Annotated in this window: 56 protein-coding genes and 1 riboswitch (2 of these 57 only partly in view); of the genes, 47 read left to right on the top strand and 9 right to left on the bottom strand. The window is 72.3% G+C overall.

The features are described from left to right. The 4 genes from aroB to nusB all read left to right on the top strand — a co-directional run. Nucleotides 1–416: the 3' portion of a 3-dehydroquinate synthase gene (gene aroB, locus ACLJOK_RS27585; protein ID WP_410821449.1), read on the top strand. It extends 664 nt beyond the left edge of the window; 416 of the gene's 1,080 nt are visible here — the last part of the coding sequence; its start codon lies beyond the left edge, outside the window; the stop codon is at nt 414–416. Beyond that, entirely contained in the window at nt 413–838 is a 426-nt protein-coding gene (aroQ, locus tag ACLJOK_RS27590; RefSeq protein ID WP_410821450.1) for a type II 3-dehydroquinate dehydratase, read from the top strand. The genes aroB and aroQ overlap by 4 nt, the downstream gene beginning before the upstream one ends. A gap of 98 nt (nt 839–936) precedes the next feature. Next, a complete protein-coding gene (gene efp / locus ACLJOK_RS27595) occupies nt 937–1,494 on the top strand; it encodes an elongation factor P (RefSeq protein WP_410821451.1) in 558 nt (185 codons plus the stop codon). Nucleotides 1,495–1,517: 23 nt separating this feature from the next. After that, entirely contained in the window at nt 1,518–1,928 is a 411-nt protein-coding gene (nusB, locus tag ACLJOK_RS27600) for a transcription antitermination factor NusB (RefSeq protein ID WP_184188983.1), read from the top strand. 90 nt (nt 1,929–2,018) lie between these two features. Here nusB and ACLJOK_RS27605 read toward each other — a convergent pair whose 3' ends face one another. After that, on the bottom strand, nt 2,019–2,507 hold the full coding sequence (locus ACLJOK_RS27605; protein WP_007458348.1) for a transcriptional regulator: 489 nt from the start codon (nt 2,505–2,507) through the stop codon (nt 2,019–2,021). A 288-nt stretch (nt 2,508–2,795) separates the two neighbouring features. Between ACLJOK_RS27605 and pyrR the strand changes: the two genes are divergently transcribed. From pyrR to ACLJOK_RS27680, 15 genes are all read left to right on the top strand, one after another. Next, a complete protein-coding gene (pyrR, locus tag ACLJOK_RS27610) occupies nt 2,796–3,380 on the top strand; it encodes a bifunctional pyr operon transcriptional regulator/uracil phosphoribosyltransferase PyrR (RefSeq protein WP_410821452.1) in 585 nt (194 codons plus the stop codon). Then, a complete protein-coding gene (locus tag ACLJOK_RS27615; protein ID WP_410821453.1) occupies nt 3,377–4,303 on the top strand; it encodes an aspartate carbamoyltransferase catalytic subunit in 927 nt (308 codons plus the stop codon). The genes pyrR and ACLJOK_RS27615 overlap by 4 nt, the downstream gene beginning before the upstream one ends. Next, nucleotides 4,300–5,577 (top strand): dihydroorotase, encoded by a 1,278-nt coding sequence (locus ACLJOK_RS27620; RefSeq protein WP_410821454.1) that lies wholly within the window; start codon nt 4,300–4,302, stop codon nt 5,575–5,577. The genes ACLJOK_RS27615 and ACLJOK_RS27620 overlap by 4 nt, the downstream gene beginning before the upstream one ends. Continuing rightward, nucleotides 5,577–6,770, top strand: a complete 1,194-nt coding sequence (gene carA, locus ACLJOK_RS27625; protein WP_410821455.1) for a glutamine-hydrolyzing carbamoyl-phosphate synthase small subunit — start codon at nt 5,577–5,579, stop codon at nt 6,768–6,770. The genes ACLJOK_RS27620 and carA overlap by 1 nt, the downstream gene beginning before the upstream one ends. Beyond that, nucleotides 6,763–10,110 carry a carbamoyl-phosphate synthase large subunit gene (carB, locus tag ACLJOK_RS27630; protein WP_410821456.1) on the top strand — a complete coding sequence of 1,116 codons (3,348 nt, stop codon included), beginning with the start codon at nt 6,763–6,765 and terminating at the stop codon, nt 10,108–10,110. The genes carA and carB overlap by 8 nt, the downstream gene beginning before the upstream one ends. Further along, entirely contained in the window at nt 10,107–11,153 is a 1,047-nt protein-coding gene (locus tag ACLJOK_RS27635; protein WP_410821457.1) for a quinone-dependent dihydroorotate dehydrogenase, read from the top strand. The genes carB and ACLJOK_RS27635 overlap by 4 nt, the downstream gene beginning before the upstream one ends. 265 nt (nt 11,154–11,418) lie before the next feature. After that, nucleotides 11,419–12,693, top strand: a complete 1,275-nt coding sequence (locus ACLJOK_RS27640) for an adenosylmethionine--8-amino-7-oxononanoate transaminase (RefSeq protein WP_410821458.1) — start codon at nt 11,419–11,421, stop codon at nt 12,691–12,693. A 72-nt stretch (nt 12,694–12,765) separates the two neighbouring features. Then, nucleotides 12,766–13,602, top strand: a complete 837-nt coding sequence (gene pyrF, locus ACLJOK_RS27645) for an orotidine-5'-phosphate decarboxylase (protein WP_410821459.1) — start codon at nt 12,766–12,768, stop codon at nt 13,600–13,602. Nucleotides 13,603–13,780: 178 nt separating this feature from the next. Continuing rightward, the gene (mihF, locus tag ACLJOK_RS27650; protein ID WP_030335662.1) at nt 13,781–14,098 is read left to right on the top strand and encodes an integration host factor, actinobacterial type; all 318 of its coding nucleotides are present in this window, start codon (nt 13,781–13,783) and stop codon (nt 14,096–14,098) included. A 25-nt stretch (nt 14,099–14,123) separates the two neighbouring features. Then, entirely contained in the window at nt 14,124–14,657 is a 534-nt protein-coding gene (locus ACLJOK_RS27655; protein ID WP_124853871.1) for a guanylate kinase, read from the top strand. A 64-nt stretch (nt 14,658–14,721) separates the two neighbouring features. After that, entirely contained in the window at nt 14,722–14,985 is a 264-nt protein-coding gene (rpoZ, locus tag ACLJOK_RS27660; protein WP_030335666.1) for a DNA-directed RNA polymerase subunit omega, read from the top strand. Nucleotides 14,986–14,999: 14 nt separating this feature from the next. After that, on the top strand, nt 15,000–16,208 hold the full coding sequence (gene coaBC, locus ACLJOK_RS27665) for a bifunctional phosphopantothenoylcysteine decarboxylase/phosphopantothenate--cysteine ligase CoaBC (protein WP_410821460.1): 1,209 nt from the start codon (nt 15,000–15,002) through the stop codon (nt 16,206–16,208). A gap of 87 nt (nt 16,209–16,295) precedes the next feature. Beyond that, the gene (gene metK / locus ACLJOK_RS27670; protein WP_355030078.1) at nt 16,296–17,489 is read left to right on the top strand and encodes a methionine adenosyltransferase; all 1,194 of its coding nucleotides are present in this window, start codon (nt 16,296–16,298) and stop codon (nt 17,487–17,489) included. Nucleotides 17,490–17,548: 59 nt separating this feature from the next. Beyond that, a complete protein-coding gene (locus ACLJOK_RS27675) occupies nt 17,549–19,459 on the top strand; it encodes a primosomal protein N' (protein WP_410821461.1) in 1,911 nt (636 codons plus the stop codon). Nucleotides 19,460–19,716: 257 nt separating this feature from the next. Beyond that, on the top strand, nt 19,717–20,700 hold the full coding sequence (locus ACLJOK_RS27680) for an AAA family ATPase (protein WP_410821462.1): 984 nt from the start codon (nt 19,717–19,719) through the stop codon (nt 20,698–20,700). Nucleotides 20,701–20,761: 61 nt separating this feature from the next. Here ACLJOK_RS27680 and ACLJOK_RS27685 read toward each other — a convergent pair whose 3' ends face one another. Continuing rightward, nucleotides 20,762–22,042 (bottom strand): hypothetical protein, encoded by a 1,281-nt coding sequence (locus ACLJOK_RS27685; RefSeq protein WP_410821463.1) that lies wholly within the window; start codon nt 22,040–22,042, stop codon nt 20,762–20,764. A gap of 240 nt (nt 22,043–22,282) precedes the next feature. On the opposite strand from ACLJOK_RS27685, the gene ACLJOK_RS27690 reads away from it, so the two are divergent. The 4 genes from ACLJOK_RS27690 to ACLJOK_RS27705 all read left to right on the top strand — a co-directional run bounded on the left by ACLJOK_RS27690 (nt 22,283) and on the right by ACLJOK_RS27705 (nt 27,774). After that, nucleotides 22,283–24,766 (top strand): ATP-binding protein, encoded by a 2,484-nt coding sequence (locus tag ACLJOK_RS27690; protein WP_410821464.1) that lies wholly within the window; start codon nt 22,283–22,285, stop codon nt 24,764–24,766. Between the two features lie 85 nt (nt 24,767–24,851). Beyond that, the gene (def, locus tag ACLJOK_RS27695) at nt 24,852–25,409 is read left to right on the top strand and encodes a peptide deformylase (RefSeq protein ID WP_410821465.1); all 558 of its coding nucleotides are present in this window, start codon (nt 24,852–24,854) and stop codon (nt 25,407–25,409) included. A gap of 5 nt (nt 25,410–25,414) precedes the next feature. Beyond that, nucleotides 25,415–26,341, top strand: coding sequence for a methionyl-tRNA formyltransferase (gene fmt, locus ACLJOK_RS27700; protein WP_410821466.1), 927 nt, complete (start codon nt 25,415–25,417; stop codon nt 26,339–26,341). Continuing rightward, nucleotides 26,296–27,774, top strand: a complete 1,479-nt coding sequence (locus ACLJOK_RS27705; RefSeq protein ID WP_410821610.1) for an RsmB/NOP family class I SAM-dependent RNA methyltransferase — start codon at nt 26,296–26,298, stop codon at nt 27,772–27,774. Before fmt ends, ACLJOK_RS27705 begins: the two co-directional genes overlap by 46 nt. 55 nt (nt 27,775–27,829) lie before the next feature. On the opposite strand, the gene ACLJOK_RS27710 is transcribed toward ACLJOK_RS27705, so the two are convergent. After that, on the bottom strand, nt 27,830–28,720 hold the full coding sequence (locus ACLJOK_RS27710) for a septum formation family protein (protein ID WP_410821611.1): 891 nt from the start codon (nt 28,718–28,720) through the stop codon (nt 27,830–27,832). 82 nt (nt 28,721–28,802) lie between these two features. After that, nucleotides 28,803–29,693: a septum formation family protein gene (locus ACLJOK_RS27715; RefSeq protein WP_410821467.1), complete on the bottom strand. Its 891-nt coding sequence runs from the start codon at nt 29,691–29,693 to the stop codon at nt 28,803–28,805. A gap of 254 nt (nt 29,694–29,947) precedes the next feature. Here ACLJOK_RS27715 and rpe point away from each other — a divergent pair, with 254 nt between their 5' ends. From rpe to ribH, 7 genes are all read left to right on the top strand, one after another. Further along, on the top strand, nt 29,948–30,628 hold the full coding sequence (gene rpe, locus ACLJOK_RS27720; protein ID WP_238679548.1) for a ribulose-phosphate 3-epimerase: 681 nt from the start codon (nt 29,948–29,950) through the stop codon (nt 30,626–30,628). Then, nucleotides 30,522–31,586, top strand: coding sequence for a response regulator (locus ACLJOK_RS27725; protein ID WP_410821468.1), 1,065 nt, complete (start codon nt 30,522–30,524; stop codon nt 31,584–31,586). Before rpe ends, ACLJOK_RS27725 begins: the two co-directional genes overlap by 107 nt. 78 nt (nt 31,587–31,664) lie before the next feature. Continuing rightward, nucleotides 31,665–31,835, top strand: a riboswitch (FMN riboswitch). Nucleotides 31,836–32,002: 167 nt separating this feature from the next. Next, complete coding sequence (gene ribD / locus ACLJOK_RS27730) at nt 32,003–33,064, top strand: bifunctional diaminohydroxyphosphoribosylaminopyrimidine deaminase/5-amino-6-(5-phosphoribosylamino)uracil reductase RibD (RefSeq protein WP_410821469.1); 1,062 nt, start codon at nt 32,003–32,005, stop codon at nt 33,062–33,064. A gap of 1 nt (nt 33,065) precedes the next feature. Continuing rightward, nucleotides 33,066–33,710, top strand: a complete 645-nt coding sequence (locus tag ACLJOK_RS27735; protein WP_410821470.1) for a riboflavin synthase — start codon at nt 33,066–33,068, stop codon at nt 33,708–33,710. Beyond that, nucleotides 33,710–34,399 (top strand): nicotinamide riboside transporter PnuC, encoded by a 690-nt coding sequence (gene pnuC / locus ACLJOK_RS27740; RefSeq protein ID WP_410821471.1) that lies wholly within the window; start codon nt 33,710–33,712, stop codon nt 34,397–34,399. Before ACLJOK_RS27735 ends, pnuC begins: the two co-directional genes overlap by 1 nt. A 76-nt stretch (nt 34,400–34,475) precedes the next feature. Beyond that, on the top strand, nt 34,476–35,741 hold the full coding sequence (locus tag ACLJOK_RS27745) for a bifunctional 3,4-dihydroxy-2-butanone-4-phosphate synthase/GTP cyclohydrolase II (protein WP_410821472.1): 1,266 nt from the start codon (nt 34,476–34,478) through the stop codon (nt 35,739–35,741). 2 nt (nt 35,742–35,743) lie between these two features. After that, nucleotides 35,744–36,244 (top strand): 6,7-dimethyl-8-ribityllumazine synthase, encoded by a 501-nt coding sequence (gene ribH, locus ACLJOK_RS27750; protein ID WP_410821612.1) that lies wholly within the window; start codon nt 35,744–35,746, stop codon nt 36,242–36,244. Nucleotides 36,245–36,282: 38 nt separating this feature from the next. On the opposite strand, the gene ACLJOK_RS27755 is transcribed toward ribH, so the two are convergent. The 3 genes from ACLJOK_RS27755 to ACLJOK_RS27765 are packed head-to-tail and all read right to left on the bottom strand — an operon-like array spanning nt 36,283 to nt 38,735. Continuing rightward, on the bottom strand, nt 36,283–37,026 hold the full coding sequence (locus ACLJOK_RS27755) for an amino acid ABC transporter ATP-binding protein (protein WP_410821473.1): 744 nt from the start codon (nt 37,024–37,026) through the stop codon (nt 36,283–36,285). Between the two features lie 3 nt (nt 37,027–37,029). Further along, the gene (locus tag ACLJOK_RS27760) at nt 37,030–37,866 is read right to left on the bottom strand and encodes an amino acid ABC transporter permease (RefSeq protein WP_410821613.1); all 837 of its coding nucleotides are present in this window, start codon (nt 37,864–37,866) and stop codon (nt 37,030–37,032) included. Between the two features lie 5 nt (nt 37,867–37,871). Further along, complete coding sequence (locus ACLJOK_RS27765) at nt 37,872–38,735, bottom strand: ABC transporter substrate-binding protein (RefSeq protein WP_410821474.1); 864 nt, start codon at nt 38,733–38,735, stop codon at nt 37,872–37,874. A gap of 133 nt (nt 38,736–38,868) precedes the next feature. On the opposite strand from ACLJOK_RS27765, the gene ACLJOK_RS27770 reads away from it, so the two are divergent. The 10 genes from ACLJOK_RS27770 to ACLJOK_RS27815 all read left to right on the top strand — a co-directional run bounded on the left by ACLJOK_RS27770 (nt 38,869) and on the right by ACLJOK_RS27815 (nt 47,599). Further along, nucleotides 38,869–39,132: a phosphoribosyl-ATP diphosphatase gene (locus ACLJOK_RS27770; RefSeq protein WP_030335709.1), complete on the top strand. Its 264-nt coding sequence runs from the start codon at nt 38,869–38,871 to the stop codon at nt 39,130–39,132. Between the two features lie 49 nt (nt 39,133–39,181). Beyond that, nucleotides 39,182–40,027 carry an ATP phosphoribosyltransferase gene (gene hisG / locus ACLJOK_RS27775; RefSeq protein WP_355500062.1) on the top strand — a complete coding sequence of 282 codons (846 nt, stop codon included), beginning with the start codon at nt 39,182–39,184 and terminating at the stop codon, nt 40,025–40,027. 220 nt (nt 40,028–40,247) lie between these two features. After that, nucleotides 40,248–40,721, top strand: a complete 474-nt coding sequence (locus tag ACLJOK_RS27780; RefSeq protein ID WP_410821475.1) for a PH domain-containing protein — start codon at nt 40,248–40,250, stop codon at nt 40,719–40,721. Between the two features lie 362 nt (nt 40,722–41,083). Next, nucleotides 41,084–41,728: a translation initiation factor IF-3 gene (gene infC, locus ACLJOK_RS27785; RefSeq protein WP_354945706.1), complete on the top strand. Its 645-nt coding sequence runs from the start codon at nt 41,084–41,086 to the stop codon at nt 41,726–41,728. Nucleotides 41,729–41,748: 20 nt separating this feature from the next. Next, a complete protein-coding gene (gene rpmI / locus ACLJOK_RS27790; RefSeq protein WP_007458415.1) occupies nt 41,749–41,943 on the top strand; it encodes a 50S ribosomal protein L35 in 195 nt (64 codons plus the stop codon). A 31-nt stretch (nt 41,944–41,974) separates the two neighbouring features. After that, the gene (gene rplT / locus ACLJOK_RS27795; protein ID WP_357765790.1) at nt 41,975–42,367 is read left to right on the top strand and encodes a 50S ribosomal protein L20; all 393 of its coding nucleotides are present in this window, start codon (nt 41,975–41,977) and stop codon (nt 42,365–42,367) included. 83 nt (nt 42,368–42,450) lie between these two features. Then, nucleotides 42,451–43,248, top strand: a complete 798-nt coding sequence (locus ACLJOK_RS27800; protein WP_410821476.1) for a TrmH family RNA methyltransferase — start codon at nt 42,451–42,453, stop codon at nt 43,246–43,248. Between the two features lie 219 nt (nt 43,249–43,467). Further along, the gene (gene pheS, locus ACLJOK_RS27805; RefSeq protein WP_030335722.1) at nt 43,468–44,535 is read left to right on the top strand and encodes a phenylalanine--tRNA ligase subunit alpha; all 1,068 of its coding nucleotides are present in this window, start codon (nt 43,468–43,470) and stop codon (nt 44,533–44,535) included. 40 nt (nt 44,536–44,575) lie between these two features. Next, entirely contained in the window at nt 44,576–47,122 is a 2,547-nt protein-coding gene (gene pheT, locus ACLJOK_RS27810) for a phenylalanine--tRNA ligase subunit beta (RefSeq protein ID WP_410821477.1), read from the top strand. 27 nt (nt 47,123–47,149) lie between these two features. Then, the gene (locus ACLJOK_RS27815) at nt 47,150–47,599 is read left to right on the top strand and encodes a S26 family signal peptidase (protein WP_410821478.1); all 450 of its coding nucleotides are present in this window, start codon (nt 47,150–47,152) and stop codon (nt 47,597–47,599) included. Between the two features lie 69 nt (nt 47,600–47,668). Here ACLJOK_RS27815 and ACLJOK_RS27820 read toward each other — a convergent pair whose 3' ends face one another. Beyond that, nucleotides 47,669–47,884, bottom strand: a complete 216-nt coding sequence (locus ACLJOK_RS27820) for a hypothetical protein (protein WP_238679562.1) — start codon at nt 47,882–47,884, stop codon at nt 47,669–47,671. A gap of 155 nt (nt 47,885–48,039) precedes the next feature. On the opposite strand from ACLJOK_RS27820, the gene ACLJOK_RS27825 reads away from it, so the two are divergent. Genes ACLJOK_RS27825 through ACLJOK_RS27835 form a run of 3 tightly spaced genes read left to right on the top strand, consistent with a single transcriptional unit; the run spans nt 48,040 to nt 51,011 of the window. Further along, nucleotides 48,040–48,594, top strand: coding sequence for a MauE/DoxX family redox-associated membrane protein (locus ACLJOK_RS27825; RefSeq protein WP_410821479.1), 555 nt, complete (start codon nt 48,040–48,042; stop codon nt 48,592–48,594). 36 nt (nt 48,595–48,630) lie between these two features. Then, nucleotides 48,631–49,170: a TlpA family protein disulfide reductase gene (locus ACLJOK_RS27830; protein ID WP_410821480.1), complete on the top strand. Its 540-nt coding sequence runs from the start codon at nt 48,631–48,633 to the stop codon at nt 49,168–49,170. Beyond that, nucleotides 49,167–51,011 carry an ABC transporter ATP-binding protein gene (locus ACLJOK_RS27835; protein ID WP_410821481.1) on the top strand — a complete coding sequence of 615 codons (1,845 nt, stop codon included), beginning with the start codon at nt 49,167–49,169 and terminating at the stop codon, nt 51,009–51,011. The genes ACLJOK_RS27830 and ACLJOK_RS27835 overlap by 4 nt, the downstream gene beginning before the upstream one ends. Here the strand turns inward: ACLJOK_RS27835 and ACLJOK_RS27840 are convergent. After that, the gene (locus ACLJOK_RS27840) at nt 50,981–52,813 is read right to left on the bottom strand and encodes a BTAD domain-containing putative transcriptional regulator (RefSeq protein ID WP_410821482.1); all 1,833 of its coding nucleotides are present in this window, start codon (nt 52,811–52,813) and stop codon (nt 50,981–50,983) included. The two genes, ACLJOK_RS27835 and ACLJOK_RS27840, sit on opposite strands and share 31 nt — an antisense overlap. A 201-nt stretch (nt 52,814–53,014) precedes the next feature. Between ACLJOK_RS27840 and argC the strand changes: the two genes are divergently transcribed. The 4 genes in view from argC to ACLJOK_RS27860 are tightly spaced (each overlapping or abutting the next) and all read left to right on the top strand, a layout consistent with a single transcriptional unit that may run on beyond the window. After that, a complete protein-coding gene (gene argC / locus ACLJOK_RS27845; RefSeq protein ID WP_410821483.1) occupies nt 53,015–54,016 on the top strand; it encodes an N-acetyl-gamma-glutamyl-phosphate reductase in 1,002 nt (333 codons plus the stop codon). Next, nucleotides 54,013–55,185, top strand: coding sequence for a bifunctional glutamate N-acetyltransferase/amino-acid acetyltransferase ArgJ (gene argJ / locus ACLJOK_RS27850; RefSeq protein WP_410821484.1), 1,173 nt, complete (start codon nt 54,013–54,015; stop codon nt 55,183–55,185). The genes argC and argJ overlap by 4 nt, the downstream gene beginning before the upstream one ends. Further along, nucleotides 55,182–56,087 carry an acetylglutamate kinase gene (gene argB, locus ACLJOK_RS27855; protein ID WP_410821485.1) on the top strand — a complete coding sequence of 302 codons (906 nt, stop codon included), beginning with the start codon at nt 55,182–55,184 and terminating at the stop codon, nt 56,085–56,087. Before argJ ends, argB begins: the two co-directional genes overlap by 4 nt. Further along, a protein-coding gene (locus tag ACLJOK_RS27860) for an acetylornithine transaminase (protein WP_410821486.1) crosses the window boundary here: on the top strand, nt 56,084–56,088 show its 5' end (the start). Its footprint extends 1,225 nt past the window's final position; 5 of the gene's 1,230 nt are visible here — the first part of the coding sequence; its start codon is at nt 56,084–56,086; the stop codon falls past the right edge of the window. The genes argB and ACLJOK_RS27860 overlap by 4 nt, the downstream gene beginning before the upstream one ends.

The raw sequence follows: 56,088 nt of genomic DNA on the forward strand, positions 1-56,088 counted from the left end.
TCCGGGTGAAGGCCGACGTGGTGGCCGGCGACCTGCGCGAGTCGGGCGTGCGGGAGGTGCTCAACTACGGTCACACGCTGGCCCACGCCATCGAGCAGAACGAGGGTTACCGCTGGCGGCACGGCCACGCCGTCGCCGTCGGTCTGGTGTACGCGGCCACGCTGGCCCGCCTCGCCGGGCGGCTGGACGCGCCGACCGCCGACCGGCACCGGGTCACGTTGAGCGCGCTGGGCCTGCCGGTGAGCTACCCGGCGGACGCCTGGCCGCAGCTGCTGGCCGCGATGCGGGTGGACAAGAAGACCCGGGGCAGTCGGTTGCGCTTCGTGGTGCTCGACGGGCTGGCCCGTCCGGCGATGTTGGAGGGCCCGGACGACGGGTTGCTGGAGGCCGCCTACCGGGAGGTGGCGAGCCCGTGAAGGTCTACGTGTTGAACGGGCCGAACCTGGGCCGGCTGGGCACCCGCGAGCCCGACGTGTACGGAAAGACCACGTACGCCGACCTGGTGGGTCTCTGCGAATCAGTGGGCGAGCAGCTGGGGCTGGACGTGACGGTCCGGCAGACCGACGCCGAGCACGAACTGCTCGGCTGGCTGCACACCGCCGCCGACGAGGGCGCCGCGGTGGTGCTCAATCCGGCCGCCTGGTCGCACTACTCGTATGCGGTGCGCGATGCCTGCGCCATGCTGCGGGGGCCGTTGGTGGAGGTGCACCTGTCCAACATCCACGCCCGTGAGGAGTTCCGGCACCGCTCTGTGGTCTCGGCGGTGGCGACCGGGGTAATCTGCGGTCTCGGCATCGACGGCTATCGTCTCGCTCTGCAGCATCTGGCCACCCGCTGAGTGCCCGTCGACTGGGCGCTCCGAACGGGGGGCCGTCCGATTCGACGCAGCTTGTAGACTTGCCAGGTCTGTCCGCCAATTGATGATCAAGGCAGGAAATGGCCTCCACCAACGACCTCAAAAACGGCCTGGTACTCAACCTGGACGGCGAGCTCTGGGCCGTCGTCGAGTTCCAGCACGTCAAGCCCGGTAAGGGTGGTGCCTTCGTGCGCACCACGCTGAAGAACGTGCTGTCCGGGAAGGTGGTCGACAAGACCTTCAACGCGGGCACCAAGGTCGAAACCGCGACCGTTGACAAGCGCACGATGCAGTACCTGTACGCCGACGGCGAGGACTTCGTCTTCATGGATCTGGAGACCTTCGACCAGATCACCGTGCCCGGTGGCACCGTCGGTGAGGCAGCCAACTACCTGTTGCCCGAGGCGGAGGCGACCGTCGCCCAGCACGAGGGTGTGCCGCTCTACATCGAGCTGTCCACCAGCGTCGTGCTGGAGGTCACCTACACCGAGCCGGGCCTGCAGGGCGACCGCTCGACCGGCGGCACCAAGCCGGCGACCGTGGAGACCGGCGCCACAGTGCCGGTTCCGCTGTTCATCACCACCGGCGAGAAGATCAAGGTCGACACCCGCGACGGCCGTTACCTCGGCCGCGCCTGATGGCTGAGGGTTCCAAGCAGCAGATGCCGGCGCGCCGTAAGGCACGCAAGCGGGCGCTGGATGTCCTCTACGAGGCCGACCTGCGGGACAAGCCTCCGGTGGAGGTGCTCGCCGGCTACGTGCAGCGGATCGAGCAGCCCCGACCGGAGCATCTGGGCTACGCGGTGGGCCTGGTCGAGGGGGTTGCCGAGCACCTCAACCGGATCGACGAGCTGATCGCCAGCTACGCCGAGGGTTGGACGCTGGAGCGGATGCCGGTCGTCGACCGTAATCTGGCCCGGATCGCCGTCTACGAGTTGCTCTACGTCGATGAGATCGACGACGCGGTGGCGATCAGCGAGGCGGTGGAATTGGCCCGGCAGATGTCGACAGACGATTCGCCGCGCTTCCTCAACGGGGTGCTCGGCCGGATCGCCGAGTACGCCACCCGCTGAGCGTCCGCACCGAACACCGCAATCCGAAAGGGCCCGTGCCGACTGGCACGGGCCCTTTCGGTGAAGCGGCAGATCAGGTGGAGCGGCAGATCAGGAGGCGAAGAACGCCCGGGGGTCGGCCACCAGCACGCCGTGCTCGGTGAGCCGCTCGATCAGACCCGACGGTGAGGCGTCGTAGACGATCGCGAGCGCCCGCAGGTCGTCGGCGCGGATGGAGAGCACCCGGCCGTTGTAGTCGCCGCGCTGCTGCTGGATGGCGCGGGCGTAGCGGGCGACGTAGGCCAGGTCCTCGGAGGCCTCGTCGTAGAGCCGCTCCAGGTCCAGGACAATCTTGCTGGTGGGCTCGTGACGGACGCCACTGCCGTCAGGCAGCAACTCCGAGACGGGTACGCGGTAGAACTCGGCCAACTCGGCCAGACGGGACACCGTCACGGCCCGGTCGCCACGCTCGTACGAGCCGACCACCACGGCCTTCCACCGCCCGTTCGACTTCTCCTCCACACCCTGCAGGGAGAGACCCTGCTGCTGGCGGATGGAGCGCAGGCGGGCGCCCAGAGACTTGGCGTATTCAGAGGGCATTCGGACACTCCCAGTGCTGCTCGGGGTTCTCCCGTCGATCGCTACGGAGCGTGACGGTACGGGGAATGCGACACGTGGTCAAGTGGTCGTGCCCCTACCGTTGCGGAGCGTCCGGGGAGTTTTCCCCTTTTCCGGCGCCTGACCCGGTGGTCAGCGGCCGCCGTCCATCACCCCGGTGACCACTGGTAACGTGGCGGAAGCCCCGGCCCAGGTCTGCTGAGCGGTCCGGCCGGAGGTGCCCGACATCCTTTAACGACCCGTCCAGTGAGGCGGGGAAGGAGGTCCGCCGTGGCATACCCACCGGCTGCCCATTCGTCACCACCGCGACAACCCTCGGTGAAGGTGATCCTCGCCAGCGCCGACGTGCAACGCGTGGTCGACCGCATCGCCCACCAGATCCTGGAGAAGACCCAGGGCGCCGCCAACACGGTGCTGCTCGGGATTCCCACCCGGGGCACCCCCCTCGCCCGGCGGCTCGCCGACCGGATCAGCACCTTCGAGGACGTCGCTGTTCCGGTCGGTGTGCTCGACATCACCCTGTACCGCGACGACCTCCGACGGCACGCCACCCGCGCGGTGGGTCCGACCGAGCTGCCGTCCGGCGGGATCGACGGCAAACGGGTCATCCTGGTCGACGACGTGCTCTTCTCCGGCCGCACCGTCCGGGCCGCGCTCGACGCGCTCAACGACGTGGGCCGCCCGGCCTCGGTGCAGCTCGCCGTCCTGGTCGACCGGGGTCACCGGGAGTTGCCGATCCGCGCCGACTACGTCGGCAAGAACATCCCGACCTCGCTCGCCGAGAGCGTCAAGGTGACGCTCGCCGAGATCGACGGGGCGGACGAGGTCAAGCTCTACGGGGGAACCGCCTCATGATCAAACACTTGCTCTCCGGCGGGGACCTGGACGCCGACACCGCCACCGAGATCCTGGACACCGCCGCCGAGATGGCCACCGTCGCCGGCCGGGAGATCAAGAAGCTTCCCGCGCTGCGCGGACGGACCGTGGTGAACCTCTTCTACGAGGACTCCACGCGTACCCGGATCTCCTTCGAGGCGGCGGCGAAGCGGCTCAGCGCCGACGTGATCAACTTTTCCGCGAAGGGGTCCAGCGTCACCAAGGGTGAGAGCCTGAAGGACACCGCGTTGACCCTGCAGGCCATGGGCGCGGACGCCGTGGTCATCCGACACCCCGCCTCCGGAGCGCCGCACCGCCTGGCCAACTGGGTGGACGGGTCGGTGGTCAACGCCGGCGACGGCACCCACGAGCACCCCACCCAGGCGCTGCTGGACGCGTACACCATGCGGTCCCGGCTGGGCCGGCTCGCCGGCCTGTCGGTAGCGGTGGTCGGGGACGTGCTGCACTCCCGGGTGGCCCGGTCCAACGTGCTGCTGCTCTCCACCCTCGGCGCCAAGGTCACCCTGGTCGGCCCGCCGACCCTCATCCCGGTCGACATCGCGGGCGCCCTCGCGCCCGGCACCGACGTCTCCTACGACCTCGACTCCGTCCTGCCGAACGTCGACGTGGTGATGATGCTGCGCGTGCAGCGGGAGCGGATGAACGACTCCTACTTCCCCTCCGCGCGCGAGTACGCCCGCCGCTACGGGCTGGACGGCCCGCGGATGCGCCGGCTGCCCGAGCACGCGATCGTCATGCATCCCGGCCCGATGAACCGGGGGATGGAGATCACCCCTGAGGTCGCCGACTCACCCCGCTCCACCATCGTCGAACAGGTCACCAACGGGGTCTCCGTGCGGATGGCTGTCCTTTACCTGCTGCTCGGAGGGAACAACCGGTGACCGCTTACCTGATCACCAGCGTGAGTGTCGTCGGCGCCGCGCCGACCGACCTGCTGATCCGCGACGGCGTGATCGCCGAGGTCGGTCCCGACCTGACCGCGCCGGACGCCACAGTCGTCGACGGCACCGGCCTGGTCGCCCTGCCCGGTCTTGTCGACCTGCACACCCACCTGCGCGAACCCGGTCGGGAGGACGCCGAGACCGTCGAGTCCGGTTCCCGGGCGGCCGCGCTGGGCGGCTACACGGCGGTCTGCGCGATGGCCAACACCTCCCCGGTGGCGGACACCGCCGGCGTGGTCGAGCAGGTCTGGCGGCTCGGCCGGGAGGCCGGCCTGGTCGACGTGCAGCCGATCGGCGCTGTCACCGTCGGGCTGGCCGGCGAGCGGCTGGCCGAGCTGGGCGCGATGGCCGATTCGGCGGCGCGGGTGCGGATCTTCTCCGACGACGGGCACTGCGTCGCCGACCCGAAGCTGATGCGCCGAGCCCTGGAGTACGTCAAGGCATTCGACGGGATCATCGCCCAGCACGCCGAGGAGCCCCGGCTCACCGAGGGCGCCCAGATGCACGAGGGCGAGGTCTCCACCCGGCTCGGCCTGATCGGCTGGCCGGCGGTCGCCGAGGAGGCGATCATCGCCCGGGACGTGCTGCTCGCCGAGCACGTGGGCAGCCGACTGCACGTCTGCCACGTCTCCACCGCCGGCAGCGTCGAGGTGCTGCGCCAGGCAAAGGCACGCGGGGTACGCGTGAGCGCCGAGGTGACCCCGCACCACCTGCTGCTCACCGACGAACGGGCGGAAACCTACGACCCGGTCTTCAAGGTGAACCCGCCGCTGCGCACCGCGGCGGACATCGCCGCGCTGCGCGCCGCCCTCGCCGACGGGGTGATCGACGTGATCGCCACCGACCACGCCCCGCACGCGGTGGAGGACAAGGAGTGCGAGTGGGCGTACGCCCGGCCGGGGATGCTCGGTCTGGAGACGGCCCTCTCCATCGCGCTGGACGTGCTCGGCCCCGAGTGGGACCTGATCGCCGAGCGGATGTCGCGTACCCCCGCACGGATCGCCGGCCTCACCGGGCACGGCGTCGACCCCGCGCCGGGTGTGCCGGCCAACCTGACCCTGATCGACCCGGCCGCCCGCCGCACCATCGAACCGGCGGAGCTGGCCAGTCGCAGTCGCAACACCCCGTACGCCCGCATGACGCTGCCAGGTCGCATCGTGGCGACCTTCCTGCGTGGCGAGCCGACGGTCCTGGACGGAAAGGCAGTCAAGTAATGGTCAAGCGCAGACCCGCAATCCTGGTCCTCGAGGACGGGCGCACGTTCCCTGGCGAGGCGTACGGCAGCGTCGGAGAGACCTTCGGCGAGGCGGTCTTCAACACCGGCATGACCGGGTACCAGGAGACCCTGACCGACCCGTCCTACCACCGTCAGGTGGTGGTGCAGACCGCGCCGCACATCGGCAACACCGGCGTCAACGGCGAGGACGACGAGTCCGGTCGGATCTGGGTGGCCGGCTACGTGGTGCGCGACCCGGCCCGGATCGGCTCGAACTGGCGGGCCACCGGCGGCCTTGAGGACCGCCTCGCCACCGAGGGCGTGGTGGGCATCAGCGGTGTGGACACCCGGGCGCTGACCCGGCACCTGCGCGAGCGGGGCGCCATGCGGGTGGGCATCTCCAGCATCGACAACGACCCGCAGAGCCTGCTGACCCGGGTCCGCCAGGCGCCGCAGATGGTGGGCGCCGACCTGTCCGCCGAGGTGAGCACCGCCGAGCCGTACGTCGTCGAGGCCCTGGGCGAGCACCGGTTCACAGTGGCCGCCCTGGACCTGGGCATCAAGCGCAACGTGCCGCGTCGGCTGGCCACCCGAGGGGTGACCACCCACGTGCTGCCGGCGTCGTCGAGCATCGACCAGATGCTCGCCACCGGCGCCGACGCGATCTTCCTGTCGCCCGGTCCGGGCGACCCGGCCACCGCCGACGCCCCGGTGGCGCTGGCCCGCGAGGCGCTGCGGCGGGAGGTGCCGCTGTTCGGCATCTGCTTCGGCAGCCAGATCCTCGGTCGGGCGCTCGGCTTCGGCACCTACAAGCTGGGCTACGGCCACCGGGGGATCAACCAGCCGGTGCTCGACCGGGTCACCGGCAAGGTCGAGGTGACCAGCCACAACCACGGCTTCGCCGTGCAGGTCCCCGGCTCGGGCGACGGCGCGGTCGTCCCCGACCAGGTGATCGACACCGACTTCGGTGGCGTACGGGTGTCGCACGTCTGCCTCAATGACAACGTGGTCGAGGGGCTGCGGGCCGTGGACCTGCCCGCGTTCACCGTCCAGTACCACCCGGAGGCGGCGGCCGGCCCGCACGACGCGGACTACCTCTTCGACCGATTCGCCGATCTGATCGAGGGCCGTGCCCTCGACCGGCGGCCCAGTGAGGGCCGGACCCACAGCAAGGGGCGCAGCAATGCCTAAGCGGACCGATCTCAAGCACATCCTCGTGATCGGCTCCGGGCCGATCGTCATCGGGCAGGCCTGCGAGTTCGACTACTCCGGCACCCAGGCGTGCCGGGTGCTGCGCAGCGAGGGGATCCGGGTCAGCCTGGTCAACTCCAACCCGGCGACGATCATGACGGACCCGGAGTTCGCCGACGCGACCTACGTCGAGCCGATCACCCCGGAGTTCGTGGAGCTGGTCATCGCCAAGGAGCGCCCGGACGCGATCCTCGCGACCCTCGGCGGGCAGACGGCGCTGAACACGGCCGTCGCCCTGCACGAGGCCGGCGTCCTGGAGAAGTACGGCGTGGAGCTGATCGGCGCGAACATCGACGCCATCAACCGCGGCGAGGACCGGCAGCTGTTCAAGGAGATCGTGGCGAAGGCCGGCGTACGGCTGGGTGTCGACGACCCGACCGGGCTGGTGCCCCGCTCGCGGGTCTGCCACTCGATGGACGAGGTCGAGGCGACCGTCGCCGAACTGGGCCTGCCGGTGGTGATCCGGCCGTCGTTCACCATGGGTGGCCTGGGCTCCGGCATGGCGCACACCCCGGAGGACCTGGCCCGCATCGCCGGTGACGGCCTGTCCGCCAGCCCCGTGCACGAGGTGCTCATCGAGGAGAGCGTGCTCGGCTGGAAGGAGTACGAGCTCGAGCTGATGCGCGACCGGCACGACAACGTGGTGGTGGTCTGCTCGATCGAGAACATCGACCCGATGGGTGTGCACACCGGCGACAGCGTCACAGTGGCCCCGGCCATGACGCTCACCGACCGGGAGTACCAGCGCCTGCGTGACCTGGGCATCGCCGTGCTGCGCGAGGTCGGGGTGGACACCGGCGGCTGCAACATCCAGTTCGCGGTCAATCCGGTCGACGGCCGGATCGTCGTGATTGAGATGAACCCCCGGGTGTCGCGGTCCTCGGCGCTGGCCTCCAAGGCGACCGGCTTCCCGATCGCGAAGATCGCGGCGAAGCTGGCCATCGGCTACACCCTCGACGAGATCCCCAACGACATCACGTTGAAGACCCCGGCGGCGTTCGAGCCGACCCTCGACTACGTGGTGGTGAAGATTCCCCGGTTCGCGTTCGAGAAGTTCCCCGGCGCCGACCCGGAGCTGACCACCACCATGAAGTCGGTGGGCGAGGCGATGAGCCTCGGGCGCAACTTCACCGAGGCGCTGAACAAGGCGATGCGCTCGATGGAAACCAAGTCGGCCGGTTTCTGGAGTGTGCCGGACCCGGAGGGCGTCACCCTGGCGGACACCCTCGCCGCGCTGCGGATCCCGCACGACGGCCGGTTGTACACGGTGGAGCGGGCGCTGCGCCTCGGGGCGTCGATCGCGGAGGTGGCCGAGGCGTCCGGCGGGATCGACCCGTGGTTCCTGGACCAGATCGCCGCGCTGATCGAGCTGCGCGGCGAGATCGTCGACGCGCCGGTGCTCGACGCCGATCTGCTGCGCCGCGCCAAGCGGGCCGGTTTGTCCGACCGGCAGCTCGCCGCGCTGCGCCCGGAGCTGGCCGCCGAGGACGGCGTACGGACCTTGCGGCACCGTCTCGACGTGCGCCCGGTCTACAAGACAGTGGACACCTGCGCGGCCGAGTTCGAGGCGACCACGCCGTACCACTACTCGACGTACGACCTGGAGACCGAGGTCGTGCCGTCGGATCGGCCGAAGGTGCTGATCCTGGGCTCCGGCCCGAACCGGATCGGGCAGGGCATCGAGTTCGACTACTCCTGCGTGCACGCCGTCCAGGCGTTGCGGTCGGCCGGTTACGAGACCGTCATGGTCAACTGCAACCCGGAGACGGTCTCCACCGACTACGACACCGCGGACCGGCTCTACTTCGAGCCGTTGACCTTTGAGGACGTCCTGGAGGTCTGGCACGCCGAGGACTCGTCCGGCCGGGCGGCCGGCGGGCCGGGCGTGGTCGGTGTGGTCGTTCAGCTCGGCGGGCAGACCCCGCTGGGGCTGGCGCAGCGGCTCAAGAACGCCGGTGTGCCGATCGTCGGCACCTCCCCGGAGTCGATCCACCTGGCCGAGGAGCGCGGCGCGTTCGGCGCGGTGCTGGCCCGCGCCGGCTTGCGCGCGCCGGCGCACGGCATGGCCACCTCGTACGACGAGGCCAAGACGATCGCCGACGAGATCGGCTACCCGGTGCTGGTACGGCCGTCGTACGTGCTGGGCGGGCGGGGCATGGAGATCGTCTACGACGACCCGACGCTGCGCGACTACATCGGCCGGGCCACCGACATCTCCCCGGACCACCCGGTGCTGGTGGACCGGTTCCTCGACGACGCCATCGAGATCGACGTGGACGCGCTGTGCGACGCCGACGGCGAGGTCTACATCGGTGGCGTGATGGAGCACATCGAGGAGGCGGGCATCCACTCCGGCGACTCGTCCTGCGCGCTCCCTCCGATCACCCTCGCGGGCTCGCACCTGGTCGAGGTCCGCCGCTACACCGAGGCCATCGCGCGTGGCGTCGGGGTCCGTGGCCTGCTCAACGTGCAGTACGCCCTCAAGGACGACGTGCTCTACGTGCTGGAGGCCAACCCCCGCGCGTCGCGGACCGTCCCGTTCGTCTCCAAGGCCACGGCGGTGCCGCTGGCCAAGGCGGCGGCCCGGATCGCGCTCGGAGCGAGCATCGCCGAGCTGCGCGCCGAGGGTCTGCTGCCGGCGACGGGAGACGGGGGCACGATGCCCGCCGACGCGCCGGTCGCGGTCAAGGAGGCGGTGCTGCCGTTCAAGCGTTTCCGGACCCGTGCGGGCAAGGGGATCGACTCGCTGCTCGGGCCGGAGATGAAGTCGACCGGCGAGGTGATGGGCATCGACACCAACTTCGGGCACGCCTTCGCCAAGAGCCAGTCGGCCGCGTACGGTTCGCTGCCGACCGCCGGGAAGATCTTCGTCTCGGTGGCCAACCGGGACAAGCGTGGCATGATCTTCCCGATCAAGCGGCTGGCCGATCTAGGCTTCGAGATCGTCGCCACCGCCGGCACTGCCGAGGTGCTGCGCCGGCACGGCATCGCCTGTGAGCAGATCCGTAAGCACTACCAGGCCGGTGCGGGCGACGACGCGGTGTCGCTGATCGGCGGCGGCCACGTGGCGCTGGTGATCAACACGCCGCAGGGCTCGGGTGCCAGCGCCCGCTCCGACGGCTACGAGATCCGCAGCGCGGCCGTCACCGCGGACATCCCCTGCATCACCACGGTCCCCGGCGCCGCCGCGGCGGTGATGGGCATCGAGGCGCGGATCCGCGGCGACATGCAGGTCCGCCCCCTGCAGGACCTGCACGCCATCCTGCGGGCGGCCCGGTGACCCTGTTCGAGCAGGCGGTACGCCCGTGGTTGTTCCGACTCGGGGGCGGGGACGCCGAGGCGGCGCACGAGTGGACGCTGCGGCGGTTGGCGTCGCTGTCGCGGCGGCCGGCCGCGCTCGCCGCGCTGCGGGCCCGCTACGCGGTCGACGCGCCGCGCACCGTGTTCGGGGTGCGGTTCCCCAACCCGGTCGGGTTGGCCGCGGGTATGGACAAGGACGGCGCGGCGCTGCCGGCCTGGCCGGCGCTCGGCTTCGGTTTCGTGGAGGTCGGCACTGTCACCGCGCACGCCCAGCCGGGCAACCCCCGGCCGCGGCTGTTCCGGTTGCCGGCCAGCGAGGCGGTGGTCAACCGGATGGGCTTCAACAACGCCGGGGCCGCCGCGCTGGCCGCCCGGCTGGCGGCGGCGCCGCGCCCGCTCGGGGTGCCGCTGGGCATCTCGCTGGGCAAGTCCAAGGTGACCCCGCTGGACGAGGCGGTCGAGGACTACCTCGCCTCGTACCGGGCGTTGCGCGGGCACGGCGACTACTTCGCGGTGAACGTCTCCTCGCCGAACACCCCGGGTCTGCGGTCGTTGCAGGACCGTGCCCATCTGGACGCGCTGCTCGGCGCGCTGGTGGGGGAGAAGCCGGTGTTGGTCAAGATCGCACCAGACCTGACCGAGGCGGCGATCGCCGAGCTGCTGGAGGTCTGCCTGGCCCGGGGCGCCGCCGGGGTGATCGCCACCAACACCACGCTGTCCCGGGACGGGCTGGCCGGCGTCGACGTCGAGCGTGGCGGGCAGGCCGGTGGCCTCTCCGGTCGGCCGCTCACCGGGCGGGCCCGCGACGTGGTCGCCTTCGTCCACTCCGAGACCGGCGGCCGGCTGCCGATCATTGGCGTCGGCGGGGTGCTGGACCCGGACGACGCGGCGCGAATGTTCGACGCCGGCGCCGCCCTGGTGCAGCTCTACACCGGCTTCATCTACCGAGGACCGGCCCTGGTCCGCGCCGCCGCCCGCGCGGCGGCCGCAACGGCGGCACCGGATCCGGTCGCCGGCCGGTGATCGGCCCCGGCCCGGTGCCGGCCCGGTCCTCAGTGCCGAGCCGGACCGCGCCGGGCCGGCTCTGGGCCGAGCCGGATCCAGGCCGGGGTGCCCACCCCCTTCGCGTCACCTTTGCTCTGCTTCAACCCACGCACCGGCCGGCGTCCGATATCCGGACACTGGGCGTTGCGTCCGGTGAAGCAGAGCAAAGGCGGGAAGGGGACCGCCCGACCCGGCCGCCTGACCACCACGGCCCGGCACGTCCGTGCCGGACAGAGGAGTACGCGTGACACCCGAGGAGATCCTGGCCGCTGACCGGGCGCATGTCTGGCACCCGTACGCCGCGCTGCCGCCGGCCAACCCGCCGTACGTGGTGCGCGGCGCCGAGGGGGTACGCCTCACCCTGGCCGACGGGCGGGAGTTGGTGGACGGGATGTCGTCCTGGTGGGCGGCGATCCACGGGTACCGGCACCCGGTGCTGGACGCGGCGGTGACCGACCAGCTCGGCCGGATGAGCCACGTGATGTTCGGCGGGCTCACCCACGAGCCGGCGGTGCAACTGGCCCGGACCCTGGTCGAGCTGACCCCGGATGGTCTGGAGCACGTGTTCCTGGCCGACTCGGGCTCGGTCAGCGTCGAGGTGGCGGTGAAGATGTGCCTGCAGTACCAGCGGGCCGTCGGGCGGCCGCAGCGGCGCCGGCTGGCGACCTGGCGGGGTGGCTACCACGGCGACACGTTCCACCCGATGAGCGTCTGCGACCCGGAGGGCGGGATGCACCACCTGTGGGGTGACGTGCTGGCCCGGCAGGTGTTCGCCCCGGTGCCGCCGGGCGGCTTCACCGACCCGCCCGACGACGCGTACGTGGCGGCGCTGGTGGAGACGGTCGAGCGGCACGCCGACGAACTGGCCGCCGTGATCGTCGAGCCGGTCGTGCAGGGCGCCGGTGGGATGCGCTTTCACCACCCGGGTTACCTGCGGGTGCTGCGCGAGGTGACCCGCGCGCACGGCATCCTGCTGATCTTCGACGAGATCGCCACCGGTTTCGGCCGTACCGGCGAGATGTTCGCCGCGGAGCACGCCGGGGTGACGCCGGACGTGCTCTGCGTGGGCAAGGCGCTGACCGGCGGGTACCTGACCCTCGCGGCGACAGTGTGCACCGCGGAGGTCGCCCGGGGCATCTCGGCGACCGGCGTGCTGGCGCACGGGCCCACCTTCATGGGCAACCCGTTGGCCTGCGCGGTGGCGAACGCCTCGATCGGGCTGCTGCGGGCCGGGGACTGGGCCGGGCAGGTCGCCAGGGTCGGCGCCGGCCTGCGCGCCGGTCTGGAGCCCCTGCGCGGCACGCCGGGCGTGGCCGACGTACGGGTCCTCGGCGCGATCGGCGTGGTCCAGCTCGATCACGAGGTCGACCTCGGCGCGGCGACCGCGGCCGCTGTCGCCCAGGGGGTGTGGCTGCGTCCGTTCCGCGACCTGATCTACACGATGCCGCCGTACGTCACCGACGACGTCGACCTGGCCCGGATCGCGACCGGGGTGGCGGCGGCGGTGGCGGCTGGCTGAGTCGGCCCGCCACCGGGTCGACGGGTTACCCGGGCGGGTCAGCCGCCCGGACGAGAAGAGGGGAACACTCCGATGGAGAGCTTCGGTACCCGGCTGCACCGGGCGATCACCGAGCGGGGCCCACTCTGTGTGGGCATCGACCCGCATCCCGGTCTGCTGGCCCAGTGGGGCCTCCCGGACGACGTTCAGGGGCTCGACCGGTTCAGCCGCGCAGTGGTCGAGGCACTCGGTGACCGGGTTGCGGTAGTCAAGCCTCAGTCGGCCTTTTTCGAGCGGTTCGGGTCCCGAGGTGTGGCGATTCTTGAGTCAACTATCCGACAGTTACGAGAGGCCGGTTCGCTCGTTCTGCTCGACGTCAAGCGCGGCGACATCGGCTCGACGGTGAGCGCGTACGCCTCCGCGTACCTTGATCCATCCAGCCCTGTGTATGTCGACGCGGTCACCGCGAGCCCCTACCTCGGGGTCGGTTCGCTGGCGCCGATGTTCGAACTGGCCGCCGAGCACGGCGGCGGGGTGTTCGTGCTGGCCCTCACCTCCAACCCCGAGGGCGCCGCCGTGCAGCGGGCCGTCACGGCCGACGGCCGCACCGTGGCGCAAACGGTGATCGACGAGATTTCCCAGCTCAACAGGGGTGCGTCCCCGCTCGGGAGCTTCGGTCTGGTGGTCGGCGCGACCATCGGTGACACCGGTCACGACCTCTCCGGTGTGGGCGGCCCACTGCTCGCTCCGGGGCTCGGCGCGCAGGGTGCCGGCGCAGCCGATCTGCGTACCGTCTTCGGTTCGAGTCTCGCCTCGGTGCTCCCGTCGTACTCCCGGGAAGTGCTCTCGGCAGGCCCTGATGTGGCCGCGCTGCGGGCCGCCGCGGACCGCGTGTTGGTCGACTGCCGGGCCGTCCTGCCTGCCCGGTGACTGACTGACGGGTCGGTCACTCTACGGTGATCATGCGGCCCCCACGTTGCCGAAAGCTCCGTTGGCCGCTAGTTTTCCCCGCGCTGGGAACCATGGACCCCTTGGTTCACAGCGACACCACGTTTCACAGATGCGGCGGTGCGCCCCGCCCGCCGCGATAGGGACCTGAGGAGAACTGGTGCCGCTCCCGTCACTGACCCCCGAACAACGCGCTGCCGCGCTCGAGAAGGCCGCGGAGATCCGCAAGGCCCGTGCTCAGCTGAAGGAGCAGCTCAAGCAGGGCAAGACCACCCTCGGTGCCGTCCTCGAGCGCGCCGAGAGCGACGACGTCGTTGGCAAGCTCAAGGTGTCGGCCGTCCTGCAGGCCATGCCGGGCATCGGCAAGATCCGGGCTACCCAGATCATGGAGAAGCTCAAGATCGCCGACAGCCGTCGCCTGCGTGGCCTCGGCGAGCAGCAGCGCAAGGCACTGCTTGGAGAGTTCGCCGCCAACTGAACCTGGCAGCGTGTAGAAACAAGCAGTGAGCACGGATGACGAGGCGCGCCCGGCGGCTCGGCTCACTGTCCTGGCTGGACCTTCGGGTTCCGGCAGGGAGAGTGTCGTCGAGCTCGTCCGGGCGCGTTCTCCGTCCGTGTGGATCCCGGTCGCGGCAACCACCAGGCCGCGCCGGGAGTCGGAGATCGACGGGGTGGACCGCGTCTTCCTCGCCCCCGCCGAGTTCGATCGGCGGATCGTCGACGGCGAGCTGCTGGAGTGGTCCCGGATCGGTTCGCACCGCCGGGGCACCCCGTACCCGCCGCTACGCGCCCGGCTCGACGCCGGGCAGCCGGTGCTGCTCCCGCTCGACCTGCGCGGCGTCCCACTGGTCCGGGCGCGACTGCCCGACGCCCGGCTGGTGTTGCTGAGCCCACCCGGGTACGCGCCCGACGCCACGGTGGCCGCCACCGTCGAGCACGCGCTGACCCACGACCACACCGAACGGGTGGTTGAGGAGCTGGTAGGCTTACTCGGTTCTTCTTATCCGGATCCGGCCTGGTCACGCGTGCGTGGCTGACGGTCGGCCGCCGTTGAGACTCAGCACCGCGTCCGCGCGGCTCGAAAGACGCAGAGGTTAATTCGTGGGATCCATCGCCAACCCCGAAGGCATCACCAACCCGCCGATCGACGAGCTCCTCGAGAAGACGACGTCGAAGTACGCGCTGGTCATCTTCGCCGCCAAGCGCGCGCGCCAGGTCAACGCCTACTACAGCCAGCTCGGTGAGGGTCTGCTGGAGTACGTCGGCCCGCTCGTCGAGACCACCCCGCAGGAGAAGCCCCTCTCGATCGCCATGCGCGAGATCAACTCGGGCCTGCTCACCGCCGAGCCGACCGACCAGCCGTAAGCCCCCGCTGGCCGATGTCCGCCTCGATCGTCCTCGGGGTCGGTGGCGGCATCGCCGCCTACAAGGCGTGCGAGCTGCTGCGACTCTTCACCGAATCGGGTCACCGGGTTCGGGTCGTGCCAACCGCGTCGGCGCTCCGCTTCGTTGGAGCGCCGACCTGGGCCGCGCTCTCCGGTCAACCGGTCGCCGACGACGTCTGGACCGACGTCCACGAGGTGCCGCACGTCCGGCTCGGTAAGCAGGCCGACCTGGTGGTGGTCGCGCCGACCACCACCGACCTGCTCGCCAAGGCCGCCCACGGCCTCGCCGACGACCTGCTGACCAACACCCTGCTGACCGCCCGCTGCCCGGTCCTGCTGGCCCCGGCCATGCACACCGAGATGTGGGAGCACCCCGCCACAGTGGCCAACGTCGCCACGTTGCGCTCCCGGGGGGTCCGGGTCATCGAGCCCGCCGTCGGCCGGCTCACCGGCGCCGACACCGGCAAGGGTCGGCTGCCCGACCCGGCGGAGATCTTCGCCGTCGCCGGTCGGCTCCTGGCCCGCGGCGACTCCGCCCCCGCCGACCTGGCCGGTCGCCGGGTGGTCGTCACCGCCGGTGGCACCCGCGAGCCCCTCGACCCGGTGCGTTTCCTGGGCAACCGCTCGTCGGGCAAGCAGGGGTACGCGTTCGCCCGCGCGGCGGTCGCCCGGGGTGCCCGGGTCACACTGATCGCGGCCAACGTCGGCCTCGCCGACCCGGCCGGCGTGGACCTGGTCCGGGTGGGCACCACCGCCGAGCTGCGGGAGGCGACCGTCAAGGCCGCCGTCGAGGCCGACGCGGTGGTGATGGCGGCGGCTCCGGCCGATTTCCGGCCCGCGACGTACGCGACTGGCAAAATCAAGAAGTCGGACGACGGTGTCGCACCCACCATCGAGCTCGTCACGAACCCGGACATCGCGGCGGAGCTCGGTCAGCGCAAACGACCAGGACAGGTGCTGGTGGTGTTCGCCGCCGAGACCGGCGATGCCGAGGCCAACGGCCGGGCGAAACTCGCCCGGAAGCGGGCCGACCTGATCGTGATCAACGAGGTCGGTCCGGATCTGGTCTTCGGCGCCGACACCAACACGGTGACGGTCATCGGCGCGGACGGCTCGGTCAGCCGGCTGCCCGAGCAGGCCAAGGAAGCTGTGGCCGACGCCGTCTGGGATCTCGTCGTGGCGCGGCTACCCGGCCGCTCCTGACGGGTGGAACAGGGCGCGACCGATCCCGACACCGGCCGCAGTGGTGATTAGACTGCCGCGGAACGACCTCACACGCTTAGGAGTGCCGTGACACGCCGTCTCTTCACGTCCGAATCGGTCACGGAAGGCCACCCGGACAAGATCGCTGACCAGATCAGCGATGGCATCCTCGACGCGCTGCTGACCGAGGACCCCCACAGCCGCGTGGCGGTGGAGACCATGATCACCACTGGTCAGGTGCACATCGCCGGTGAGGTGACCACCAAGGCGTACGCCGACATCCCGACGATCGTCCGCCGGACCATCCTCGACATCGGCTACGACTCGTCGAAGAAGGGCTTCGACGGCGCCTCCTGCGGGGTCAGCGTCTCCATCGGTGCGCAGTCCGAGGACATCGCGCAGGGTGTCGACAACGCCTTCGAGCTGCGTACCGGGGCGTCGGAGAGCGCGCTGGACGCGCAGGGCGCCGGCGACCAGGGCATGATGTTCGGCTTCGCCTGCTCGGAGACGCCCGAGCTGATGCCGCTGCCGATCGCGCTCGCCCACCGGCTGGCCCGCCGCCTCGCGGCGGTGCGCAAGGACGGCACGATCCCGTACCTGCGGCCGGACGGCAAGACCCAGGTCACCATCGAGTACGAGGGGCTGCGCCCGGTCCGGCTGAACACCGTTGTGGTGTCCAGCCAGCACGCCGCCGACATCTCGCTGGACTCGCTGCTCACCCCGGACGTGCGCGACCACGTGATCGCCCCGGAGCTGGAGAGCCTCGGCCTGGACACCGACGGCTACCGGCTGCTGGTCAACCCGACCGGCCGGTTCGAGATCGGCGGCCCGATGGGCGACGCCGGGCTGACCGGCCGCAAGATCATCGTTGACACCTACGGCGGGTACGCCCGCCACGGTGGCGGCGCGTTCTCCGGCAAGGACCCGTCCAAGGTGGACCGCTCGGCGGCGTACGCGATGCGCTGGGTCGCCAAGAACGTGGTCGCCGCCGGCCTGGCCGAGCGGTGCGAGGCGCAGGTCGCCTACGCCATCGGCAAGGCGCACCCGGTGAGCCTGTTCATCGAGACGTTCGGCACCGAGACCGTGCCCGTCTCCTCGATCGAGAAGGCCGTCACCGAGGTGTTCGACCTTCGTCCGGCCGCGATCATCCGGGACCTCAACCTGCTCCGCCCGATCTACCAGCAGACGGCCGCGTACGGCCACTTCGGCCGGGAGCTGCCGGACCTGACCTGGGAGAGCACCGACCGGGCCGCCGACCTCAAGTCGGCCGCGGGAGCCTGACCGCCACCAAGCGCAGCGACCGGCGACCCGCGGACGGGTCGCCGGTCGCGCGCGTCTGCGTGGATGTCGGACTGGCGCACCTGGACCGGCCGTTCGACTACCTGGTGCCGGCGGAGCTGGACGAGGTGGCGGTGCCCGGTATTCGGGTGAAGGTGCGCTTCGCCGGGCAACTCGTCGACGGGTGGTTGCTGTCGCGCGCCGACGACTCCGGGCACACCGGCCGCCTCGCGTACCTGGAGAAGGTGGTCTCGCCGGAGCCGGTGCTGGCCCCCGAGGTCGCGCGGCTGGCCCGGGCGGTCGCCGACCGGTACGCGGGCAGCCTCGCCGACGTGCTCCGGCTCGCCGTGCCACCCCGGCACGCCCGGGTGGAGAAGGAGCCCCGCGACGACCAGCCCGCCCCGGCGGCCCCCACCGGGGCTGTCGACCCGCGCGGGTGGCGCGACTACCCGACCGGCCCGGCCCTGCTGCGGGCGCTCACCGACGGCCGGGCGCCCCGCGCGGTCTGGTCGGCGCTGCCCGGTGAGGACTGGGCGGCCCGCTACGCGGACGCGGTGGCGGCCACCGTCGCCGGTGGGCGCGGCGCGGTGGTCGTGGTGCCCGACGCGCGTGACCTCGACCGCCTCGACGCGGCGCTCACCGGCGTGCTCGGCCCGGGGCGACACGTCAGCCTCTCCGCCGCGCTCGGCCCCGCCCGGCGGTACCGGGCCTTCCTCGCCGCCTGCCGTGGCCAGGTGCCGGTGGTGATCGGCACCCGGGCGGCGATGTTCGCCCCGGTGGCCCGGCTCGGCCTCGTCGCCGTCTGGGACGACGGTGACGACCTGCACTCCGAGCCCCGGGCGCCCTACCCGCACGCCCGCGACGTGCTGCTCACCCGCGCCCACCTCGCCGAGGCCGGCGCGCTGATCGGCGGTTTCGCCCGGACGGCCGAGGCGCAGCTGCTGGTGGAGACCGGCTGGGCCCCGGAGGTGGTCGCCGACCGGGCCACCGTGCGCGCGCGGATCCCGGCCATCGCGCCGACCGGGGACGACCCGCAACTGGCCCGCGACCCCGGGGCCGCCACCGCCCGGCTGCCCAGCCTGGCCTGGACGGCTGCCCGCGACGCGCTCCGGCAGGACCTGCCGGTGCTGGTGCAGGTACCCCGACGTGGCTACCTGCCGTCGATCTCCTGCGCCGAGTGCCGCACCCCGGCCCGCTGCGCGCACTGCGCCGGCCCGCTCGCGCTGCCCTCTGCCGGCGGCACCCCGGCCTGCCGGTGGTGCGCCCGGGTGGCGGCCGCGTACGCCTGCCCGGAGTGCGGTGGGCGGCGGCTGCGGGCCGCGGTGACCGGCGCCCGGCGGACCGCCGAGGAGCTGGGCCGGGCGTTCCCCGGTGTGTCGGTGCGCACCTCGGGGCGCGAGGAGGTGCTGACCGACGTACCCGGCGGCGCGGCCCTCGTGGTGGCCACCCCGGGCGCCGAGCCGGTCGCCGAGGGCGGCTACGGCGCGGTGCTGCTGCTCGACTCGTGGGCCCTGCTGACCCGGGCCGACCTGCGCGCCGGCGAGGAGGCGCTGCGCCGGTGGCTGGCGGCGGCGGCGCTGGCCCGCCCGGCACCGGCCGGTCGGGTGGTGGTGGTCGCCGACGGCGCGCTCGCCCCCGTGCAGGCGCTGCTGCGCTGGGACGCCGGCTGGTTCGCCGGCCGGGAGCTGGCCGAGCGCCGCGAGTTGGGCTTCCCGCCGGCCGTGCGGATGGCGAGCGTCACCGGAGCGGCCGAGGCGGTGGCGGACTTGCTGGCCGCGGCCCGGCTGCCGGACGACGCCGAGGTGCTCGGGCCGGTGCCGGCCGAGGAGGGCCGGGAGCGGATGTTGGTCCGCGTGCCCCGGGCCCGGGCTGCCGCGCTCGCCGAGGCGTTGCACTCGGCCGCCGGCGTTCGGGCCGCTCGCAAGGCCGCCGATCCGGTTCGTCTCCAGGTCGATCCGCTGAGCCTGTTCTGAGGCGTTTCGGCCGGTGCCGACGGTCGCGGACCTCGCCCACCGCCGGGGGCCCTCGCACACCGCGTCCGGCAAAGCGGTGGCGCCCGAGTGGTAGCATCGCCCGTCATGCCAAGGCGTACGACGAGCTCCAGGTCGCGAGGGGGCGTCAGCCGCGCCGAGCTGGAGCCGTCGCGGGATGACGCGACGATGGCGGGAACGCGTCGGTCGGGCGCGAGATCGATGATGTCAATGAGCCGGTGATCAGGGGTGGACCAGTCGTGACCGTTGGACAATCGATCGTCTTCAACGGCGACCTCGGCAGCGGCAAGAGCACCGTGTCGGTCGAGATCGCCAAGCGGCTCGGCATGCGCCGGGTCAGCGTGGGGGACCTCTACCGGGAGATGGCGCAGCAGCGGCAGATGACCGCGCTGCAGCTCAACCTGCACGCCGAGCTGGACCAGGCCGTCGACGGCTACGTCGACCAGCTCCAGCGGGACATCGCCGCCTCCGGTGAGCGCCTCATCATGGACTCCCGGCTGGCCTGGCACTTCTTCACCGACGCGCTCAAGGTGCACATGATCACCGAGCCGGGCGAGGCGGCCCGGCGGGTGCTCGCCCGCCCCTCCGGGCCCGCGGAGAGCTACGCCTCCCTGGAGGAGGCCAAGGCCAAGCTCCGGGAGCGCAGCTCGAGCGAGCGCAGCCGGTTCATCATCCGTTACGGGGTGGACAAGGCCCGGCTGCGCAACTATGACCTGATCTGCGACACCACCCGGGCGTCCGCCACCGAGGTGATCGAGCACATCGTGGCCGCGTACGAGGGCACGCTCGGCGCTGAGGTGCTGCGGGACGCCCCGCCGCTGCTGCTGCTGGACCCGGCCCGGGTCTACCCGACCGAGGACATCGCCACCCTGCGCGGTCTGTGGGACACCGACTTCGTCGGTGGGGTGGCCGAGGCCGGCGACGAGGCCCTCGAACCACTGAAGATCGGGTTCACCGGTGAGTACTTCTTCGTCGTCGACGGTCACCGCCGCCTCAGCGCCGCTCTGCAGAACGGGTTCTCGATGGTCCCCGCCCAGCTGGTCGCCGAGGTCGACGAGCCGGTAGTGGGTGGGATGACAGCGATCGACTACTTCGCGGCCCAGGTGCGCCCCGGCCTGGTCTACGACTGGGAGGCGGCTCACAAGATCCAACTGCCGCTGCCCGAGCCCGCACTGCTCCGTGGCGACGCGGTGCTCGCGGGGGATCCGGGCGCCAGCGTCTGAACCCGGCGCGAGGCCGGGCCGACGCGCGGGGTACGCGCGCCAGCCCGGCCACCGAGACGGCTCAGCCGAGGACGACGCCCGAGGCACCGACGCCGGCCATGCCGGAGAAGATGTCCTCGTAGTAGAACCGCCAGGCGCAGACCCGGCCGGTGGGGCGGTAGCCGGTACAGGCCGTCGACGTGTTGGTGTCGTCGATGGCGGTGTTGGTGCCGGTCGCCCAGACCTGGAGCGTGTTCGCCGCGTTCACGATCTCCACCGGCCCGCCGCTGTCACCCTGGCCGACGGCGTTGGTGCGGGTGGTGTTCTCCGCCTGGACCTGCCCGCAGACCTGGCCGAAGTCGCGCACGTTGATGCAGAGGTTGCGGGCCTTCACCTGGATCGAGCAGCGGGTGCCGGAGTACGCGCCGGAGGTGCACACCCAGTTGCCGACCTGGCTGGCCGACGCGCCGATCACCTGGTTGCTGAACTCACTGACCACGTTGCCGTTCGCGTCGGTGCTGTTGTTGAAGACCCGGCCGCCCGAGGCGCCGGAGAGCAGCAGGGTGTCCGTGCCGGCGTTGCGGGTGCCGACGATGCCCATCGCCTGCCCGGTCGGGTCGGTCGCGACGTTGTTGATGTTGCCGCAGTGCGCGGCGGAGAGGATCCGCGCGGCCCCGCCCTGGAAGACCCCGAAGCCGGTCGAGCAGCCGCCGCCGGTGGTGGCGTTGCGCCAGGCGGCACCGCCCCACCACGGCGCCGTGTCGTCCCATCGGGTGGCGGGCGCGGCGGCGACCCCGGTCTGCACTGTCACCGGTACGCCGGCGAGAGCCGTCGCGCCGAGCAACCCGTCCTGGGTGCCGACGAGCAGGCCGGCGCCGTCGGCCCGCGGCCCGACCGTGGTGATCTCACTGCCGACCTTGGCCCGCAGCCGGTCGGCCGCGACGATGAGTTCGCGCTGTGAGTACGCGGCGGGCAGCACCTGGGTGGCGACGGTGGCCCGGGCGTTGGCCACCAGGTTGGCCGGCGGCTCGCCCTTCCAGTAGACCTGGAGATGGCGGGTGGTGGGGTCGGCGACGATGCCGGCGAAGCCAGAGTTCGCGCTGCGCTGCGCCGCGTTCGTGATGTGGGCGGCGGCGGTGTTCATTCGCTGCTGCAGCCGGAGCAGCTCCGACCAGGAGGCGAAGCCGCCGGGGACCGGTGTGCTGTCGACGAAGGATTCGGTGGTGGCGGCCTTGCCGCCCGGTGCGGCGGTGGCCGGGGTGGCGGTCACGCCCGCGGCGAGCAGCGTGAGACCGATCGCGGCGACGGCGACGCGACGCAGCATCGCCACGGGACGTCGGGTGGTCGGGTGTGGACGGATCATCGGGTACCTCTTCCCCCAGGGATCGTGGAGCGGGCCGAGCCCGCACCAGGACGGTGGCAGGGGCATCGACGCCACGGGGCGGATCCTGGACGGGGCTGGACACCGCTGGACACCGCCGGACGGAGAGACGGTCCGCAGTGGAACTGTCATACATTGGCAGGCGTCTATCGAGTGGCGCCGACCGCGAATTACCCTGCCCGTGCGTATCCGGGGGGCCGGATTAGCGGGGGTGGGGGTCGCATGTCTGAGCAGTGGGTACCTTCCGGCACTCATCAGACGTCACACGGGTCACCCGAGCTGGCCCGCGCCGCCGCCGAGGCGCAGACACTGCCCGAGTTGGCCGGGTTGCTGCGCCAGCTGCGCCGCCGCGAAGCCCGGCAGCAGGGCGAGACCCTGCTGACGTACCGGCAGTTGGCCGCGAAGACCGGCTGGTCGCGCGGGATCATCGGGGAGTACTTCGCCGGCAACATCCTGCCGCCGCCGGAGCGGTTCGACGCCCTCATCCGGCTGCTCGGGGCCGCCCCCGCCGAACAGGGAGTGCTGGCCACCGCGCGGGACCGGGTCGAGGAGCGACGTCGACGCCCGAACCGCGACCACGCCACCACCGGGCGGGCGGTGGCGCGGGCCAGGGCCGGCGGCCAACGCGCCGGCGCCACATCCCCCCGGTTCCCGATACCCCGCCAACTGCCACCGGCGCTGCCCGGGTTCGTCGGGCGTGCGGCCCAACTCGCCCAGCTCGACACCGAATGCGCTCGCGCCGTGGCGCCCGGGGACGACGGCGTGGCGTCGGTGACCGTCATGACGTTGTCCGGGACGGCCGGGGTCGGCAAGACGACCCTCGCCGTCACCTTCGCGCACCGGGTCGCCGATCGATTTCCGGACGGCCAGCTCTACGTCGACCTGCGCGGGTTCGACGCCACCGGAACGGTGGTGACGGCCGCAGAGGCGGTCCGAGGCTTCCTGGAGGCCCTCGAGGTACCGCCCGAACGCATCCCCACCCACCTGCCCGCGCAGGTGGGCCTCTACCGCAGCCTGCTCGCCGGCCGCCGGATGCTGGTGCTGCTGGACAACGCCCGCGACACCGACCAGATCCGGCCCCTGCTGGTCGGCAGCCCGAACTGCCTGGTCCTGGTGACCAGCCGCAACCGGCTCGCCGGCCTGATCGCCGCCGAAGGAGCTCGGCCGATCGGCGTCGACCTGCTCAGCACCGCCGAGGCCTGGCAATTGTTGGCCCGGCGGCTCGGCGCGGACCGGTTGGCGGCCGAGCCGCAGGCGGTGGACGAGATCATCGAGCGGTGCGCGCGGCTGCCGCTGGCGCTGGCCGTGCTCGCCGCGAGAGGTGCGGAGAAGCCAACGTTCCCGCTGGCCACCCTCGCGGCCGAACTGCGGGCGGCACCGCGACCACTCGACTCGTTCGACGGAGGGGACGCCGGCACCGACGTGCAGGCCGTCTTCTCCTGGTCCTACCGGAGTCTGACCCCGGCGGCGGCCCGCCTGTTCCGGCTCTTCGGCTGCCATCCCGGACCGGACATCGGGTTCGCCGCGGCGGCCAGTCTGGCCGGGCTGCCCCGGGCCCAGGTGCCCCGCCTGCTGGCCGAGCTGGCCCACGCGCACCTCGTCACCGAGCGCACCCCCGGCCGGTTCGGCGCCCACGACCTGCTCCGGGCGTACGCGGCCGAGCAGGTCGAACGTCTCGAACCGGAGCAGGCTCGGCGGGCCGCGATCCGGCGTGGGCTGGACCACTACCTGCACACCGCGCACGCGGCGGCGCTGCTGCTGCAACCGGGTCGGGACCCGGTCACCCTCACTGCCGCCGCACCGGGTGTGCTGCCCGAGGAGATCGCCGACCTCGGTCAGGCGCTCGCCTGGTTCAGCGTCGAGTATCCGGTGCTGCTGGCGGCGGTCGCCCACGCGAGGCGGGCCGGGTTCGACGGCCACGCGTGGCAGCTGGCCTGGACACTGGTGGACTTCCTGCAACGCCGGGGGCGGTGGCCGGACCTGGCCGTGGCCCAGCGGAACGCCCTGGCCGGGGCACAGCAGGCCAGTGACCGACCAGGGCAGGCGAACGCCCACCGCGACCTCGCCCGGGTGCTGTCCCGGCTGGGCCGGGTGAACGAGGCGGCGAGGAACTACCGGCAAGCCCTGGTGATCTTCGCGGAGCTGGGTGACCACACCGGGCAGGCGCGCACCCACCGGGCGTTCGGCGCGATGCTCGACGGGCTCGGCCGGCACACCGAGTCGCTGGAACAGAGCGAGCGGGCCCTGGCGCTGTACCGCGCCGCCGGACACGTCGCCGGGGAGGCCAGCGCCCGCAACGCTGTGGGGTGGGCGTACGCCCAGCTCGGCCGGTATGAGCCGGCGCTCGGGCACTGCCGGGAGGCGTTGGCGCTGCTGCGGACGACAGGCGACCGGCACGGTGAGGCGAACACCTGGGACAGCCTCGGCTTCATCCACGCCCGGCTGGCCGACCACCGGGCGGCGATCCGCTGTTTCCAGCGGGCCCTCGGGCTCTACCGGCGGGTCAGCGACCGCTACGACGAGGCGGACACCCTGTCCCGGCTCGGCGAGAGCCGGAAGGCGGTGGGGGACGTGGCCGGCGCCGCGCGTACCTGGCGACGGGCCCTGGGCATCCTCGAGGATCTCGGCCACCCGGACGCCGAGCGGGTGCGGGAGCTGTTGGTCGGGGAGCTCGCCGGTGACGCTGGGCACACCGGCGGTGGTTGAGCGAGGTGCGCCGCCCGGCGCCCGGCCGGGCACTCCGTAGACTGGTACGGCACCGCTCGTCCACCCGAAGAAGGAGCCGTCCCGCGTGACCGTCCAGCCCATCCGTCTGTTTGGGGATCCGGTGCTGCGCACGCCGGCCGATCCGGTGGTCAACTTCGACGCCGAGCTACGTCGGCTCGTCGCCGACCTCACCGACACGATGCGTGAGCAGAACGGCGCCGGCCTGGCCGCGCCGCAGCTCGGTGTGAGCCTGCGGGTGTTCACCTTCGACGTCGACGACGTCCTCGGGCACCTGATCAACCCGGTGTTGGAGTTCCCCGACGAGGAGGAGCAGGACGGCCCGGAGGGCTGCCTGTCCATCCCCGGGCTCTACTTCGACACCAAGCGTCGGCAGAACGTCGTCGCAAAGGGCTTCAGCTCGTTCGGTGACCCGATGCAGATCGTCGGCAGCGGCCTGATGGCGCGCTGCGTGCAGCACGAGACCGACCACCTCGACGGTGTGCTCTTCCTGGACCGACTGGACCCGGAGGGGCGCAAGGAAGCCATGAAGGCGATCCGCCAGGCCGAGTGGTACGACGGCGCGGCCCCGCCCACTGTCAAGCTCAGCCCGCACATCAGCGACCCCTTCGGTCTGGGGCGCTGACCCGGATGCGCGTGATCTTCGCCGGTACGCCGGCTGTCGCCGTCCCCGCCCTGGCCGCCGTCGCCGCCTCCCGACACGAGCTGGTGGCCGTGGTCACTCGGCCCGACGCGCCCGCCGGTCGCGGACGGGGTCTGTCCCGCTCCCCGGTCGGCGCGTGGGCCGACGAGCACGGCGTCGAGGTGCTCACGCCGGCCCGCCCCCGTGACCCGGAGTTCCTCGACCGGCTGCGCGAGCTGGAGCCGGCCTGCGTGCCGGTCGTCGCCTACGGCGCGCTGGTGCCGCCGGCGGCTCTGGAGATCCCCCAGCACGGCTGGATCAACCTGCACTTCTCCCTGCTGCCCGCGTGGCGTGGCGCCGCACCCGTGCAGCACGCCGTGCTGCACGGTGACGAGCTGACCGGGGCCAGCGTCTTCCAGCTGGAGGAAGGCCTGGACACCGGCCCGGTCTACGGCACGCTGACCGACGAGATCCGCGCCACCGACACCTCCGGCGACCTGCTGGGGCGGCTCGCCGATTCCGGCGCCGGGCTGCTGGTGGCGGTGCTCGACGCGATCGCCGACGGCACCGCCCGCGCCGAGCCGCAGCCGGCCGACGGGGTGTCGCTGGCGCCGAAGCTGACAGTGGACGACGCGCGGGTGCGCTGGACCGACCCGGCCTTCGCCGTGGACCGGCGGATCCGGGCCTGCACGCCCGCGCCGGGCGGCTGGACCACGTTCCGCGACGAGCGGGTGAAGCTCGGCCCGGTCGTCCCGGTGCCCGACGGCCCCGAGCTCAAGCCGGGGGAGTTGCTGGTGGAGAAGTCCCGGGTACTGGCCGGCACGGCGACAGTGCCGGTACGTCTTGGCGAGGTCCGCGCCGCGGGCAAGCGGGCGATGGGCGCGACCGACTGGGCGCGCGGCGTCCGGGTCGGCACTGGAGAGGACTTCGCGTGACGGCACCGGAGGGAACCCGACCGACGCGCTCCGGCCCGTCGACCGGCCGTGGCGGGGATCGCCGCCCGGTCCGACCGCCGCTGGACCGACCGCGCCGCGCCGCGTACGAGGCGGTGGCGGCGGTGCACCGGGACGACGCGTTCGCCAACCTGGTGCTGCCCATCATCCTGCGGGAGGAGGGGCTGTTCGGCCGTGACGCGGCCTTCGCCACCGAGCTGACCTACGGCACCCTGCGCCACCTGGGCACGTTGGACGCGATCCTGACCGACGCGGCCGGCCGGGACGTGGCCCGGATCGACCCGCCGGTACGCGACGCGCTGCGGCTCGGGGCGTACCAACTGCTGCACACCCGCGTGCCGGCGCACGCCGCGGTCTCGTCGACTGTGGACCTGGTTCGTTCGGTCGCACCGGGCGCTACCGGTTTCGCCAACGCGGTGCTGCGCGAGGTGTCCAGCCGTGACGCGGACGCCTGGGTGGCGAAGCTCGCCCCACCGATGGAGACCGACCCGGTCGGGCACCTCGCCCTGGCGTACAGCCACCCGCAGTGGATCGTGCGGGCCTTCTCCGAGGCGCTCGGCGGCGATCTGGGTGAGACGGAGCGCCTCCTGATCGAGGACAATGAGCGCCCGCCGGTGCACCTGTGTGCCCGGCCCGGCTTGATCGACCCGGTCGAGCTGGCCGACCAGGTCGGCGGCGCGCCCGGTGCCTTCTCGCCGTACGCCGTCTACCTGTCCGGCGGGTCACCGGGCGACATCCCGGCAGTGGTCGACGGCCGGGCCCACGTCCAGGACGAGGGCTCCCAGTTGGTGGCCACCGCGCTCGCCGACGCGCCGCTGGACGGCCCGGACGGGCGTTGGCTGGACCTGTGCGCCGGCCCGGGCGGCAAGGCCGGGTTGCTCGGCGCGCTGGCCGCGCAGCGGGGTGCCCGGGTGACAGCGGTGGAGGTCGCCGAGCATCGCGCCCGGCTGGTCTCCCTGGCGACCCGGGACCTGCCGGTGGCCGTGCTGACCATGGACGGCCGCGAGGTCGGCGGCGACCCGAAGCTGCCGGAGCAGCACTTCGACCGGGTGCTGGTCGACGCGCCGTGTACCGGTCTGGGCTCGCTGCGTCGTCGGCCGGAGTCGCGTTGGCGTCGCCAACCGTCCGACCTGCCGCCGCTGACCCGGCTGCAACGGGAGCTACTCGGCGCGGCGCTGCGGGCGGTCCGCCCGGGTGGCCTGGTCGCCTATGTCACCTGTTCGCCGCACACCGTCGAGACGCACGTGACGGTGACCGAGGCGGCCCGCCGTAGCGGGGTCGCTGTCGACTTCGTGGACGCCCGCCCGCTGCTGCCGGCCGGCATGCCCGGTCTCGGCGACGGGCCGACCGTGCAGCTCTGGCCACACCGCCACGGCACCGACGCGATGTTCCTCGCCGTCCTGCGCCGAGGCTGACCCGTTCCACGCGTCCGGCCGGTCGGTGACCCGGCTGGCCGGACGCGGTGACGCTCTAGGTGACCGGAAGACCCTTGGTGCCGGCGTTCTTCATCGAGCGGGTCAGGTTCCGGTCGGAGATCCAGAGGAAGCACTGCACGCCCCGGTTCCCGTTGCGCCACTCCTCCTCGTACGGCTGGTAGTAGATCGTGCCGGCGCGGAAGTCGAGCTGGGAGTTGTCCGGAACCTTGGCGTACTTGGCGATCATCGTCTGGCAGGCCCGGTGGGTCCGCTTGGTGCTGCGGGTGAACTCGGCGTAGCTGGTGTCCGGCGCCTGCCAGACGCCGACGAACTCGGCGTGGTGCTTGGCGGTGCAGGAGACCGGTGCCATCTCGTCGATGTCGTCCTTGACCATCTTCGGGTTGAAGCAGCGGTACGCCAGCGGGGCCGCTCCGGACAGCGCGCCCCGGAGGCTGCCGGTGCGCAGGTCGACAGCGGTGTCGTCGATGCTGGCGATCTCGGTGACGTCGCAGCGGTACCAGCGGGCCCCGCCCGACCAGGCCTGCGGCGACGGCAGCACGACGGTCAGGCCGAGCCGCCCGGAACGCCAGTCGGCTCCCACCGCCTTGTTGACCGCCGTGTCGCACCCGGTCTGCGCGGCCCGCATGCCGGCCGAGCCGGGCTGCGGGGGCGTGCCGCCCTCGGCGCCCGGGCCGGTGAGGGTGCCGACGTGCATGGTCTCCACCCGGTGCGCCTCGGTGCACGCCGTCGGGTTGTAGCCGGTCAGGAAGCCGACCTGCTGGGAGCTCTGGTGGCAGACGTCGGCAGCGGGGACGAACTGCTGCGCCGCGACGGGCGCCGGCCAGTCGTCGATGAGGTCACTGTCGACTCCGGCGGGTGCGCCGCACCCGGCCAGCGCCAGGGCCAACGCCCCACCCCCGGCGAACGCCGCCAACCACCGTCGCATCCCGACCTCCCGCCGCTGCTGGCCCCCGACCGGACCCAGCCGGTCGATAGCGCCACGGCGCAGCAGCATACGGCAACGATGCTCAGATCGCGGGCAGTCCCTCGGGGCCCGCGCCGCGCATCGAGCGGGTGAGTTTGCGGTCGTCGCTCCACAGGAAACAGCGCACCCCACGGTCGCCCTCCTCCCACTCCCGCTGCGACGGTGGGTAGTAGATGGACCCGGCCCGGTACGGCAGCTCGCTGTTGTTGGGCACCGCCGCGTACTCGGCGATCAGCGCCATGCAGCGCCGGTGGGCCTGCTCGGCGGACTTGGCGAACTCCGCCCAGCTCATGTCCCGCTCCTCGTAGACGCCCACGAACTCGGCGCGGTGCGGCTCGGTGCAGAGCACCGGCGCCATGTAGTTGAGGTTGTCGCCGATCAGCTTGGGGTCGAAGCAGCGGTGCGTCAGGGGCGTGTCGCCGATCAACGCGCCGCGCAGGCTGCCGGTGCGGTTCACCGCACGGGTGTTGTCGATGCTGCCGGTCTCGCTGAGGTCGCAACGGAACCAGCGGGCGCCGCCGGCCCACGCGGGCGCGGACGGCAACGCGAGGGACAGCGCGAGTCGGGCCGTGTGCCAGTCGCCGCCGAGCACCTCCCGGGCCCGCTGGTCGCACTCGGCGCGCGCCGTACGCAGCGCCGACGATCCGGGTTCCGGTCGGGCTTCGGTCAGCGCGTCCGGCCCGACGAAGGTGCCGACGTGGATGGTCTCGGCCAGGTGGTTACGCGCGCAGTCCACCGTCTCGTACGTGCTGGCCTGCACGACAGTGGCGATCCGCGGCAGGCAGGTATCGGTGGCGGGGGTGAACGGCTTCGGAATCCGCAGCGTCGGCCAGTCGTCGGTGAGGTCACCGTCCGCGCCCCGCGCCGGCGCGCAGCCGGCCAGCAGCATCGTCGTGACGCTGGCCAGCACCAGCGCTGGAAGCCACCGTCGCATCGTCCGCCCTCCCGGGAGCTGGCGGCCGGTCGCCGCGCCCCGCGGCGAGACCCCGGCGGGCGTGCAGCCTATGGCACCGTCCCGGTTGGAGTGTCGTCGCGTTTCCGTCGATCGGCCAGTGGCTGATGTCTGTTCGTCCGGATTCGGAGGTCCGGAGCGTCCAATTCTGCACCAATGGTCACTGCTGGGTCACAGCGCGTCCCCAAAGGTGCCGCGATGCGGGTGGCGGGTGGCCACGTTCGTACACTGGCCCCGTGACCGTACCGCCGCCGATCGTCGCGCCGAGCATCCTGGCCGCCGATTTCGCCCGCCTCGCCGAAGAGGTCCGTGCCGTCGAGGACGCCGCGGACTGGTTGCACGTCGACGTGATGGACAACCACTTCGTGCCGAACCTGACCATTGGGCTGCCCGTGGTGCAGAGCCTGCGGGCTGTCACGGCGATGCCCTTCGACGTGCACCTGATGATCGAGGACCCGCGCCGGTGGGCCCCCGGGTACGCCGACGCCGGGGCGTACAACGTCACCTTCCACGCGGAGGCGTCCGACGACCCGGTGGCGCTTGCCAAGGACCTGCGTTCGGCAGGTGCGAAGGCGGGCCTGGCCATCGACCGGGACACCCCGATCGAGCCCTACCTGGACCTGCTGCCCAGCTTCGACACCCTGCTGATCATGACGATCAAGGCGGGCTTCGGTGGGCAGCGGTTCATTCCGCAGCTGCTGGAGAAGGTGCGGACGGCCCGGCAGCACGTGTCGGCCGGGCACCTGGAGCTGCGCATCGAGGTGGACGGCGGGATCGCCGCCGACACCATCGAGCAGGCAGCCGCGGCGGGTGCCGACGCGTTCGTGGCCGGCACCGCCGTGTACGGGGCCGCCGACCCGGCGGAGGCGGTACGGCACCTGCGGGCACTGGCGGAGCGCGCGGCGCCCGGGGCCTGAGGTGGAGCCCGAGGCCGACCGCAAGGACATCATTCTTGTCGTGGACGACGACGAGGACATCGCTCGGTTCGTCGAGTTCAACCTGCGGCTGCACGGCTTCGAGGTGATCCACGCCAGCGACGGCCAGGAGGCCCTGGAGATCATCGAGCGCCAGCGGCCGGACCTGGCCGTGGTCGACCTCATGATGCCCCGGATCGACGGGCTGGAGCTGACCCGCCGGTTGCGCGCCGACCCGATGACCTCCGCCCTTCCGGTGATCATGCTGACGGCCAAGGGGATGACCGTCGACAAGGTGCACGGGCTCAGTGCCGGCGCGGACGACTACCTGGTCAAGCCGTTCGACACCGCCGAGCTGGTGGCCCGGGTCTCGTCCACGCTGCGCCGCAACAAGGAGTTCCGAGAGGTCTCCCCGCTGACCGGGCTGCCCGGCAACAGCCGGATCCGTCGGGAGATCAGCGACCGTGTCCGAAACGGCGTGGACTACGCCGTCGGCTACGTCGACATCGACCGGTTCAAGAGCGTCAACGACCGGTACGGCTTCGTGCGCGGCGACGACTTCATCTCCGCGCTGGCCCGCAGCCTGCACCGGGCGGTGGTGGGCGTCGGGCTGCCACCGGCCTTCCTCGGTCACGTCGGCGGCGACGACTTCGTCATCGTCTGCGCCCCGGACCAGGTGCGCCCACTGACGTCCCGGGCGGTCGTCGACTTCGAGAACGCCGCCGACACGCTCTACGACCCGACCGACCGGGAGCGCGGCTTCGTCGAGTTGAAGGATCGACGCGGCAACGTCCGGCGTGCGGCCCTGGTCACGCTCTCCATCGGGGTGTCCCTCTCCGACGCCGGCAAGCGCTTCACCGACCCGCTCGAAGCGATAGCGGTGGCCTCGGAGATGAAGACGGTGGCCAAGAGTCAACCGGGCTCGTACGTGGCGGTGGACCGGCGTCGCGGCGTCACCTGAGCGTGATACCGCTGTGAAGTAGCTCGCCTAGGTGGCGGCAGAGCCGGATCGGCGTGTAAGACTTCCCGTGTACCCACCACGCGCTGGCGGGACTCGGTGAAATTCCGAACCGGCGGTGATCCACGGTCCAACCGTGGTCAGCCCGCGACCCGGACGGCTCTGCTGTCCGGTGGACCTGGTGAAAATCCGGGGCCGACGGTTGGGGGCGGTTCGTCCGCGCCCAGACAGTCCGGATGGGAGACAGCGCGCGGGACGGACGGGTCCGAGCCGGCCGCTGGCTTCAGCGTGCCGTGCCGACCCCCCGGGGGCGGCTGTGCCGTTCCCGGAATCCGCCACCGCCTGCCCGTGGCCCCATGGCCACCGCCTCCCTGACCGCCCGCGCGCGGATCGGCGAGTGAGAGGGCAGGGGCAGCGCGATGGCCAGCGTCTCCGTTGATGAGGCGATGCGGCGTGCGATCGAGTTGGCAGCGCGCGGGCTCGGCACCACCAGCCCCAACCCGGTGGTCGGGTGCGTGCTCCTCGACGAGGACGGCGAGGTCGTGGGCGAGGGTTTCCACGCGTACGCCGGGGGGCCGCACGCCGAGATCGTCGCCCTGGCGCAGGCCGGGCGGCGGGCCAAGGGCGGCACCGCCGTCGTCACTCTGGAACCCTGCGATCACACCGGCCGCACCGGCCCCTGTAGTTCCGCGCTCGTCCAGGCCGGGGTCGGCCGGGTCGTCATTGCCGTACCCGACCCCAACCCGGTCGCTTCCGGTGGCGCCGCCACCTTGCGCGCCGCCGGGGTCCGGGTCGATCTGGGGGTACGCGGCGAGGAGGCCGAGGCCGGCAACGTCGCGTGGCTGACGTCGATGCGCCGGGGCTGGCCGTACGTGATCTGGAAGTACGCCGCCACGCTCGACGGGCGCTCCGCCGCGACGGACGGCACCAGCATGTGGATCACCTCGGAGGCGGCCCGGATCGACGTGCACGCGCTGCGCGGCACTGTCGACGCGGTCCTCGCCGGGGTGGGCACCGTCCTCGCCGACGACCCCCGGTTGACCGCCCGCAACCTGCGCGACGGCAGCCTGGCCATCCGGCAGCCGCTGCGGGTGGTGGTGGACAGCTCGGGGCGTACCCCGGCTGACGCCAAGGTCCGCGACGGCGCTGCACGCACGTGGATCGCGACCGCCGACGAGGTCGGCGCCGACCCGGACGGCCGGGTCGACCTGTCGGCGCTGCTCGCGGCGCTGCACCAGCGCGAGGTCCGCGCGGTGCTGCTGGAGGGCGGCCCCCGGCTGGCCGGCGCGTTCCTGAAGGCCGGCCTGGTCGACAAGATCGTCGGGTACGTCGCGCCGCGGTTGCTCGGCGCCGGCCCGACCGCTCTGGTCGACGCGGGAGTGACCACCATCGCCGAGGCCATCGATCTGGAGTTCGTCGACGTTACGCAGATCGGTCCGGATCTCCGGATCACCGCTTTGCCCCGCAAACGGGAGGGCTGACATGTTCACTGGCATTATCGAGGAATTGGGCGAGATCGTCCGGGTAGCACCGACGGCAGGCGATTCGGCGCTGCTGGGCGTACGTGGCCCACTGGTCACGTCCGACGCCCGGCACGGCGACTCGATCGCCGTCAACGGTGTCTGCCTGACCGTCGTGGAGGTGGCCGACGGGGTCTTCACCGCCGACGTGATGGGGGAGACGCTGCGCCGCTCCGCGCTGGGCGCGCTGCGCCCCGGCGACCCGGTCAACCTGGAGCGGGCCGCCGCGCTCGGTAGCCGCCTCGGCGGGCACCTGGTGCAGGGCCACGTCGACGGCGTCGGTGAACTGGTCTCCCGGGAGCCGGCCGAGCAGTGGGAAACCGTCCGGTTCCGGCTGCCCGCCGCCCTGGCGCGGTACGTGGTGGAGAAGGGCTCGATCACCATCGACGGTGTCTCGTTGACAGTGGCCTCCGTCGGCGCGGACGAGTTCGCCGTCGGGCTGATCCCGACCACGCTCAAGCTGACCACGCTCGGCGCGAAGGGCGTCGGCGACCCGGTCAACCTGGAGGTCGACGTGCTGGCCAAGTACGTCGAGCGGCTGCTCGGCGACCGGCTCACCGACGCCGACGCCAGCGGGGCGGCCGCGCACCCGGGCGGGGTGGCCTGATGGGCCCGCTCAGCTGGCTGCTGGACGCCCAGGTGCAGGTCGCCGGCTCGCCGGTGCTGGCCCGGGAGATCGTCGGCAACGCGTTCGGGCTGGTCTCGGCGCTGCTCGGGCTGCGCCGACTGGTCTGGGCGTGGCCGGTCGGCATGATCGGCAACGCGCTGCTCCTCACCGTCTTCCTCGGCGGGGTGTTCGCCACTCCGCAGGAGCACGACCTGTACGGGCAGGCCGGCCGGCAGGTGTTCTTCTTCGCTGTCAGCGTCTACGGCTGGTGGCGCTGGCGGCGCAACCGTCGCGCCGACGCCGGGCAGGCAGCTGTCGTGCCGCGCTGGGCCACCGGACGGGAGCGACTGATGCTGCTGGTGGTTGCCGTCATCGGCACCGCCGCGGCGTACCCGCTGCTCAAGGCCCTGGGCTCGTGGGGCCCGCTGCCCGACGCCTGGATCCTCACCGGCAGCCTGCTGGCCACGTACGGCATGGCCCGCGGCTGGGTGGAGTTCTGGCTGCTCTGGATCGCTGTCGACGCGGTCGGCGTGCCGCTGCTGCTGCACGGGGGGTTCTACCCGTCGGCCGTCATGTACCTGATCTACGGCGCCCTTTGCGTCTGGGGCTTCGCCGCCTGGTGGCGCACCTCGCGCGCCACCCGACCGGCGACCGTCCGTACGCCTATCTACACGGAGGCTGTCGCATGAGCGAGCGCAGCGAGCGAATCAGAAGGTACAGCGCCGTGGTGGGTCACGACGCCATGGAACGAAGTGGAGTGGCGGCGTGACCAGCTTTGGGGATATTGAGCAGGCGATCGCGGACATCGCGGCCGGCCGGCCGGTCGTCGTTGTCGACGACGCCGACCGGGAGAACGAGGGCGACCTGATCTTCGCGGCCGAGTTGGCCACGCCGGAGCTGATGGCGTTCATGGTGCGCTACACCTCCGGCTACGTCTGCGTGGCGCTGACCGAGAGCGAAGCCGATCGGCTCGACCTGCCGCCGATGCACCACACCAACCAGGACCGGCGCGGCACCGCGTACACGGTGACGGTGGACGCCCGCGAGGGGGTCAGCACCGGCATCTCGGCGGCCGACCGCGCGCACACCAGCCGGTTGCTCGCCGGCGCCGCGACCGACCCGACGGATCTGGCCCGCCCCGGGCACGTGGTGCCGCTGCGCGCTCGCGAGGGCGGCGTGCTGCGTCGGCCGGGGCACACCGAGGCGGGGATCGACCTGACCCGGCTGGCCGGGCTGCGCCCCGCCGGCGTGCTCTGCGAGCTGGTCAACGACGACGGCACCATGATGCGCCTGCCGGACCTGGAGAAGTTCTGCGCCGAGCACGGCCTCACGCTGGTCACCATCGCCGACCTGGTCGCCTACCGGCGGCGTACCGAGAAGCAGGTCGAGCTGGTCGCCGACGCCCGGATGCCGACGCGGCACGGGGTGTTCCGGGCGCTCGGCTACCGCGCCGAGCACGACCCGGCCGAACATGTCGCGATGGTGCTGGGTGACCTCGGTGACGGCCAGGACGTGCTGGTCCGGGTGCACTCCGAGTGCCTGACCGGGGACGTGTTCGGCTCGCTGCGCTGCGACTGTGGGCCGCAGCTGGAGGCCGCGCTGGCTCGGGTCGGGCAGGAGGGCCGGGGCGTGGTGCTCTACGTCCGTGGGCACGAGGGGCGCGGCATCGGGTTGCTGCACAAGCTGCAGGCGTACCAGTTGCAGGACCTGGGCCGCGACACCGTCGACGCCAACCTCGACCTGGGCCTGCCGGCCGACGCCCGCGACTACGGCACCGGCGCGCAGATCCTCTACGACCTGGGCGTGCGGTCGATGCGGCTGCTGACCAACAACCCGGCCAAGCGGGCCGGGCTGGAGGGGTACGGGTTGACCATCACCGGCCGCGAGGGACTGCCGGTCGGCGCTCACCCGGAGAACATGCGCTACCTGCGCACCAAGCGGGACCGGATGGGTCACCTGCTGGACGAGTTGGACGAGGTGTCCGAGGCGCCGCTGGGGCGTCCGGTCGCCAACGACGAGATCGGAGCATGACGATGGCGGGTTTCGGTGAGCCGGGAGTCGAGGCGGTCGACGCCGCGGGGCTGACCGTCGGGGTCGTTGCCGCCCGCTGGCACGGCGAGCTGACCGACCACATGCTGGAGCGTGCGGTGGCCGCCGCCGAGGCGTGCGGCGCGCGCGCCGTGGTCGCCCGGGTCGCCGGCTCGGTCGAGCTGCCGGTGGTCGCGCAGGCGCTCGCCCGCCGCTGCGACGTGGTGGTCGCCCTCGGCGTGGTGGTCCGTGGATCCACCGCCCATTTCGACTACGTGTGCCGTTCGGTCACCGACGGGCTGACCCGGGTGGCGCTGGACGAGGGCAAGCCGGTGGCGCACGGGGTGTTGACAGTGGAGACCATCGAGCAGGCCCGCGACCGCGCCGGTCTGCCCGGCTCGGCGGAGGACAAGGGCTGGTCCGCCACCGTGGCGGCGCTCGACGCGGCGCTGGCCGTGCGGACGGTGGCGGCGGGCAACGCCCAGCGGGTCGGCTTCGGCGGCTGACGCCTCTGCCGCCTTCGGTCGGCTCTGAAGGCGGGCCCTCAGAGCCGACCGGCCTCGATGATGCGGCGCAGGAACTGCCGGGTACGAGGCTGGGTCGGCTCGCCGAGCACCTGCTCGGGCGGGCCGCTCTCGACGACCCGCCCGGCGTCGAGGAAGCACACCTCGTCGGCGACCTCCCGGGCGAAGCCCATCTCGTGGGTGGCCAGCACCATTGTCATGCCGTCGGCCTTCAGGTCGCGAATCATCGCCAGGACCTCGCCGACCAGCTCCGGGTCGAGCGCGGAGGTGACCTCGTCGAGCAGCATCAGTCGAGGTGAGTTGGCCAGCGCCCGGACGATCGCCACCCGCTGCTGCTGCCCGCCGGAGAGCCGGTCCGGGTAGGCGTCCGCCTTGGCGCCGAGGCCCACCCGGTCGAGCAGCTCCCGGGCCTGCGCCTCGGCCTCCGCCCGGCCCCGCCGGTGTACGCGGCGCGGCGCGAGGGTGATGTTGTCCAGCACGCTCAGGTGGGGAAAGAGGTTGTACGCCTGGAACACCATGCCGATCCGCCGCCGGACCCGGTCCGGGTCCACCCGGGGATCGGAGATGTCCTCCCCGTCCAACTCGATGGTGCCGTCGTCGAGTTCGTCCAGCAGGTTGACGCAGCGCAGCAGTGTCGATTTGCCGGACCCGGACGCGCCGATCAGGGCCACCACCTGATGCTCGGCGACGGTCAGATCGAGGTGGTCGAGCACGGCGTGCCCGCCGAACTCCTTGCGCAGCCCTCGACAGCGCAACAACGCCATGGCTCAGCCTCCCGACTGTCGGCGGGCCGAGCGCAGCGTCACCCAGTCGGTGACCGCGATCAGCGGGATCGCGAGCAGCACGAAGAGCACCCCCGCCACGACGTACGGCGTGTAGTTGAACGTCTGGGCGGTGGCGATCTGCGCGGCGCGGACCGCGTCGATCGGCCCGGCCAGCGACACCAGCCCGACGTCCTTCTGCAACGCCACCACGTCGTTGAGCAGGGGTGGCGCCACCCGGCGGACGGCCTGCGGCAGGACCACGTGCCGCATCGTCTGCCGGTAGGTCAGGCCCAACGAGCGGGCCGCGGCGAGTTGGCTGGAGTGCACCGACTCGATGCCGGCCCGGAACACCTCGGCGAGGTAGCCGCCGTAGGTGAGGACCAACGCGATCCCACCCAGCACCAGCACCGGCGGCATGCCCTGCAACCGCAGCCCCGGCACGCCGAGGGTGAGCAGGTACAACACGATGATCAGCGGTAGGCCGCGGAAGGTGTAGGTGTAGCCGGCGGCCAGCGCGCGGACCGGGAAGAAGACCGGCCCGCGCAGCGTCCGCAGCACGGCGATCACCAGCCCGAGCAGCAGCGCGCCGACCGCACAGCAGACCAGCAGTCGTACGTTGAGCCAGAGCCCGCTCAGCACCGTCGGCAGCGCGTCGCGGGCGATCTGCGGATCCAGGAACGACCGCCGGACCCGGTCCCAGCCCGGCGCGCCGGTCACCGCGATCACCAGCAGCGTGCCGAGCGCCGCCGTCGAGGACGCCGCGACGAGCACGCTGTAGATGGTCTGCCGACGCCGGTACGCCGACCGCCGCAGCTGCGCCTCCGACGGCGCGTGATCCAGGAGCGTCACCGCAGCTCGGCCGCCCCCGCCACCTGGGCGAGCCACTTCTGCTCCAGCTCCTTCAGCGTGCCCGCCGCGGTGAGCTGACCGACCGCCCCGCTCACGCAGGAGGTCAGTGGGGAGTTCTTGTCCAGCAGCAACCCGAACGCCTCGGGCGTACCGACCTGCGGCACCTGCCCGACGATCGTCGCGTCGGTGATCTCCGCGCCGGTGATGTAGAAGGCAGTCGGAAGATCCACCACCAGACCGTCCAACTGCCCGTTCTGGAGGGCCTTCTTGGCGTCGTCGTTGCTGTTGTAGACCTGCGGCTTGGCGGCCGGCTTGATCACGTCGGTGATCGCCTGGTAGCTGGTGGTGCCGACCTGCGCGCCGAGCCGAGCGTCCCGCAACTCGGCCAGCGACTTGCGGCCGGCGATCTTCGAGGACTTCAACGCGATGACGGTCTGCCGCACCAGGTAGTACGGCGCGGAGAAGTCGACCGCCTGCTTGCGCTCGTCGGTGATGGAGAACTGGTTGATGTCGAAGTCGAAGTCCTTCGGCCCCGGCGCGATGGCGGTGTCGAACTTGACCCGGGTCCAGGTGACGTCGGCGCGGGCGTAGCCGAGCTTCTCGGCCACCGCGTACGCGACGGCGGATTCGAAGCCCTCGCCGCTGTCCGGCTTGTCCTTGGCGAACCACGGCTCGTACGCGGGCTGGTCGGTGGCGATTGTCAGCTTGCCCGGCGTACGCGTGGGCAGGCTGTCCTTGGCGCAGGACTGTGCTGCGGTGACAGTGGGGGTGGGTTTCTCGACCTGTGGCGCGCATCCGGCGGTGGCTACGACGACGGCGCCGGCGAAGGTGAGCGCGAGGAGACGTGAGCTGCTGGCCATGGCGGACAGCGTAGAGCTCCATGGGCATCGATCGACAATTGTCCCACCATGTTGGTAGGGAATTGTCCGCTTGCTGGATTTTGGCGGACCCGGACGTGGGGTGTCGTCCGGGTGGCTGGAAGAATCGTTCCCCGTGAAGACGTTCGAGGAGTTGTTCGCCGAGCTGCAGGCCAAGGCCGCCGCCGGCACCCCGGGCTCGGGCACCGTCGCCGCGCTGGACAAGGGCGTGCACTTCATCGGCAAGAAGGTCGTCGAGGAGGCGGCCGAGTCGTGGATGGCCGCCGAGCATGAGGGGCCGGAGCGCACCGCCGAGGAGATCTCCCAGCTGCTCTACCAGGTCCAGGTGCTGATGCTCGCCAGCGGTCTCGAGCTCAAGGACGTCTACCGACATCTGTGAGTGCCCCCACCCCTGTTGATCGCCAACCGGATCGAAGGAGCACTCCGTCATGTTGCGTGTCGCCATTCCCAACAAGGGCACCCTGGCCGAGCCGGCCGCCCAGATGCTGCGCGAGGCGGGCTACCGCCAGCGCACCGACCCCAAGGACCTCGTCTGCCGGGACGAGGCCAACGACGTCGAATTCTTCTACCTGCGCCCGAAGGACATCGCCACCTACGTCGGCTCCGGTGACCTCGACCTCGGGATCACCGGCCGGGACCTGCTGATCGACTCGGCCGCGCCGGCCGAGGAGGTCGTCGACCTCGCCTTCGGCCAGGCCACCTTCCGCTTCGCCGCCCGCCCCGACGACATCGCCTCCGTGCAGGAGTTGGGTGGTCACCGGATCGCCACCGCGTACCCGGGGCTGGTCGAGCGGCACCTCGGCGAGGTGGGCGTCAAGGCCGACGTGATCCGCCTCGACGGCGCCGTGGAGAACGCCGTACGCCTCGGCGTCGCCGACGTGATCGCGGACGTGGTGGAGACCGGCGCGACCCTGCGCCAGGCGGGCCTGGTGGTCTTCGGCGAGCCGCTGCTGCGCTCGTCGGCGGTGCTGGTCCGGCGCGCCGGCGCGCCCGCGCAGCCGCAGGCCGAGCAGTTGCTGCGCCGCCTGCACGGTGTGCTGGTGGCCCGCCGCTACGTGATGCTCGCCTACGACGTGCCGGCCGGTCTGCTGGACCGGGCCAGCGGGCTCACCCCGGGCATCGAGTCGCCCACAGTGTCGCCGTTGCACCGCGAGGGCTGGGTGGCGGTGCAGGCGATGGTGCTCCGCGACGACGTGCACCGCATCATGGACGAGCTGTACGAGCTGGGCGCCCGCGCCATCCTCGTCACCAACATCCACGCCTGTCGCCTCTGACCGTTTGGTCCGGAGCGCAACCCGGCGCTTGATCAACTCGGGTTCACTGAAACGGGGGTGTTCGCGCGCCAGGGACGCCCCCGTTTCATGAATCCCGAGTGGATCTGTCGCGCCGACGCGGGTGGAGGCCCGGCGGCCGCGCCCGCACCGGGAAGGGTTCGGGGTGGTGGCTCGGCGGGTGGTGCGTTTGATGGGCGAGTGTGGGTGGCAGACTGGTGGGGTGAGTGAAACCGAACTGGTCCGCCTGAAGCCCCGCCGCATCCGCGTGGTCTGCTGGTCGGCGGCGGCCGCCCTGGTGGTGGTGTTCGGTCTGGTCGCTACCTCGCTGAGTGGCCCGACCGGCGATGGTTACGGCAGCTTCCAGCGCGGCGACCAGATCGCCATGATCGGCCTGGGCATCTTCGGGGCGCTGGGCTTCCTGTTGTTCACCCGTCCCCGGGTGGAGGCGGACGCACGGAGCATCCGGGTGCGTAACGTCATCAGCTCCTACGAGCTGCCCTGGGAGGTTGTCCGGGGCGTCCGCTTCGACCGGGGCGCGCCGTGGGCCAGCCTGGAGCTGCACGACGACGACATACTGCCGATGGTCGCGTTGCAGGCCGCCGACAAGGAGCTGGCCGTCGACGGGGTCCGCGCGCTGCGCCGGCTGCACGAGGCCCACCAGGTCCGCCTCGCCGAGCGCGCCGTCGGCCGCTGACCGGCCGAACCGCGGCCGGCCACGTGACTGGCCGCAGGTCGTGCCCGGTTTGGGGGTGGCCGGGGCGCCGGTGTAGTGTTATCGAGTCGACCAGGCTGTCTCCGCATGCGAGCAGACAGCCTTGAAAGTGGGGCGCCTGCTCCCACCCGAGTCACCGCTACGGTGTCCGGGTCCGGTCACCGGTTCCGGGCATGTCCCGGCGCCGGATGCGCGATCCTTGTGATCGTGCTGCTGACCGGTCGAGCGGGCCCTGGCATATGCCGGGGCCTTCTGCTTTTCGGGTCGGTTCCCTCCTGGGAGCCGCAGGGGTCGGCGACAGAGCAGAAACGACTCGAGGAGGCCCCATCAGCGTCGAACCACGCGTGAACGAGCAGATCCGGGCACGTGAGGTCCGACTGGTCGGCCCAGAGGGTGAGCAGGTGGGCATCGTCCCGCTGGAGCGCGCTCTTCAGCTGGCTGCGGACGTCGATCTGGACCTGGTCGAGGTTGCGCCGATGGCGCGCCCGCCGGTGTGCAAGCTCATGGACTTCGGCAAGTTCAAGTATGAGAGCGCACTCAAGGCGCGCGAAGCGCGGCGTAATCAGCAGCAGACCGTCATCAAGGAAATGAAGCTTCGGCCGAAGATCGACCCGCACGACTACGAGACCAAAAAGGGTCACGTGGTGCGGTTCCTCAAGGCGGGCGACAAGGTCAAGGTGACGATCATGTTCCGCGGTCGCGAGCAGAGTCGTCCGGAGCTGGGTTACCGGCTCCTGCGCCGGCTCGAATCCGAGATCACGGAACTGGGATACGTCGAGGCCGCTCCGAAGCAGGACGGCCGAAACATGATTATGGTTCTCGCCCCGCATCGGGCCGTCAAGGCCTCCGCAGTCGCCGCTACGGCGTCTCGCGGCGGACCTCGGGACCGGGCGGACGAGTCCGCTCCGGCAGCCGATGAGACCGCGGCGGTCGGCGAGACCGCAGCAGCCGGTGACACCGGCCTCGCCGCCGACACCAGCGGCGAGTAACAGGGGAGAAGACGTTCCACATGCCGAAGATGAAGAGCCACACGGGTATGGGTAAGCGGGTCAAGGTGACCGGCAAGGGCAAGATCGTTGCCCAGCAGGCCGGCCTCCGCCACAACCTGGAGAAGAAGCCCTCCACCCAGACCCGCCGGCTGACCGGCACGGTCGTGCTGGCCAAGGCCGACGTCAAGCGCATCAAGAAGCTGCTCGGCCGCTGACGCGCGCCACCTTACGTAATTAGGAGTTGAGATGGCACGCGTCAAGCGGGCTGTAAACGCCCAGAAGAAGCGTCGTACCCTGCTGGAGTCCGCGAGTGGTTACCGCGGTCAGCGCTCCCGCCTGTACCGCAAGGCCAAGGAGCAGGTGCTGCACTCGATGCAGTACGCCTACCGGGACCGTCGCGACCGCAAGGGCGACTTCCGGCAGCTGTGGATTCAGCGGATCAACGCGGGCGCCCGGGCCAACGGGATGACCTACAACCGTATGATCCAGGGCCTGCGTCTGGCCGGCATCGAGGTCGACCGCAAGATCCTGGCCGACATGGCTGTCAACGACGCCGCCTCTTTCGCGGCGATCGTCGAGCTGGCCCGGGCCGCGGTCACGGCCGAGGGCACCGGCGGCGCGGCGGCTCAGGCCGCCTGATCCCCACGCACCAGAACGAGGCGTCTCCCGTGTCGGCACCGCCGTCCGGGGGGCGCCTCAATCGTGCCGGAGGAACGCACATCATGGCTTTCACCCCGCGTACACCCAGGGTTGTCGCCGCCCGCCGCCTGCAACGCCGCCGGGACCGCGACGCCACCGGCCGTTTCCTGGCCGAGGGCCCGCAGGCGGTCCGCGAGGCCCTCGCGCGGCCGGAGGTGGTCACCGAACTTTTCGGTACGCCCACCGCCCTCGACAGGTATCCGGAGTTGGCCGCCACGGCGGCCCGCGCCGACGTGCCGGTCTCCGAGGTGACCGACGACGCCCTCGCGGCGCTGACCGAGACCGTCGCCCCACAGGGGTTGGTCGCCGTCTGCCGGCACCTGGACGTCTCACTGGAGCAGGCCCTCGCGGGTGCGCCCCGGCTGGTGGCGGTGCTCGCCGAGATCCGTGACCCGGGCAACGCCGGCACGGTGCTGCGCACCGCCGACGCGGCCGGTGCGGGTGCGGTGATCTTCGCCGGAGACGCCGTCGACCCGTACAACGGCAAGTGTGTGCGGGCCTCGGCCGGCAGCCTCTTCCACGTCGACGTGGTGCGCGCCCCCGACCCGGTCGCGGTCATCGACGCGCTGCGCGCCGCCGGGCTGTCGATCTTCGCCACCACCGGGTACGGCGACAACGACCTGGACGACCTGACCGACTACGGTCGGCTCGTCGGGCCCACCGCCTGGCTGTTCGGCTCGGAGGCGCACGGGCTGCCCGAGGAGCTGACCGCCGCCGCCGACACCACGGTGCGGGTGCCGCTGTACGGGCGCGCGGAGAGCCTTAACCTGGCTGCCGCCGCCGCGGTCTGCCTGTACGCTTCAGCGAGAGCGCAGCGCTGAGGGTGATTGCCTCCGGCGCGACTGACAGCAGGGGAGAGCGTCCGTCCATGAACGCGACACGGCGTTCGTTTAGCCAGCCCGCCGGTGTCGGCGGGCGGCGGGCCTGACCTGCTCCCTGCGCAACTCCTACCGGCGGGCTGCGGCACAGCCGCGCGTCCGTAGACTCGCCTAGCCGCCCCGGTGAGGGCTGGCGCCGCCGTGAGGGAGTGCCCGTACGCCATGAGCTACCGCAACGATCCGTACGACCCGAAGCAGGTCGCCCTGCTCGACCCCGCCGCCCTGGCCGAGGCCGTCGCGGACGCCACGAAGGCGTTCGAGGCCGCCGCCGACCCGGACGCGCTGACCGCGCTGCGCTCGGTGCACCTGGGTGACCGGTCACCGGTCTCCCTCGCGCGTCGGGAGATCGGTGCGCTGCCGCCGGCCGCGAAGTCCGACGCCGGCAAGCGGGTCAACGAGGCCCGCCGGGCGATCGAGTCCGCGTACGCCGAGCGCGCCGAGGTGGTGGAGCGCGAGCAGGCCGAGCGGGTGCTGGTCGAGGAGCGGGTGGACGTCACCCTGCCCTACGACAGGCGTCCGCGCGGCGCCCGGCACCCGCTGAGCACCCTGATGGAGTCGATCAGCGACCTCTTCGTCGGGATGGGCTACGAGGTGGCCGAGGGGCCCGAGGTCGACCTGGAGTGGGTCAACTTCGACGCGTTGAACATCCCCGCCGACCACCCGGCGCGCGGGTTGATGGACACCTTCCACATCGCACCGGAGGGCTCCGGCCTGGTGCTGCGGACGCACACCTCGACGGTGCAGACCCGCACGATGCTCAGCCGCAAGCCGCCGATCTACGTGATCGTGCCGGGCCGCGTCTACCGCACCGACGAGATCGACGCCACCCACAGCCCGGTGTTCCACCAGGCCGAGGGCCTGGTGGTCGACAAGGGCATCACGATGGCGCACCTGCGGGGCACGCTGGACCACTTCGCCCGGGCGATGTTCGGCCCGGAGGCGAAGACCCGGTGGCGGCCGCACTACTTCCCGTTCACCGAGCCGTCGGCCGAGTTCGACGTGTGGTTCCCGGAGCACCGGGACGGCCCACAGTGGGTCGAGTGGGGTGGCTGCGGCATGGTCAACCCCCGGGTGCTGCGCGCCTGCGGCGTCGACCCGGAGGTCTACTCCGGATTCGCCTTCGGCATGGGCATCGACCGGACCCTGATGGTCCGGCACGGGGTCAGCGACATCCGCCATCTCTTCGAGGGCGACGTGCGGTTCAGCCGCGCGCTCGGGACCGGGGCGTAGGCGATGCGGGTACGAGACACGGGAACGGTGGTCTGAAGTCATGCGAGTTTCTGTCAGTTGGCTGCGGGAGTACGTCGACCTTCCCGCCGACCTGCCCGCCGGTGACCTGGAGCAGGCCCTGGTCGACCTCGGCATCGAGGTCGAGTCCGTGGTGGACCTGGCCGAGACCGTCACCGGCCAACTGGTTGTCGGTGAGGTCCGCGAGATCGAGGAGCTCACCGGCTTCAAGAAGCCGATCCGGTTCTGCCGGGTCGACGTGGGTGCCGCCAACGGCACCGGCGAGCCGCAGGAGATCGTCTGCGGGGCCCGAAACTTCGCACCGGGTGACCGGGTGGTGGTGATCCTGCCCGGCGGCGTACTGCCCGGCGGCTTCGCCATCGGCGCCCGCAAGACGTACGGGCACAACTCGGCGGGCATGATCTGCTCGGCCAAGGAGCTGGGCCTCGGCGACGACCACTCCGGCATCATCGTGCTGGGGCCGGACGTCACGGCCAAGCCGGGCGACGACGCGCGCCCGGTCGTCGGCCTCGACGACGTCGTGCTCGATCTGGAGATCACCCCCGACCGGGGGTACGCGCTGAGCCTGCGCGGCCTGGCCCGGGAGCTGTCGCACGCGTTCGACGTGCCGCTGCGCGACCCGGCCCTCGCGCCGGCCCCGGGCGGCACCGAGACGCCCGCGTACCCGGTGGACGTTCGCGACACTGTCGGCTGCGACCGGTTCACGGCCCGGCTGGTCCGCGGGGTCGACCCGACCGCGCCCACACCGTCCTGGATGCAGCAGCGGCTCGTCACCGCCGGCATCCGCAGCATCTCGCTGCCCGTCGACATCACCAACTACGTGATGCTGGAGCTGGGCCAGCCGATGCACGCCTTCGACGCCGACCGGATCGCCGGGCCGCTGGTGGTCCGGCGCGCCGACGCGGGGGAGAAGCTGACCACCCTCGACGGGGTCAACCGGGTGCTCACCGCCGACGACATGGTGATCTGCGACGACAGTGGTCCGATCTCCCTCGCTGCGGTGATGGGCGGCGAGACCAGCGAGGTCGTCGCCGGCACCACCACAGTGCTCTTCGAGGCGGCGCACTGGGACCCGGCGATGGTCGGGCGTACCGCCCGCCGGCACAAGCTTTTCAGCGAGGCCGCGAAGCGCTGGGAGCGGGGCGTCGACCCGGCCGTCGCGCTGGTCGCGTTGGAGCGTGCCGTGCGGCTGCTCACCGAGCACGGCGGTGGCACGCCGGGCGCGGAGATCCTGGACATCGACCACGTCCGGCCGCGTACCCCGATCAGCCTTCCGGCGGACCTGCCGACCCGGCGGGTCGGCGTCGAGTACCCGCCGGCGCGGGTGGTCGCCCTGCTGGAGCGGGTCGGCTGCACTGTCGCGCAGGGCGCGGACCGGTTGTCCGAGGACCCAGGCGCGGTCGGCGTGGCCAGCGGCGTCGGGACGGTGCTGAGCGTCACCCCGCCGACCTGGCGGCCCGACCTGACCGACCCGGCCGACCTGGTCGAGGAGGTCGTCCGCCTCGACGGGTACGACCGGGTGCCGTCGGTGCTGCCCACCGCGCCTCCGGGCCGCGGTCTGACCCCGCGACAGCGTCGCCGCCGGGCCGTCGCCGACTCGCTGGCCGAGCGGGGGTACGTGTCCGTGCTCGCGCACCCGTTCGTGTCGCCGGAGCTGGCCGACCAGCTCGGCCTGCCGGCCGACGACCCGCGCCGGCCCGCGGTGCGGCTGGCCAACCCCCTGTCCGAGGAAGAGCCGCTGCTGCGCACCACGCTGCTCGGCCCGCTGCTCGGCACCCTCAAGCGCAACCTCGGCCGGGGTCACCGCGACCTCGCCCTCTACGAGATCGGTGCGGTCTTCCACCCGCGCGTCGGCGCCGGCAGCCCGCCGGCGATGGGCGTGGACCGTCGTCCCACCGACGCGGAGTTCGCGGCCGCCGACGCTGTGGTGCCGGCGCAGCCGGTGCACGTCGCGGTGGTGCTCTCCGGTGACCTGGACCCGGCCGGCTGGTGGGGTGCGGGTCGACCGGCCGGCTGGGCGGACGCGATCGAGGCGGCCCGTGACGTGCTGGCCGCCGCCGGGATCCCCGACGAGCGGGTCGAGGTGCGCGCCGCCGAGTACGCCCCGTGGCACCCGGGTCGCTGCGCCGAGCTGCGGGTCGACGGCTCGGTCGTCGGGCACGCCGGCGAGCTGCACCCGGTGGTGGTCGCGGCGTTGGAGCTGCCCCGCCGCACCTGCGCGATGGAGCTGAACCTCGACGCGCTGCCGTCGACCCCGGTGACGTCCGCGCCGACGGTCTCCGGCTTCCCGCCGGCGCTGATCGACGTGGCGTTGGTGGTGGACGAGTCGGTGCCGGCGGAGCAGGTGCGCCGGGCGCTGGAGGCGGGCGCCGGTGAGCTGCTGGAGGACGTGCGACTGTTCGACGTGTACTCCGGCGCGCAGCTCGGCGCCGGACGCCGCTCGCTGGCGTACAAGCTCACCTTCCGGGCACCGGACCGGACGCTCACCGTCGAGGAGGCGGTCGCGGCACGGGACACGGCGGTCGCCGTCGCGGCGGAGCGCCTCGGCGCCACCCTGCGCGGCGCCTGAGCAATGCCGCTGCTGGGATGGCTCGCGATGGCCGCCGTACTCGCGGTGGCCACCGCCGGCCTGCTCTGGGCCCGCCGGCACCTGCTGCTGGTCGCGGTGGTGGGGCGCAGCATGGAACCGACGCTGCGCTCCGGTGACCGGGTGCTGGCCCGACGGGTGCCGTTGGCCCGGGTGCGGCCCGGCGACGTGGTCGTGGTGGTGGCCCCGGCCAGGATGACCGCCGGGCGTCCCACCCGCCCCGACGCTGCGGGCAACCCCGGTCTGCTGATCAAGCGGGCCTACGCGGTGCCGGGTGACCCGGTGCCGGTGGACCGGGTGCCGCTGCTGCGCCAGGGCGGCGAGCGGAACGTGCCGGCCGGCCGACTGGTGGTGCTCGGCGACAACCCGTCCCAGAGCTACGACTCCCGCGAGTGCGGCTACATCGCCGAGCCGGATCTGCTCGGGGTGGTGGTACGACCGCGACTGCCCGCGAACTGACCGCCGGAGCGGTGTCACACAGGACGGTGTGCCGTCCGGCCCAGGGCCGGACGGCACACCGTCACCGCCTCAGCAGAGAGCGGACATCGTGCTCGCGCCCGCGCTGCAGTAGTAACCGCAGCTTCCGCAGGTCGTCTTGCAGCCAAGGTTCGTGCTACAGCGCTTGAAGTAGCACGTCCCACAGAGCGCGCAGTACGGGTCCGGCGGACAGCCGGCAGCTGCCGTCACCTTGGGTACGAACACGCCGAGCATCCGCTCGCCCAGGTTCTCCAGTCGACGGAACATTCGTTCACCTCCCCTCGATGCTGATCGTTGCCGGGACGCTACGGCGGCCCGATACACCGCCGGTACAGCCGACTCGGGCGTCGGCGGTCGTCGATGTATTCGCGATGTATCCGCCGCTCCTAGCGTGGGACTCCCAGCTAAGGAGGTGGGTACGGATGCGAGCCCTGGAACTGACCGCGCGGCTACTGCTGGCCCTGGTGTTCCTCGCCGCGGTCATCGGCAAGCTGCGGACCCGGGCGGGTTACGCCGCGTTCGTGGCGTCGGTCGGCCAGTTCGGTGTGCCGGCCCGCTGGACCGCGCCGGCCGCCCGCGTGGCCGTGGCCGCCGAGGCGTCCGTCGTGGTGCTGCTCGCCGTTTCCCGGACCGTGCCCGCCGGGCTGGTCCTCGCCGTCGGGCTGCTCGGTGTGCTCACCGCCGCGATGGTCGGGGCGCTGCGCCGGGGCGCCCGGCCGGCCTGTCGCTGCTTCGGCGCCGCCGACGCGCCCATCGGCGCCCGGCACGTCGGGCGCAACCTCGCGCTCGTGACGGTGGCGCTGCTCGGCCTGCTCGGCGGAGCCGCCGCCGCCGGGCCGCCGCTGTCCGCCTCCGCCGCGCTGGTCGCCGTCGGCGTCGCGGTCCCCCTCGCCGCCGTTGTGGTCCGCCTCGACGACCTCGTTGCCCTCTTCGCCCCCACCCCGTCGCGGCCGACCCGCCCGGCCGGCCGGCACTGACCCCGGATCGAATCCCCGCACCCCGAAGGAGCCCTCATGGCGCTGTTGACCGTCGCCGTCGTCCTCGTCGCCGCTCTCGGCCTGCTCAACCTGGTCCTGCTGCTCGGTGTGGTCCGTCGGCTGCGCGAGCACTCCGACCTGCTCAGCGACCAGCAGGGCCAACCACCGGCGGTGATGATGGAGGTGGGCTCGATTCCTGGCGACTTCGTGTCCACCACCCTGGACGGACGGGTGCTCTCGAGGGCCGACCTGCCGCCGATGACGATGGTCGCGTTCCTCTCGCCGAGCTGCGAGCACTGCGAGGAGCAATTGCCGGTGCTTGTCGACCGGGCGCGCACGATGCCGGGCGGTGCCGAGCACGTGTGGATCGTCGTGGTCGGCAAGGGCCCGGAGACGGCCACGTACGCCGAGCAGTTCCTCGGTCTGGCGACAGTGTTCGTCGAACCGGGAACCGGCGCGCTTCCGCTCGCGTTCGGGGTCAAGGGGTTCCCGGCGTTCGGCCTGCTCGACCAGCGCGGGATCGTGGCCTCCACGGCCTTCGGTATCGCCCGGTTGGACCTGCCGGTGGCGCGGTGAGCGGCCCCCGGCTGGCACCGCGACGGGCTGCCCGGCACGCCCGGGCGGCGCTGGGCCTGACCTGGCGGGCCGCCCCGGCGGGCACCGCGGCGGACCTGCTGCTCGCGGTGCTGGCCGGGCTGACCCCGGTGCTCGTGGCCGCGCTTACCAAGCTCGTGCTGGACCGGCTCACCGGTGGCGGCTCACCCGCCGTGTCGCTGGCCGCGCTCGCCGCCGGCCTGGCCGTCGCCGCCGCGCTCGGCACGGTCCTGCCGCACCTGCGCACCTACGTGGCCGCGGAGCGCTCGCGGGCGGTGTCCCGGCTGGTGCGCCGCCGGCTGTACGACGCGGTGCAGCGTCTCGTCGGGCTGGTGCGGCTGGAGGACCCGGAGTTCCAGGACCGGTTGCAGGCGGCCCAGCAGACCGGTCACCTCGGCCCCACCCAGCTGACCGGCAACGCGTTCGGCGCGGTGCAGAGCGCGCTGGCGATGGCGGGTTTCCTCGGTGTCCTGCTGATGCTCAACCCGCTGATCGGGGCGCTGGTGCTTCTCGCCGCCCTGCCCACCCTCTGGATGCAGCTGCGGCTCAACCGGGCCCGCGCGGCGATGGTGCTGCGGATGGAGCACTTCCAGCGGCGGGACCTGTTCTTCGCCCAGTTGCTGGTGGGGGTGCCGGCGGCCAAGGAGGTACGGCTGTTCGGTCTGGGCCGGTTCTTCGGCGACCGGATGCTCGACGAACTGCACGCCATGCACCGGGTGGAGCAGCGGCTGGACCGCCGGGAGGTGCGCGCCCAGGCGGTGCTCGGGCTGCTCGGCGCGACGGTGGCGGGCATCGGGGTGGTCTACACCGTCTCGGTCGCCCGGGCGGGCGGGCTCACTCCCGGCGATGTGGTGATCTTTCTGGCCGCGATCCCGGGGGTGCAGGGCGCGCTGGGCAGCCTGGTCGTCCAGATCGGCGCGATCCACCAGGCGTTGCTGCTCTTCGAGCACTACGACCAGGTCGCGCACGTCGAGACGGACCTGCCGGTGCCGGCCACACCCCGCCCGGTGCCGCCGCTGAGCGAGGGCATCGAGCTCCGCGACGTGTGGTTCCGCTACTCGCCGGAGCATCCGTGGGTGCTGCGGGGCGTGGACCTGCACCTGCGGGCCGGCGCCACCACCGCCCTGGTGGGGCTCAACGGCGCTGGCAAGAGCACCCTGGTCAAGCTCCTGTGCCGGTTCTACGACCCGGAACGCGGCAGCATCCGGTGGGACGGGGTCGACCTGCGCAAGTTCGACCCGGCGGAGCTGCGCGAGCGGCTGGGCGCGGTGTTCCAGGACTTCATGCCGTACGACCTCAGCGCGGCGGAGAACATCGCGCTGGGTGACCTGGCTGCCCGTGACGACCCGGAGCGGCTGCGAACCGCCGCCCGGTACGCGGGCATCGACGACGCGTTGACGGCGCTGCCCCGCGGCTACGACACCCTGTTGACCCGGATCTTCTTCGACGGCCCGGATCGGGACGACCCGCAGGCCGGCGTGGTGCTGTCGGGCGGTCAGTGGCAGCGGGTGGCGCTGGCCCGGGGCTTCCTGCGGGCCGAGCGGGACCTGCTGATCCTCGACGAGCCCAGCTCCGGCCTGGACGCGGAGGCCGAGCACGACCTGCACCGCCGGTTGGGCGAGCTGCGCCGGGGTCGGACCAGTCTGCTCATCTCGCACCGCCTCAACGCGGTGCGCGACGCCGACACGATAGTGGTGCTCGCCGACGGTCGGGTCGTCGAACGGGGCGACCACGGCGAGTTGCTCGCCGCCGCCGGCCGGTACGCCCGGCTGTTCGGCCTCCAGGCGCGCGGCTACCGGGAGGACACGCCGGCGCCGGTGTGACCGGCCAGGTCGCCGCCAACCTCGGTGGCGGCGAGTTCGGCGGCGTAGAGCCGGACGAGTTCGCCGATGTGGAACCGGCCGGGCCCGGCCGGCTCGGCGAGCTGAGCGGCGACCAGCCGGTCCAGTGCTCGCGCCGCGTCCTCGGGAAGGGCCCCGCTCAGCGTGGCGGCCAGTTCGGCGGTGACCGGCCCAGGGTGGGCGCGGCCGAGCCGGAGGAAGACCGGCGCGGCCGAGCCGAGCCGCCGGTAGCTGGCGCTGAGTCGCGGCCCGAGCCCGGTCTCGGCGAGCCGGTACCGCTCGTCGCGCAGCAGCCGCGCCAACCGGCTCAGCGACCAGTGCGACCCCTCGGTCAACCGGGCGGAGGCGGTGCGCAACGCCAGTGGCAGCCGCTCGCAGAGGTTGACCACGGCCGAGGCCGCCTCCGGCTCGGCGTCCACCGGGCGGTCCCCGGCGGTGGCCCGCAGCAGTGCCAGAGCGTCGGCGGCGGGCAGCGGATCGAGCCGCAGCTTGGGGGCGTCGCCGGTGGTGACCGGGTTGCGGCTGGTGACCAGCAGCGCGCACCCGCCGCGTACCGGTAGCAGGTCGTCGACCTGGGCCGCCTCGGCGGCGTTGTCGAGCACCAGCAGGACCCGCCTGTCGAACAGCAGGGAGCGGACACGGGCGCGTGCCTCGGCGACGCTTGTCGGCTCTGGTTCCTCGGTGCCGGGGTGCAGGGCCCGGAGCACCCGGGTCGCGATCTGCAACGGCGGGGGTGCGGCGTCGGCGACCGACCCGCCGAGGTCGAGGTGGAGCTGGCCGTCGGGGAAGGCGTCCAGCGCCGCCGCCGCGACGCGCAGCGCCAGCGCGGACTTGCCGGTGCCGGCCATCCCGTAGATCGCCACGATGACCGGTTGTCGGCGGGCGTCGACGAGCGCCTGGCGCAGCCGGGCCAGCTCCACCCGGCGGCCGACGAACGGCGCGGTAGGGCAGGGCAGCTCGTGTGGCACCCTCGGCGCGACGGGAGGGCGCCGGGTCGGCGTGGGGCCGTGCCGTCGGGGCGGGATCGCCGCGCGGCGTTCGTGGCGGCGCACCGAGCGGTACAGCTCGGTCAGCTCTGGCCCGGGGGGCACGCCCAGCTCACCGTGGAGCGCCCGGCAGGCCGCCTGGTAGGTCTGCACCGCGCCGGCCTGGTCACCGGCCCGGTGCAGGGCGGTCATCAGCATCGCCCACGCCGGCTCCCGCAGCGGGTGCTCGGCGAGGTGCTGGCGCAGCAGGGTCAGCAACGCCGGCGTACCTGGGTCGCCCAGGTCCAGGCGGCAGGCCGCGTACGTTTCCCGGGCGCTGACCCGCCGCTCGCGCAGCCTGTCGAAGGCGGCTGACGTCGCCGGCCCGTACGCCGGTGGCGGATCGGTCGGCGACCAGAGCGCCAGCGCGCGACTGAGCAGGGTGGCGGCCAGTTCGGGTTCCCCGCTGATGCGGGCGGCGTGGCCGTCGGTGGTAAGTCGTTCGAACTCGGAGGCGTCCAGCTCGCCCGGCTCGATCCGGAGCAGGTACCCGCCGTGCTCGGCGGGGAGTCGGGGCGGGTCGTCGGGGGAGTCGAGCAGGTGGCGGAGTTGGCTGGCGTGGCTGCGCAGGTTCGCCACGGCCGACGTCGGGGGCCGTCTGCCCCACAACTCCTCGCGCAGTCGTTCGACAGGGACCGCCAGACCGGCCTGCAACAGGAGGGTGACGAGCAGAGCGGTGGGTCGGCCGGCCGGCACCCGCACTGCCTGCCCGTCGCGACGCACCTGGACCGGACCGAGGATCTCGAACGACAGCCCCACAGCGTCCTCCGTCAGGTGCCCCCTCGCGGACCGGACAGGCCGGACCACCACCGTCGGAAAGTCATGCTAGTCGATTTAACGTTGGTTCAGGCGATCATTTCCCGATCGGCACCGGATACATTTCCATGCAGGGCACTGTATGAAGTTGCAGCGCGTGATCGGTTTTGTTAATCTTCGCTGCATAGTCATGCGGAGGTGGGTATGGGGATCCGAGTCGCGGTCGCCGGAGCGAGCGGGTACGCCGGGGGTGAGCTGCTGCGCCTGATCGCCGGGCACCCGGAGTTCGACCTGGTTGCCGCCACCGCGCACAGCCAGGCCGGGCACCGCGTCGATGTGGTGCACCCGCAGCTCACCGGGCTCGACCTGGTGCTCGGCGAGACCGATTCGACCACCCTGGCCGACGCGGACCTGGTCTTCCTGGCCCTGCCGCACGGCCAGTCGGCTGCCCTCGCGGCCCAGCTCCCGGCCGAGGTGCGGATCGTCGACCTCGGTGCCGACCACCGGCTGGCCGACCCGTACGCCTGGGCGCAGTACTACGGCGGCACGCACGCCGGGCAGTGGACCTACGGCCTGCCCGAGCTGCCCGGCCAGCGGGAGCTGATCGCCGGCTCCACCCGGGTCGCGAACACCGGCTGCTACGCCGCCGCGATCACCCTGGCGCTCGCGCCGCTGCTCGCCGACGGCGCGGCCAGCCCCGCCGACGTGGTGGTGGTCGCCGCCTCCGGCACCTCCGGCGCCGGCCGGGCGGCCAAGCCGCACCTGTTGGCCAGCGAGGTGATGGGCGACCTGTCCCCGTACCGGGTGGGCACCCACCAGCACGTCCCGGAGATCAAGCAGGCCACCGGCGCGACCGGCCTGTCGTTCACCCCGGTCCTGGCGCCGATGCCGCGCGGCATCCTGGCCACCGTCACCGTGGTGCCGGCGCGCGGCGTCGACCCGCAGGAGGTGCTGGCCCGGGCGTACGCGGACGCGCCGTTCGTGCACGTGCTGCCGGAGGGCCGCTGGCCGCACACCGCCGCCACGCTGGGCTCCAACTCGTGTCACCTGCAGGCCACCGTCGACGTCGACTCGGGTCGTCTGATCGTGCTCAGCGCGTTGGACAACCTGGGCAAGGGCGCGGCCGGTCAGGCCGTACAGAACGCCAACCTGATGCTCGGCCTGCCGGAGACGACGGGCCTGTCGATCTGGGGGGTCACCCCGTGAGTGTCACCACCCCTCGGGGGTTCCGGGCGGCCGGTGTGGCCGCCGGCCTCAAGACCAGCGGCGGCGCGGACGTCGCCCTGGTCGTCAACGACGGCCCGGACGCCGGAGTGGCCGGTGTCTTCACCACCAACCGGGTCAAGGCCGCGCCGGTGCTCTGGACCCAGCAGGTCGTGCAGGGCGGTGTGGTCCGGGCCGTGGTGCTCAACTCCGGTGGCGCCAACGCCTGCACCGGCCCTGCGGGCTTCCAGGACACGCACGCCACCGCCGAGCACACCGCCGCCGTGCTGACCTCGGTCAGCCCTCGGTTGATCCTCGGTGCCGGTGAGGTCGCGGTCTGCTCGACCGGCCTGATCGGTGAGCGGCTGCCGATGCCGAAGCTGCTGCCGGGCGTCCGCTCGGCGATCCGTGGGCTGTCCCGCGACGGTGGCCCGGCCGCCGCCGAGGCGATCATGACCACGGACACCCGGCCGAAGACCACTGTGGCCCGGGGGAGCGGCTGGACGGTCGGCGGCATGGCCAAGGGCGCCGGGATGCTTGCGCCCGGGATGGCCACCATGCTCTGCGTGCTGACCACCGACGCGGTGGCCGGGCCGGCGACGCTGGACGAGGCGTTGCGGGCGGCCACCCGGGTCAGTTTCGACCGGGTCGACTCCGACGGCTGCATGTCCACGAACGACACGGTGCTGCTGCTGGCCAGCGGGGCGAGCGGCGTCGAGCCGACGCCGGCCGAGCTGGCCGCCGCCGTCACCGCGGCCTGTCACGACCTGGCCCAGCAGTTGGTGGCCGACGCCGAGGGTGCCACCAAGCAGATCGCCATCGACGTGGTCGGCGCGGCGGACGAGGACGAGGCGGTCGAGGTGGGCCGTACGGTGGCCCGCAACAACCTGGTCAAGACGGCGCTGTTCGGCAACGACCCCAACTGGGGTCGGATCCTCGCCGCCGTCGGTACGACCGCCGCCGCGTTCGAGCCGGACGAGGTGGACGTGGCGGTCAACGGGGTGTGGGTGTGCCGGGGCGGCGCCGCCGCCGAGGACCGCTCGAAGGTCGACCTGACCGGGCGGGACGTGACCATCCGGATCGACCTGCACGCGGGTACGTCGGCCGCCACGATCTGGACCAACGATCTGTCCCACGCATACGTGCACGAGAACTCGGCCTATTCGACATGAGTCTTAGTAGCGATCTGGCTCGCGCCCAGGTCAAGGCGGAGACCCTGATCGAGGCGCTGCCCTGGTTGGCCCGTTTCTCCGGCTCGACGGTGGTGGTCAAGTACGGCGGCAACGCGATGACCGATCCGGAGTTGCAGCGGGCGTTCGCGGCCGACATGGTCTTCCTGCGCTACGCCGGCCTGAAGCCCGTGGTGGTGCACGGTGGCGGTCCGCAGATCTCCGCCATGCTGGGTCGCCTCGGCATCGCCAGCGAGTTCCGGGGTGGTCTGCGGGTGACCACCGCCGAGGCGATGGACGTGGTCCGGATGGTGCTGGTCGGTCAGGTGGGCCGGGAACTGGTGGGTCTGATCAACTCGCACGGTCCGTACGCCGTCGGCCTCTCCGGCGAGGACGCCCGGCTGTTCACGGCGGTGCGGCGTCCCGCGTACGTGGACGGGCTGCCGGTCGACGTGGGCCAGGTCGGGGACGTCGAGTCGGTCGACGTGTCCGCTGTGACCGACCTGATCGAGGCCGGTCGGATTCCGGTGATCTCCACGGTGGCGCCGGACGTGGACGGGGTGCTGCACAACCTCAACGCGGACACCGCCGCCGCGGCGCTGGCCATCGCGTTGCAGGCCCGCAAGCTGGTAGTGCTCACCGACGTGGCCGGCCTGTACGCGGACTGGCCGGACACCACCAGCCTGGTCTCCGAGATCGCCGCGGACGACCTGGCCAAGCTGCTGCCCAGCCTGGAGTCGGGGATGGTGCCGAAGATGGAGGCCTGCCTGCGGGCGGTGCGTCAGGGAGTGCCCGCCGCGCACGTCGTCGACGGTCGGGTGGCGCACTCCACGTTGCTTGAGGTGTTCACCTCGGAAGGGTTCGGAACGATGGTGGTGCCGGGAGACGGGACGGACGCGACATGAG

Source organism: Micromonospora sp. 050-3 (assembly GCF_046549335.1).
Classification (GTDB): Bacteria; Actinomycetota; Actinomycetes; order Mycobacteriales; family Micromonosporaceae; genus Micromonospora; species Micromonospora trifolii.

Bases quoted from the DNA above. Each gene is read 5' to 3' on its own strand.
- carA (WP_410821455.1), top strand. From the start codon at position 5,577: ATGGTCAAGCGCAGACCCGCAATCCTGGTCCTCGAGGACGGGCGCACG.
- ACLJOK_RS27690 (WP_410821464.1), top strand. From the start codon at position 22,283: ATGTCTGAGCAGTGGGTACCTTCCGGCACTCATCAGACGTCACACGGG.
- ACLJOK_RS27800 (WP_410821476.1), top strand. From the start codon at position 42,451: ATGGCTTTCACCCCGCGTACACCCAGGGTTGTCGCCGCCCGCCGCCTG.
- ribD (WP_410821469.1), top strand. From the start codon at position 32,003: ATGGCCAGCGTCTCCGTTGATGAGGCGATGCGGCGTGCGATCGAGTTG.
- rpmI (WP_007458415.1), top strand. From the start codon at position 41,749: ATGCCGAAGATGAAGAGCCACACGGGTATGGGTAAGCGGGTCAAGGTG.
- ribH (WP_410821612.1), top strand. From the start codon at position 35,744: ATGGCGGGTTTCGGTGAGCCGGGAGTCGAGGCGGTCGACGCCGCGGGG.
- argC (WP_410821483.1), top strand. From the start codon at position 53,015: ATGGGGATCCGAGTCGCGGTCGCCGGAGCGAGCGGGTACGCCGGGGGT.
- ACLJOK_RS27710 (WP_410821611.1), bottom strand. From the start codon at position 28,720: ATGCGACGGTGGTTGGCGGCGTTCGCCGGGGGTGGGGCGTTGGCCCTG.
- coaBC (WP_410821460.1), top strand. From the start codon at position 15,000: ATGTCCGCCTCGATCGTCCTCGGGGTCGGTGGCGGCATCGCCGCCTAC.
- ACLJOK_RS27765 (WP_410821474.1), bottom strand. From the start codon at position 38,735: ATGGCCAGCAGCTCACGTCTCCTCGCGCTCACCTTCGCCGGCGCCGTC.
- efp (WP_410821451.1), top strand. From the start codon at position 937: ATGGCCTCCACCAACGACCTCAAAAACGGCCTGGTACTCAACCTGGAC.
- carB (WP_410821456.1), top strand. From the start codon at position 6,763: ATGCCTAAGCGGACCGATCTCAAGCACATCCTCGTGATCGGCTCCGGG.
- pyrF (WP_410821459.1), top strand. From the start codon at position 12,766: ATGGAGAGCTTCGGTACCCGGCTGCACCGGGCGATCACCGAGCGGGGC.
- pheT (WP_410821477.1), top strand. From the start codon at position 44,576: ATGCGAGTTTCTGTCAGTTGGCTGCGGGAGTACGTCGACCTTCCCGCC.
- ACLJOK_RS27615 (WP_410821453.1), top strand. From the start codon at position 3,377: ATGATCAAACACTTGCTCTCCGGCGGGGACCTGGACGCCGACACCGCC.
- ACLJOK_RS27685 (WP_410821463.1), bottom strand. From the start codon at position 22,042: ATGATCCGTCCACACCCGACCACCCGACGTCCCGTGGCGATGCTGCGT.
- ACLJOK_RS27830 (WP_410821480.1), top strand. From the start codon at position 48,631: ATGGCGCTGTTGACCGTCGCCGTCGTCCTCGTCGCCGCTCTCGGCCTG.
- ACLJOK_RS27820 (WP_238679562.1), bottom strand. From the start codon at position 47,884: ATGTTCCGTCGACTGGAGAACCTGGGCGAGCGGATGCTCGGCGTGTTC.
- ACLJOK_RS27815 (WP_410821478.1), top strand. From the start codon at position 47,150: ATGGCCGCCGTACTCGCGGTGGCCACCGCCGGCCTGCTCTGGGCCCGC.
- rplT (WP_357765790.1), top strand. From the start codon at position 41,975: ATGGCACGCGTCAAGCGGGCTGTAAACGCCCAGAAGAAGCGTCGTACC.
- argB (WP_410821485.1), top strand. From the start codon at position 55,182: ATGAGTCTTAGTAGCGATCTGGCTCGCGCCCAGGTCAAGGCGGAGACC.
- fmt (WP_410821466.1), top strand. From the start codon at position 25,415: ATGCGCGTGATCTTCGCCGGTACGCCGGCTGTCGCCGTCCCCGCCCTG.
- ACLJOK_RS27825 (WP_410821479.1), top strand. From the start codon at position 48,040: ATGCGAGCCCTGGAACTGACCGCGCGGCTACTGCTGGCCCTGGTGTTC.
- ACLJOK_RS27735 (WP_410821470.1), top strand. From the start codon at position 33,066: ATGTTCACTGGCATTATCGAGGAATTGGGCGAGATCGTCCGGGTAGCA.
- pheS (WP_030335722.1), top strand. From the start codon at position 43,468: ATGAGCTACCGCAACGATCCGTACGACCCGAAGCAGGTCGCCCTGCTC.
- ACLJOK_RS27605 (WP_007458348.1), bottom strand. From the start codon at position 2,507: ATGCCCTCTGAATACGCCAAGTCTCTGGGCGCCCGCCTGCGCTCCATC.
- nusB (WP_184188983.1), top strand. From the start codon at position 1,518: ATGCCGGCGCGCCGTAAGGCACGCAAGCGGGCGCTGGATGTCCTCTAC.
- hisG (WP_355500062.1), top strand. From the start codon at position 39,182: ATGTTGCGTGTCGCCATTCCCAACAAGGGCACCCTGGCCGAGCCGGCC.
- ACLJOK_RS27715 (WP_410821467.1), bottom strand. From the start codon at position 29,693: ATGCGACGGTGGCTTCCAGCGCTGGTGCTGGCCAGCGTCACGACGATG.
- ACLJOK_RS27755 (WP_410821473.1), bottom strand. From the start codon at position 37,026: ATGGCGTTGTTGCGCTGTCGAGGGCTGCGCAAGGAGTTCGGCGGGCAC.
- pnuC (WP_410821471.1), top strand. From the start codon at position 33,710: ATGGGCCCGCTCAGCTGGCTGCTGGACGCCCAGGTGCAGGTCGCCGGC.